This is a genomic window from Paenibacillus guangzhouensis, assembly GCF_009363075.1.
In the GTDB taxonomy this organism is placed as follows: domain Bacteria; phylum Bacillota; class Bacilli; order Paenibacillales; family Paenibacillaceae; genus Paenibacillus_K; species Paenibacillus_K guangzhouensis.
In genome coordinates, this window is record NZ_CP045293.1 from 2191514 (window position 1) to 2249184 (window position 57671).

The window sequence follows — 57671 nt, forward strand, 5'->3', positions numbered from 1 at the left end:
AATGGTCGACGCGGAGCTGATCGTACGTAAGTTGTGCGAAACATCTTGACGAACCCGAATGTCATCGTGAAATAGAGGACCTCACGGTCCTCTCCATATGCGTTATCTCGACTTATTCGTTCCATAGCTTGATTCGGGCTTTGACGTATGTTTCGTAGCCTTGCTCCAGCTTCTCGACGCCGGCATCAATCAGCTCTTTCTGATATGCGTCCCAGATCGCGTCGAATTTATCCGGTTTGGCCATTATCGACTCCGGAACTCGCTTCCAAGTGATGTCTTTCATTTTATTGGACAAGACACTCACTTCGGAATCGGAAGGCACCGAAATCGTCCATGCCGCTCCCCAAGGCTTCACCGGGAATTCATCTTCTTTCGGGAACAAATCTTTCCACGTCGTCGCGTTATAATGGGAAAGAACATCTTTTTCCACGTCGTTGTAGCTTGCGGCGATTTGCTCTGGGAAATTCGTCGTATAATAGTTGCCAGTCGGATCTTTGACACCATCGCCGTAATGGGCGGAAAGGAAATAAAAGCCGATGCCCGCTTCTTTCGAGAAATTGATCGCATCGTTGATTTTGCGGTCGTTCACTTCTTTCGGAACGACACGTTTGCCGTTTTCCATCTTATAATGCTTGCCCTCAATACCCCAGTTGTTTAAAATTTGCCCTTCGTCGGAGGCAAGAAAGTCAAGGAATTTGATCGCTCGCACCGGGTCTTTGCAGCTTTTCGTAATGCCTACGCCATATCCCGACAAAAATCCAGTCGATTGGAAAGAATGCTCCTTATACTCTTCGGATAACGTGATCGGGTAATGGCCGTAACCGCGATCGTACTTGCCGGCTGCTTTCAGCGCTCTTTCACCATCGCCGTAATCCCAGCTTTGGTCGATCAGACCGAGTACGCGCCCTGTCGCGATTTTTGCTTTGTATTGGTCGTATTTTTGTACGAATGACTCTTTATCCAACAATCCGATATCGTTCATATGGTTCAGCCATCGGAAATATTCTTTCTCCTCCGGGCGACGGAAATGATATGTCACCTTTTGCGTGTTCTGGTCGATATAAAATTCGCCGTCGTCCGGCCCGCCGGTCGTATAGAAAGCTGGGTTTGTCACGGAAATCAACATACGCCAGTCGTCAGCATTCAAGGTGAGCCCGATCGTCGGCTGACCGTCGATGGTCGGATGTTTTTCCTTATAGGCCTTGATCGCATTTTCGAAGTCTTGTACGGTGCGCATCTTCGGATATCCAAGCTCTTGCACGACAGCGTGCTGCAATTCGAAGCCACCTCCCGCATCGAAACTTGTCCCGTCAACAGCAGCATTGGACGGGATTACGTAAATGGCATGATCCTCGTCGCTGTAACGAAGCCTTTTCTCGTATTTGCCTACAACTTTTTTGATATTCGGTGCATATTTGTCAATCAGATCGGTCAAATCCAGCATCGCGCCGGCATCCACCATTTTGTTGATGTCGGATTTCGCGAAAATCAAGTCCGGGTATTCACCACTTGCCGCGATCAGAGCAACCTTCTGCCCTGAGGCTCCGCCTACTTCAAATTCGGCCTTCACCGTTACGCCGGTTTTAGCCGTGATCGCTTTGCCTACATCGTCCTGCATATTGTTCCAGTTCGGATTCGGGTCAGCGCCAAAAAACGTAAACGTAATCGAGGAAGTGTCTTCCTTGTTCGACTTCGTGCTGTCTCCTTCGGATTTGCCGGAATCCGCATTATTCGTCTGCGAATCCGTTTTGTTCTCGGGTTGTGCAGGCGTGTCCGATTTGCCGCAAGCAGGCAGTACGAGCATGAGGGCTAGCATCAGAGTGCTTGCAATTTGTACTGATTTGACTTTCATATAAACCCCTCCTGTAGAAATATCATTTACTGATACCAGGTCGCCCTGTTAATACTTCGATGACCGAGCATCTTATTTCAGATCAGCTTTTGACTGCACCAAGCGTCATTCCTTTGACAAAATAGTTTTGCAGGAACGGATATACGAGCAGTATCGGCACCGTAACGACGATGGTGATGGCCATTTTGACTGAATCCGGAGAAATCCGATTCATCATTTGTGTCATATTGAGACTGTGAATGTCCGTATTATTGCCAGCTGTAGTGCTCTGAAGCACCTTCATCAACTCGAACTGCAGCGTTGTCAGGTTCTCGTTCGATCCGTTGTATAAATACGTGTCAAACCAGGAATTCCACTGCCCAACGGCTAGAAACAGTGCGATTGTCGCGAGCACCGGCTTACAGAGCGGCAAAATGATCCGCGCGAAAATCATGAAGTCGTTGGCCCCGTCCAGCTTTGCCGATTCTTGAAGGGCATATGGGATACCGTCTATAAAAGAACGGACTACAAACACATTAAATGCGCTAACAAGACCCGGTAAAATATAAACCGCAAATGTGTTCAGCATACCTAAATCGCGAATGAGCATGTAACCGGGAATTAATCCGCCGGAAAAATACATTGTCAGCGCCAAAAAGGTAGAAATGAATTTGCGTCCTTGGAAATCGACGCGACTTAACGTGAACGCGATCATCGATGCGCTGATCAAGCCTAGTAGCGTGCCAGCCACCGTCCTCATTATCGAAATTTTCAACCCGGTCATAATGCCATTGAATTGAAAGATGGCCTTGTAATTATCCAACGTTAACACGCGGGGCCATATATGGATGCCGCCCTTAACCGTATCCGTAGAATCGTTGAGCGATATCGCTAGCACATTCAAGAAAGGGTACAATGTAACGACCAAGACGACGAGCATGATAACGCTATTGGTAGCGCCAAATACTCGGTCTGACACCGTTGAGTTAAAATTGCTTTTACTTTTCATAGCGCCTCCCTGCTAGATGACACTTTCCTTCGTAATCCGCTTAAACAGGCCGTTGGCTGCAAACAACAATGCAATACTGATGACTGAGTTGAAGATGCTGATGGCTGTACCGTACGAAAATCGTCCCATTCCAAGTCCATAATTCAGCGCATACAACTCTAGCACCTCAGAATAATCTTTGACGAGATTGTTCCCGAGCAAAAACTGCTTTTCGAAACCGATGCCAATGAGGTGCCCTATTGACAAAATAAGTAGCACGATGATCGTCGAACGAATACCCGGAATCGTAATATGCCATATTTGCCGTAACCGGCTCGCCCCATCGACTTTCGCCGCTTCATAATGCTCCGGATCGATGCCTGCAATTGCCGCCAAATAAATGATTGCATTCCAGCCCGTTTCTTTCCATAGATCGGATGCCGTCAAAATCGACCAGAACCAACTCCCTTTGGCCATGAACTGTACTGGCTCATCTACGATATGTAGCTTTAACAGCAGCTCGTTGATAATTCCGCCGTCGATCGACAACATCTTTGTGACAATACCAGCAACTACAACCCATGAAACGAAATGTGGCAAATAAGAGATTGTCTGCACGAATCGTTTGAACAATTGCTGGCGCAGCTCATTTAGCAATACAGCGAATAAAATCGGCACTGTAAACCCGGCGATCAGCCCCATGACGCTCATGCCTAGCGTGTTTCTTAACACAATATAAAATCGTTCATCTTGGAATAGCTCAATAAAATTATCGAAGCCTACCCATTTTTGCTCGAAAATCGATTTGCCCGGTCTGTACTTTTGAAAAGCCATAAGCCAGCTCCATACCGGTACATAGCTGAATACGAATACCCATATGACAAAAGGAACCGACATCATGTACAAATATTTTTGCTGGAGCATGGTTTTCCAGAACCGACTATTCTTTCGGGGTTCTGTCACCTGCGCGAATTCTGCTGACATCAGTTTCATCTGCCCTCCTCTTTATATCAGACTTCATACCGCGGCATTCTTTATCGAGATGCTAATCGGCATCAATCTGTTCTATTTTTTGGCTGCAAGAAAAGCGTCGAGCTGCTTTTGTTTTTCCGCCAATATTTTCTCCAAACCTGCGGCTTTCAGCTTCTCCCTGTACTTTGAAAGTACTTTATCTAAGTCAACGGACCCCGTATCCAGCGCGGGATCGTATTCTTTCCCGACATTCACCAGCGCTGCGACTTCTGTTTTTACAGGATCGGCATTAAAGGTGAAGCCAAGTCCAGGCGATTTTTTTGCACCTTCGTTGAACGCTTTGAATTTCTCCCACTTTTGCGGATCCTCGTTCTCCCAGATATAATTCAAAAACTGGTTGCCAAACATCCAAGAAGCGCCGGGGTTGTAATTTTTCGTAGCATTCGTCGCTTTGATAATGTTTGTTGACACCTTCTCATAGTGGACGCCTTCGATCCCGAAGTTGAGCAGGTTATTCAATTCATGGTCTGTATGCAGCAAATTAATGAACATCATGGCACGAGCCGGATCAGCCGACGTGGAAGAAATCCCGAGCATGGAACCGGCGGTATCTCCTGTTGATACAGTTTTGGCCGTCATTTCGATTTGCTTCAACTTGCCTTGTATCCCGTTGCTGTTCGCCAATTCGGCATCTTTGCCCGGCTTCAAGGAAGCGGTGATCATAAACACGTTGCCCGATTTTAAAGCTTCTCCCGTCCCGAGCGATGTTGTGGCTGCGTCTTTGTTGATATAACCTTTTTTCATAAAGTCGCGTGAAATTTTCAACGTTTCTAGATAACGATCCAGATCGCTTGTTATGACAACCTTCGTGCTGTCTTGATCTTTCAAGATAACGCCGGGGATCGAAGCATCGCCAAGCGCATCGGTCTGCAAAAAGTAATGGGAGTTGAAATTCTCCCCGTTTCTGAAAAACAGCGGGACCATCTCAGGCTTTTTCTCTTTGACGGTATTCAGAATAGGTTCAAGATCCTGGATTGTTTTCACACGGGTCATATCCAGTCCAAGTTCCTTAGCAATGTCCTCGCGATAAATTACGCCACCCTGCGCAGCGAGTTCTTTATTCGTCGGCACCGCATAGTTCTTTCCGTTAATTTTCGCCCCTTCCAGGAAGGTTGGACTTAGGGTATCGAGTATGCCTTGGCCGTATTTGGACAATAAATTCCCGTATTGATCCAGAGTGTCGTCGTTCAGTGGGATAAACGCGCCCTTCGATACATTCACTGCATGTCCATTCCATTGAGCGGTGAACATAATGTCAAATTTTTCGCGGGATGCGATCATCAGGTTTGCTTTATTATCCCATTGCCCCCAATCGATCGGCATCAATTCGATAGTGGCGTTGATTTTGGATTGCAAAATTTTATTCATAGCTTCTTCGACTTTCCTTTGATCCGTTTGCACGCTGCCTGGATAGACCATTGTCAACTTGTAAGGTTTCAATTCTGAATTTGTTTGTTTGCCATTATTGTCCGAATTGCTCTCAGTTGTCGGTTTTTCGTCGCTCACTTGACTGTTTGCATCACTTTTGCCCCCGCACCCTGCCATGACTAGGGACAAAGCTAATAAGAGTATGAACAATACTACAACATTCCTCTTTACCGCTTTCATGAAACAAAGACCTCCCTTAATATTTTTTCAACTTATGCTTAACCGGACTTAACGGCTATCGCCCCAATCATTTGGTAAAGCCGGGTCAATTATCCTTTGACCGCGCCAACCGTCAACCCTTTGACGAAAAATCGCTGGAAAAAAGGGTAGGCAAACACGATCGGACCGATACCGATGACGGCCATCGCCATGCGGACCGTTTCCGTCGGGAGCTGAACCAGTCCCCCAGCTTGATTGATGCCTTGCGCTGCTTGCGTATTATTCGCCAGAAACTGGATGTCGAGCATTGTTTTATACATCAAAAACTGCAAATTCACATGATTATTGCCGGTAATGAAGACCAAACTCATGAACCAGTCGTTCCAGTAGTTTAACGTTTGAAACAAGGCGACGGTCGCCAAGACAGGCAAAGAAAGCGGTATTACGATTTGCGCGAATATTCTCATCTCGCTCGCTCCGTCAATCTTCGCCGACTCGATCAAGGAAGGCGGTATCGTATTCGAAAAAAACGTTCGCAAAATCATGACAAAAAATGCGGAGACCAACAATGGAACGATCAGAGCGGCCAACGTATTCTTCAAATCCAGCATTTGCGTATAGACCAAGTACCACGGAATTAGTCCTCCGTTAAACAGCATCGTAAAAAACATGAAGAAGGAAAAAAAGCGCCGGTGCGGGAAATTGCCACGGGATATTGGATAAGCATACAGCGCCATAATCAATACGCTGATGATCGTACCGACGACGGTTACGACAACGGAAACCCCGAACGACCGTAACAATTGCTCCCAATCCTGAAACAAAAATCGATAAGCGGAAAGACTGAACGTTTCGGGTATAAAATGATAGCCGTTCACCAAAACCGATGTTTCATCCGAAAAGGATACGGCGACCACCAGCATGAGCGGGAGCACGCAGGCGGCTGTATACAGCCAAAATATCAGATTGATCGTCATATTCGCCGTATTCGATATGTCATTGGGCTTTCGTTTGCTCACTTTGAAGCCTCCTCAAAATAATGCATTCTCTTTGCTTATGCGTCTTACAATCAGGTTCGAGCCGAGAACGAGAATAAATCCTACGACCGATTGAAACAATCCCGCCGCAGAAGACATCCCGATGTCGCCTACCGATAAAAATGTCTGATACACGAAAGTATCGATGACTTGCGTTGAAGAATACAGCGCGCCCGCATTTTGAGTAACCTGGAAAAATAGTCCGAAATCGGCATAAAAAATTCTCCCGATTTGGAGCAAAGTCATGACGATCATGACAGGGACGATCAACGGGAGCGTAATCGTTCTGATTTGCTGCCATTTGGAGGCACCGTCGATTAAAGCGGCTTCGTAATATTCGTGGTCAATTCCGATGATTGCGGCCATATAAATGACCGTATAGTATCCGATGTTTTTCCAAATGTTGATGACGGGCAGAATAAACGGCCAATATTTAGGTTCCGAGTACCATTCAATCGGTTCGATTCCTAATTTAGGGAATAAGACGGTGTTCAAAAATCCGTGCTCTTGTCCAAGGAAAGCATAGACCAAATAACTAACTACGATCATGGACAGGAAAAACGGAAGAAACATCGCGCTTTGGTGAAACTTTGAAAGAAATCGGTTGCGCATCTCATTAAACATCATGGCAAAAGCAACGGCCACAACGAGATTGAAGACGATAAACACCACGTTGTAACAAATCGTATTTCGAGTGATGATCCAGGCGGCCTCCGTTGAAAATAAATACTTGAAATTGTCGAAGCCGATCCACGGGCTTGATAGAATTCCTTTGGAGTAGTTAATATTTTTAAAAGCGATAACGACTCCAAGCATCGGAACATAATTGTTGATGAAAATCACAATGGCGGCCGGCAGCATCATCAAATAAAACACCCAAAATTTGCGTACCGTCTTGAAAAATGCCGGCTTCGACTGTACTGAACGATAGGCTTGCCGTGTTGCCGACAAGCTGGTATAATCACCCATTTCGTTGGTCTTCTCCTTCCTGTTGGCTCTTTGTATATCTTCATATTACCAATCAGGGGCGAAGCGCTCTATCCAAGACGTGACCGTTTCGACACTATGGTGACTTGTTGATCTGGAATTTTTTCCGGTATTCCTGTGGCGAAATGCCGATCACCCTTTTGAACATTTTGGCGAAATGCGAAAAATGGCCGTATCCTGTTAATTCGGCCACATTGCTGACTTTCACGCCTGATTCCACGAGAAGTTTTTTGGCTTTGTCCATTCTGACGCCTAATATGTAATCGGAGATGGAAAGCCCCGTTTCTTTCTTGAACAGGCGGGACAAATACGCGGGATTCAAATAAACGGAAGCGGCAATATCCTCCCTTTTCAGCTCCTCATGCAGATGCTCCTCGATAAATTTCCGGACTCTGGAGATCACAACCGATACCTCATGATGGTGCCTGTTCATATACTCGATCCCAACCGTTACGATCCGCGCAGACCAATTGCGAAGCTGTTTCAGCGAACGTGTCGCCACAGCTAAATCTTGCAGCTCGTTATGAGGGAACATGTTCTGAATCGACAAGCCCTTTTTATGCGCTACATAATAAACCATGTGGATCAGCCCGAAATATAGAGCCTCCAGCGATTCCGAGCTTACGCCGCTTACTTGCATCCGCTCTGTGCTTTCGTCGATCCGGTCCAGCAATTCATCCAGTTTTCCAAGCTCGTACAGCAAGAACCAATCGGATATTAATGGAAAAGATGGCAAGCCCCCTTTAAGTTCCACGCACGTTTGCAAATTCATCACGCTATTGGTTTTCGTTACATTATTACGTTCCATGCCGATCAGACTTCCCAAAGCCCGGCCAATGTCGGTAACAGGGGTCAATTCTCCGATATAACACGACAAATCGCAATAAAAAAAACGATTGCAAGCCTGAATGTACTCTGTGCATCTCCTGTTCAAATCCTGCCATACTGGAGCGTAATCACGAACATAAAAAAGCACCAGATTGATACCGTTTTGATCCGGAATGACACAGCCGGGATCGCTTTGGAGAATCATTTCCGCGCCCGCCTTGCGCAATGCATATTCCATGATTTCTTCATCTCTTGCGCTCAGATCTTCCCTCCATTGTTCCACGCTGATCAACACGGGAATAACCTGACTCTGCGCATCCATCGGAATTCCGTAAATTTGAAATCCAGCCTGCAATCTTTCTTGCCGCGAAGGGATTTTACCGCTGATCACTTCCTGCCAAAAGCGTTCCACGAGAGTCGGCAGTTGTTTGATCCAAATATCGTAATATTTTTCATAGGTTTTGTTGAAATCGTGCAACTCTTGATCGGCTTGAATTTTATGTACCGCTTTTTGGACAATCTCTTTGAGATGATCATGATCGAGTGGCTTTATCAAATAATTAAAGCTACCCAATTGAATCGCTTTTTGCGCATAATCGAATTTGGCGTGTCCCGTTAAAAAAATCGTCTCCGTGAAAGGCGAGTGCTCCTTGACCCACTCCAGCAGCTTTAAACCGTTAGCGTCAGGCATCTCGATGTCCGAAATCATCACGTCAATCTTGTGCGAAAACAAGACCCGCTTGGCCTCCTCGGTACTATAAGCCTCAAAAACATGGTCAAATTGCAGGTCGGACCACTCGATTCCCTGTGTGATGCCTTTTACTGCAAATTTCTCATCATCAACAACAAGCAAGTTATACATTTGAACCATCTCCATGTACGAATTGACGTTGCAGAGGGAAATGTATGCGAATATTCGCCCCTGTTTGTTCACCGTTTGAAAAATGAATCTTGGCCGTGCTGTAGTTCATTCGAAGTCGGCGAAGCACGTTCCAAATACCCAAATGACCATTACCTGTTTGCTCCGCATAGTGTCCGGAATTCAACTGCTGCAACATCGTCGGCGAAAAACCTTTCCCGTTGTCGGAAATCACGACGATAAAATAATGTTGCGGATCGTCTGGGTCGGCCAAAATATTAATGCTGATGTAAAAGCGTTCGGAACCTTGTTGATACCCATGAATTACAGCGTTTTCCACAAAGGGCTGAAGGATCAATGGAGGCAACTGATAATCCTGATAAAGCGGATCGAACTCAATGATAAAAGTCATGCTGTCGGGATAACGCATAACTTGGATCTCCAAATAATTTCTTATATGCTCGATTTCTTCTGCTAGCATGATGGAATTGCGGTCCGTGCGAATAAGGTTGCGAAAGTAATCTGCCAAATGCAGCGCCATCTTTTTCACGGATTTGTAATCCTTATGGGCTGCCAAATTATAAATGATATTCAAACAGTTCATGTAAAAATGAGGATTGATTTGTACCTGTAGATGTCTGAATTCTGCTTGTTGAACCCTGATTTTCTCCTCATAAATGGAGATCTTCAAATACTCGATTTGTTTGACCATGTCGTTAAAATTGGAGATCAGAAACGAGAATTCGACCGAATGTTTTTCATTTAGCCTGACATCGAATTGGCCTCGCCCGATTTTTCTCATTCCGTGAAGAAGATGCGTCATCGGCTTGATGAAAATCTTTTGAAGGTAAGCAAGATACAGCGCTAGAACCAAAACGACACCAAACGGCAGAAAGTTGATTGTCTTCTCCAAATAAGGCAAATTCCGCAAGATGTTCTTCTCGGCAACAACGACAAGATAATGAATATTCGCAACCTGCGAGGATTCGCCCACGACTAGATATTCCTTATGATTGGTATCGTCTCGTATGTTTTGATATAGATGATTGACATGCTTCAATTGATTTTTAATCCCAACATAGGTTGGCTGGGGCAAAAATTTTTGCGTGAGCGGCAATTGGCCGTCAGCAAGGATGATTGTCCCCCCACCTTCCCCTACGTCCCATGTGCTAAGCGGTATCGCCAAACTGTTTACGTCAATCAGGCAGCCAGCATACATTTCCGAGCCCAAATCCTTCATCTGCACCAGAAAATAATTATCATTCAATCGAACAAACTGCCAACCGAATTTTCGAAGCGGCATTTGATCCAAGTTTTGGGAAATATAATTTTTAACCATCTGATACCTTTCAAGATAACGACCATTTTCCTGAGTTACGATCAGCAGGTCGTCGCCCGGTTTGGAGTACACGAAAAGTGTATTGATCATGCTGTAGTAGCCGATGTCTGTCATAAATTTGTTGTACAGTTTTTGTTTCGCCAAAACATAGTCTTCCATGGAATAATTATACGTCTGCATCGAAACGATCTCTGGATCGCTCGCAAGGCGATAGAAGTAATAATCGAATTCTTTCAGCGTGTTATCCATCCCATTGGCGTAATGCGAGAGCAACTTGCTGTAGTTTAAGGAGACCTGATCGCGAACGACATTCATTGCATACTTATTGTTGTACAACAGCAAGAAAACAAGAGGAACAACAACGAGCAAAAAAACGCAAACGATTTTGAATCTTACCGAATTTTTGAAATTCAAGATCCGACACCCCAGTTTTTAAAGATGGAAATTTTACGCTTCATGATGGTCACATCGATCATTCCAGGTAACAGTGCGAAAGCAGACGAAGTTTCTGTGTTCGTCACAAACGACCAACTGCACATTTCTAGAAACCAATTGGTGAATCAGGCGGGAGAACCGATCCAGCTCAAAGGGATGAGTTCTCAAGGCTTGCAGTGGTTTAAATAATTCGTACTATAATAGTAAGAAATGGATAGAAGACAATTGGGGAATGGCTGTAGTTCGCCCGGCGCATACTCGAATGGCGGATGGAACGACGCACAGTTAACGGCATCCGGCAAGTTTGTCAGAGACCAGTTGTAGACTGGATCCACGCAGCCGTCAGGAGATCTCATTTCCGGTAAAACCTACAAATTGGTCATCGTAGGCAGCGGCAAAGCGTTGAATGTAGCTTCGGAAGGCACTGCGAACGGTACGAACGTACAGATTTGGGAAGACAACTGAACGAACGCGCAAAGGTGGAATCTGTATCAATTAAATTATGAAAAAAACAACTAACTGAAAAGGCTGCGATCGCCTGTTTATTAAGCGATTGCAGCCTTTGATTTGCTGCTAATTATTGTGGGTTATTTGTTCCAAAGCTTCAAATTAGAGAATGTAATCGTGCCCTCGCCGCTGAGCGGGGATATGGTAAGGCTGCGCACGGGATTCAAAGAGAACGGTTTTCTCGTATCCATCCCGTCCGGTTGATAATCCTTGCGCTGCGTAAACTCATGAAACGGCAGCTTTACCTTCTTGCCTTCCTTAGCGTCATCCACGATCATTTTTTCGTAATGAACGCCGTTTCCATCCGTCAGTTCAACGCGAATTGAAACCCCGGTGCCGCCTTTAACATCCAACGCTATGCCGCTGAAGTCTATCCAGTTCTCGCCCACGTCTGCGGAAGTGCCAAGCCAACCGCCTTGATGGAGATTATACTCCACCTTAAGCGAGCCATCCGACGATAACGTATGGGTGATCATAGAAGAAGGATCATGGAACGGCTCCAGGGTGCCGAATGCGCCGATATAATTTTTATCCAAACTCCCTTTGGGGATGTTAACGATCTGATTGCCGCCATCTGTGGTTTTGGGGGCTTCTTCAATATCGCCTTTCGAAAAATAAGCAAGCGCGAATGCCACCGGAGCGATATAATCGATTGCGTGTTCATTGGTCGAATAAGAATCCGTAATGTCGATATAAGCCTTGGCGGGAGGTACGCTACCCTCGCCCGCATCCTTTATGATCTTATCAATAGCAGGGTCCCCTCCGTATTTATTCGGTCCGCCGACTACAAGTCCCGGTATGTAGGTATGCGTTCCGGCTATCATACGGTTATGTGGATATAAAGGCATTCTCGTGCCAGAACCGGTCATGTAGCTGTAACCGGTCGCATTTCGGCCGAACAAATAATGAAGCTGATCCAGCGCACCTTTTACATAAGCTTCTTTCGGCGATAATGCATTCGCCATCAGGAGCACGTTGCCGTGCGCCACGCTATCCTTGGCCGAGCCCCAGCCGTATTGATCCGAGCTTAAGGCAACTCGGTAGCCGTCTTTCGAGATTTTTTCCACCTCCGAATCGGCATTTGCAACAATTGCGGCTTTCACCTTCTCCTTGAGGGATATATCCGCTTGCTTGCTCGTCACATAAGCGTATTGTCCAAGCAAAATGCTGTCCGCCCATGAAATATGTCCGGACTTTTGAGCGATCTGATTCGCAAAACGCTCCTTGATATAAAGATCGTACTCCTTTTTCCCTGTTGTCTTTAGCAGCTCTGCTGCGGCCCATATGCGCTCCTCGATGTCCCCCGTTTTGCCGTAACCTCCCGAACCGCTGTCCTGATCTTTATCCAAGCGGAATTCCGGGGAGGGATGCTTCTCCAAGTATTGCTGCGCTTTCTGCGCATAACCTAGCAGCTCTTTCGCGTAAGCCGTATCAAACGGTTCATAGATGCGCGCAGCCATCGCCATAACGCCCGCAAACTGCGCGGTTCCATAAGTAGTTAGTCCGTAGACGTAACGATCCTGGGTATCCAATTCAGGCTTTACAAATCCCGGCCATCTCATGCCCGCTACCTTGAAATAGACGGCCCCATCGCCACGCTGCATCTTCTTCATCCACTCGAGCTCGAATTTCGTTTCGGCGAGAATGTCCGGAAGTTTGCTGTTATTCGAGGTGCCTTCGGGCAGCATCAATTGCCCCTTATAAAATTTTGAAGGGGCGAATTCATAGGCAAGCAGAAGTTGGGCCGTACTTACTGTAGCGGTAGGGATGTACTTCCCGTAGTCGCCCGCATCATACCACCCGCCGCTCACATCTACAGTATCGCCCTTCTTATGAAACTCGTCCGCGAAAAACATCATGGCTTGCTTATCCTGTGTATGACCCGCTTCATGCGCAAGACCGGTTAATCCGTCGCGAATGGCAATCCCGGATCTTCCTAGTGTATAAGAACGGATCGCCTGAATCATGGAACTCCGGTATACATCATCTCCGATGCGAAACGGATAGGATACACCTCCCCCTTCAATCTGCAGCACGTATGTCCCGGGCTCCTTGAACGAGGAGAAATCCGCAGTCCTAACATTGTCGCCGGAGTTTGCATCACTTATCGCGGCCGAAAGTTTACCGCTAAATACCTTCTTATTGGAATCCAGGCTAATCAAGTGAAACTGGTCGGTAGCCGTCGTGTCGGTCACGAATGCCACTTTGTCGGCATGAAGCAAATATCCTATTTGATCTACTTTTACCGTCATTCCAACCCACTGGGCTTCCGACGCTTTCATCGTAAGGGGCGCCAACGAAGATATTGCGCCGAACGTTAGTGAAAGCGATAACAAAATTTTTGGAAACCGTTTTCTCATGAATCCATCCTCCTCCTTGCCGCATGAACCGCCGGCAATCCTATGATTTGCGAACGCTATAATTATTGTAGTTTTCACCTGTCAATTGTTCTATCCGTTATGCGATCATTTGAACACTAATGTGACATTGTTGTTTGATTCATCACAAAAATGCGCCCAATGTTCAGGCCATGTTCAATGTTATAGTCGGGATTAATCTCAATCGTCCGGGAGATGTCTACATATTATAGAGGAGGTATAGGACTATGAAATTCGTGGGGCAATACTCTTCAACTACGGTGCTCAATTCGCCGTGATGACACTGATCGCGCTTCGGTCGATGATTTTATTTATGTACCCGATGTTCACGAATCAAATGACCTGAGGCATTATGGCTGTTGCGGCAAAAAGCTAATGCGTGCATAAACAGGGCAAGGATTGCGATGCAATGCCTGCCCTGTTTGTATATCTTCGCTGTCAATACTCATGTGGCCCCGCAGTGCTCCGTTGGGTTTATCAAAGGTCAAGCACATACCGGCGGATCGCCTGCGCTACTCCGTCTTCCATGTTGCTGCCTGTGACAGCCTTCGCCAGACGCTTCACTTCGTCCTGGGCATTCCCCATCGCCACGCCGATCCCGGCTTCAAGGAGCATCGTTTTGTCGTTTAAGCTGTCTCCAACCGCCATCACCTGCGACATTGACAAAGCGTATAGATCGCATACTTCACGTACACCGCTTGCTTTGGAAACGCCTGGAGGATTGACTTCAATATTAAACGGCTGGGAATTGGTGATCTCGAAAGGACCTACATTCATTACCTTGTGACGAATCCGCTCCAGTTGTTTCGTATCTTCCGAATCAAAGCCGAACTTCAGCCATATGGTCTCTTCCGTAACATCGTTCCAATTATTAGGGGTGATAATGGCCTCCGTCGTATGCCCAAAAAAATGACAGTTTTCTTCTTGCGAAATATGATGAAATGCCCTGATCGTTCCGGAATCCAACGTATAGCGTTTGTGTAGCTTATCTGGAGACGTCCAAACTTCACTCCCGTTGACCGTTACGATCGGAGATCCCAGACTCAGTTCGTGCCAGTAAAGCTTTGCGCTTTGTACTTCCCTCCCCGTAGCCACAATGACCATTACTCCCCGGGAGCGAGCTTCTGCTATCGCTTTGCGGTTTTCTTCAGAAACTTCGGAACAATCGCTCAGCAGCGTTCCGTCAAGATCAAGCGCGATCAATTTAATTCTGCCCATTTCAAGAAACCTCCTATCAAATCGAAAATAGGATTCATATTCTAGTCAAGTATTCTCGTTCACATAGAGTTCACTGGGTTGAATTCGATGGACGCCGCCCTGCAGCAGTTCCGGCAAACGCCCCACCCGCTCAGCCAATCGGGAAAGCTTTTGTTCACTAAAATAGGAAAGCCCCGTATGAATCCGGTCTTGGAATGGCTCAAGCCATCTTGGTTTCAGGCTTCCGGAACCGAAATATACGCCAAGTAAAGAACCCGCCGTTGCCCCAAAGCTATCCGTATCGTTGCCTTGCATGACCTGTTTGCATATTCCGTCGCCGACATTTTCGGCAAATCGGAACGTGTTTATCAGGGTGCCTACTTCCTGATAAACTTGGCAGTGGGAATATTTCGCATACTTATGATTAATGCTCGCATAAGCCTCCAGCCAGTTGTCTGCATTCGCAACGATCTGCAGAGCCTCATGAGTCGTCTCATAGAATCGGCTCCGTCTAGGTACGAATTGAAGCGCAGTGCTCATTATTTCGATCGGATCGCGCAGCACATGCGCAAGGGCAATTGCTGCGGCAATGAACATCGTTGCATAGATTCCGGTCCGACGATGCGTAAAACTTGCATCACGCCAAGCCAGCTCTGCGGCAAGAGCGGGTTGGCCGGGACAGGCATAGCCGTAAGCATCCGCACGGATCGCCGCTCCGCATAATTCCGTATCCTTTACCAGAAAGTCGGGCCATGACTCTATATCTAAATGATTGAATTCGTCCTTGTCATGCTCCAAGTAACTGATTCCCGATCGAAGCAGGATTGCCCTTTCTGGACCCCAAGTTGTACTAATCGGAAGATGATTGATCCATAAATCTCTTAAGTTTCTTTTCGTAAATCCAATACCGAATTGCTCAAGCACAAGCATACCCAATAAAGTGTAATTAATATCGTCATCAGGCGCCACATAATGTATTCGCCCCCGCGCAGTTTCATACCAGGACCAGTGTCGACGACCTAACGCATGTAGGGTTTCTTCCGAAATATAGTCCCTTAGAGGCCATTTTCCAGTTGAAATTAGCGCTTGACTCAACTCCACAAGACTAGGATTCACTTCAATAGGTTTGCCCAACATGGATCCGCAGGCTGAAGCGAGGAACGCTGCCTCTACCCGTGCCGAGCTATCTTTCAAATTAAGCATTCCGACCTGGCCAAGAGGTCGGGCAGGGTCACATTCTCGCCATATCTCCGATAATTCATTAGGCTCATAGTAGGGCCAATTATCCCTTATAGGAATGGCAGCCAAGGTATGGGCGAATTCTACATAAGCATCATAGCTTTCAGGCAGCTGCTCTAATCTGGCTAAATAACCAGAGGTTTGATAACCCTGTTCGAATTTATTGCGTAAGATTCCTTCCAATGAACGTTTTAGATAGGATAGCGATGGTAGCATGCGGTTGTCTCCTTTTCTTATTCCTTTTAATCAAAGCATTCAACCCGATCAGAGATCGGGTCGAATTCATGTTCCACTCTACTCATTTAGCTATGCTTGAGTACCATTCATTGACTTCTTTCGTGATCGCTTCGCCGCCGTTTTTCTTCCAATCGCCTACCATTTTGTCGAATTCTTCAGGACCTACAGATCCATAAATGATCTTAGTAAAGGTTTCGTTCAACAACTTAGTAAGCAATTCATTCTTGCTTTTCATCGTCTCTGTCATTGGCCCTTTGAAGTATTCTTTCATTCGAATATCTTGCTGTTGCATGACAACCTTCATCGCTTCCTTATTCTCTTGTTTACGGAAGGCGTCTACGGATTTCTCATATGGAGTGGTTGCTTTGACCCCATCCGCTAGTTTCACCATCGCCTCCGCATATAAAGACGGTATGCGTGCCCCCTCATATGTGAGTGAATAATCTAGAGGTTTGACCATTTTATCATCGACATTCCCAGGGAACTTATCCGGATACTTGCCAACATCTAAGGTTACCGATCCATCCTCAAGAATTGCGTAGTCATAACCTTCTGCAAAACCATGTTCGAATTCGCTACCGGGCTTAGGGTTCGCTATATTTTCGAAAAACCAGTTATAATAACGAAGGATCGCTTCAGGATGCTTCGAGTTTTTATTAACGAACAAGTAGCCATTCACCGGCGGATTCCCGCCCGTAGTGCCAATCTTGCCATCTGGACCCTTAGGAATCGGATATGCTTTGTACTTCGCGGTAGGTACATTCTTTTTGAGATCCGGGAATGGCCAATCCGGCAGCCAGTTGCGTCCAACGATCATTCCGGCACGTCCGCTGGTAAAGAATTCCGCCGCGCCCCTTTCGTCTTTTAACGCAGCATCCTTGGATATATACCCCTTTTGCATCCATTCATTCAATTTGATTAGCGCATCCTTGGCTCCCGGATTAATAGAGCCATGTTCGAGCTGATCGCCTACTTTGTTCCACTGTCCTGGCATCGTTCCGTACGCTCCGAACAAGAAGCCGATATCGGCCATATAGTTACTAAACCCACTTTTGAAACCAACCGCCAGCCCTAGCGTATCTCCTTTGCCATCAAGATCGTTCTTAATAAAAGCGTCCATCACCTGTTCCATCTCCTCGATCGTTGTCGGTGCGGACAAGTTAAGCTTTTGAAGCCAATCTTCGCGAATCCAAAGTTCATGGTCGTCATTGTAAGCATAATCGAGAATTGGAAGCGCCATTTTTTTCCCATCACGAGTGATCGGGTACCAAATGCTCTTATCTAACGCTAGTCCCGTTTTGTATTCTTCTACGGCATATTTATCAATCAGATCGTCTACTGGCATAAATTGACCCGAATCGATCAACATGTTCACAGTTTCCAGGTCGCCGCGGTAACGAACGACATCCGGCATTTCTTCCCCAGACGAAAGCATAAGCCGCAGCTTCGTTTTGTACGCCTCGTTCGCATCTGTTACAATCCAGTCGAACTTGATATCAATGCCTAAACGTTCTTTAATCAATTTGTTGTGAATGTTGTTCTCAATGTCCTCCCCTTTCTTAAACACGCCTCCGGTCGGAGATGCACCCATTACCGTTTTCAGTACGATGGGAGGATCATATTTCCCATTCGCGAAGTCAGATTGACTGCTTGCGTTGTTATCATTGCTCTTACCGCTGCAAGCCGCTAAATTGAAGACTAAAACACCAACCGCCACCCATGCAAACCACTTTTTCCCCATTGTTCATTCCTCCAGTTATTGATGCAAAACTTTATAAAAAACAACTTTAGTATACCTATCAGAATACCCTGTATATAGGCCCTGATTTTATCTTGAATGCCACAAAATTTATCAAAAGGCACACGTATTACTCTTTTACAGCCCCAAGAATAATTCCTTTGACAAAATAACGCTGCAAGAATGGATAAACCAATATAATCGGGAGCATTCCGATAAAAATTTGCGCAGCCTTCACGGTACGTTGCGATATATTCTGCAACTCGTTGACGTCAGCATTAATCTTGTTGAAATCCTGCTGAACGATAATTGTTTGCAAAAACGTTGAAAGCGGATATTTGCGGTAATCTGATATATATAGCAGACCGTCAAACCAAGAATTCCAATGAGACACCATGGTAAAGAGCGAAATCGTTGCAATAGCAGGCATCGATACAGGCAGATATACCAAGATAAGCGTTCTGAAATGCCCTGCTCCGTCCAACAACGCCGCCTCCTCAAGGTCTTTCGGTACCGCACGAAAGAAATTCATCATAAGCACCATGTTAAAGACGTTTATGGCTACGGGCAGCACTAACGCCCAAATTGTATTCATTAAATGCAAGTTCCGGATCAACATGTAGCTTGGCACTATGCCACCGCTAAAAAGCATCGTGAACAAAAAAAACCAAGTATAAAAACTACGACTGCGAAAACCGTGTGAATCTTTGGATAGCGCATAAGCAGCTAACGAGAGCAATACCATGCTTACAACGGTTCCTAGCAAGGTTCTTTCGATACCTATCAAAAGCGCACGATGAAAGTTAGGGTTATTGAATGTTTTTGCGTATGCATCCGTGTTGAAATCAATCGGAATCAGAGTGACCAGATTCGCATTGGCTGGGGCGCTCCCGCTAAAACTTACCGCCAGTATATGAACAAGCGGAAGAATGCAGCTGATGCTTACCAAGGTAAGCAGTATGTAATTTATAACGGTGAATATCCTGTAACTTGTTGTCCTATTATACATCGTCTACGTCCCCCTCCATTTTTAAAAAATTCGATATCCCGCAAATTTATAAGCTAACCGATAGGAGATGAGTATCATAATAAGCCCTACGACGGATTTAAACATACCTACGGCCGTTCCGAAGCTGTATTGGCCATTTAGTATTGCGGTGCGGTATACAAACGTATCGATGATATCGCCTTTGTCGTAAACCAACGCATTATATAGGTTGAATACCTGATCAAAACCGCCGTTCAAAATATTTCCAAGCGACAGCGTACCTACGACTACCGCGATCGGAATCATTGAGGGAATCGTAATATAAAGCGTCTGTTTCCATCGATTGGCCCCATCTACTTCAGCTGCCTCATATAACGAAGGATTAACCCCTGCAAGAGCTGCAAGAAATACAATCGTGTTAAATCCGAAATTTTGCCAGATGTCGCTAACAACTAACGTAAATCGAAACCAGTTACCTTCTCCGAGCCAAAATATCGGTTCTATCCCGAACATTTGCAAGGTTTGATTGACTAATCCATTACTGTTCAACATATCCGATATGATTGCGCCAAGGATAACCCACGAGATGAAATGTGGAAGATAAACAAGCGTCTGGACGATTCGTTTGAAAAACATTTTCCTTACCTCGTTCAACAATATCGCGAATACGAATGGTACGATTAGGCCGAAGCATATTTTTAGACTGGAAATGACGAGCGTATTAATAATGACTTGTTTGCTGTCAGGGTATTCGAACAAATACCGAAAATGCTCCAATCCTACAAACTTCGATCCCCATATTCCGTCATATGGTTTAAAATTCTGAAACGCCATGACCAAACCGCCCATCGGTACGTAGGAAAAGATTATCGTAATAAGTACTGCCGGTAAGAGCATCACATGTAATGGCCATGTAAACTTAACGTTCTCTCTCGTTTTCTTCTTTTGGGAGAAATGCACTCCTTTCCTCTTGCCAGAATCTAGTTTCGCCGATACTCTCATATTGTTTCGCCTCTCTATTAACACTTTTCGTGTTGAATTTTAAATGTGCTTCTGTTATTAATATTATCAACGTTGATTGAAGCTTTCCTAGACCTTGATTTTTAGAACGATGCCAATTTATTGACTGATGCAAATTACGATTGAAGGAGATGACGATAAAACTGCGGGCGAACATATTTACGAAAATCATCATCATCATTACATTGTTGCTAGTCCCGATCCTAATCCTATATTCGCTATCGAACCGAGTCAGCATGAATGTACTGCGTGAAGAAATCCAAATGCTTCGACAGAAGGATGTCAACTTTCTCTCAAACGAGATCAATTCCAGATTGGAAAGCCTTTATACGATGGCCTTTTTACTGAGTGAAGATATAAACATCCAGCAGCTTCGACATATTCATTTGCTTAAGAATGATTTTGATCGCAACACTGAAAAACTGAGGCTGTTAGAGAAAATGCGGATGCTAAATGTTTCTGGGCGGTGGGATACCCAATATAGCGTTTTCGCCCCGGAAAACGGGAATTTCGTGTCAACCAATTCAAATGCCGTGTACGACATGGAAGAACTCAAGAGGATCATTACTCCATCATGGGAATTAAAAAAGATAAAATACGGAGGAATCTTGCAAGATCGGTTTGTCCGACATGTCGTGCAACCGCGAAGCAGCATCAAATCCATCGAGAAGGCAGGTTTAATCGTGGAAACTTCCTTTCCGACTGCATTTCTAGTCAAAGAGCTTGATGCTTTCAAGATCGGAGGGAAAGGCGACACCTTTCTATACAACCCAAAGTATGATCCCATCACAAATAGAACCGTAGATATGAAATTTGTACATAAGCTTCTCTCGTTGATTAAGGATATAAACCTAAGCACCTATCAAAGCCAGGAAATCTCAGTAGGTAGCGAAAATTTCATGCTCAGCGTGGCGAGGATCCCGTCTCTTGGCTGGTTTCTTATCGATTATGTCCCGATGGAGCAAACCATCGCACCGATTGAGCAGTCCCGCAATCTTTTCTATGGTTCCGTTACCTTATTGCTAATCCTCAGCCTACTTGCCGGATTTCTTTTGTATCGCAATGTGCAAAAACCTATCGGAGTACTTATCCGGAATGTTGACCGATTAAAGAATGGGGATTACTCAACACGAATAAGTTTTAATCCAAAGAATGAATTCACTTTCCTGTTCGACAAGTTCAACCAGATGGCTTTAGAAATTGAACAATTAATTGAGACGGTTTACATCGAAAAAATTAGAAACCGCGAAGCAAAGCTAAAACAACTTCAATCCCAGATCAATCCGCACTTTCTTTATAATTGCTTTGCATTAATTCTCAGCTTAACAAGACTCGGCAAGAAACAATCGGTTATCGATATGACTTTTCACCTTAGCAAGTATTATCGTTACACTACACGGATTGACAGCATGTCCGCTACGATTGCCGAAGAAATCGCATTAATTGAAAATTATTTAACAATCCAGGAATATCACATTTCCCATCTGTCCTACACCATCGAAATGCCTGAAGAAATGTTGAACTTGCATGTACCAAGATTATTGCTTCAACCTATCGTAGAAAATGCAATCATTCATGGCATTGAACAATTCGTTGGAGATGGAATGGTATCTGTACACAGCATACAAGATGATACATCATACATCATTATTATAGAAAATAACGGAATACCGATGACGAATGAACAACTCGCCGCGCTTCAACTTGGTGATTCAAGAATTGAAATCAGCGGGCACGCGTTAGACAACATCCAACAAAGGCTGAAGTTACAGTTCGGTGAGCAAGCAGGCATAGTGTTCAAACATCGCGAGGGCGGAGGCACGGTTGTGACTATGAGCTGGCCAAAGAATAATAAGGGATCCCATTAGGAGGTAAATCACACATGTACACACTTCTTATTGTCGATGATCAGCCGGATCTGGTAACTGACATATCTACCATGATCCCCTGGAAAGAAATTGGCATCGAAACGATTTACCCTGCTTACTCCGCTCAAGAAGCGTTAGAAATTGTACAAGTAAATCCGGTGGACATCGTCATTACAGACATCCGCATGCCCGGTATGTCAGGCTTGGAATTAATTGAACAAATTCGTGCGACTTGGAGCAAAATCAAATGTATTTTGCTTACTGGATATGACGATTTTAATTACGCAAAGCAAGCATTAAAATGCCAAGCCAGCGACTATTTACTTAAACCTGTAGAAGATAGAGAATTGATCCATGCAGTGAACACAGCCATCCGTCAAATCGAGGAAGAATGGCTGCATATCTCTTCTGCTAAACAGGCACATCGTTCGCTGCAAGAACATTTACCTTTGCTGCGCAGCCATCTTCTGCAAGATTTGCTTCAAGGAACTACACTGAATTTCGAAGATATTTCCGATAAATTAAAACAGTTTGAGCTTCCATTTCATGCTGAATCAGAAATCTGTTTGATGTTGATACGAAAGGATGATTTTGACCGCTACAGCATTAAGGACATAGATCTGCTCGAATTTTCCATTTGCAACATTACCGAAGAATTATTCGGGGACTTATTCCACCTATGGTATGGGAAAGATAATCATGAATACCTTATTTTCGTTATTGGATTAAAAAAAGAGATTGCTGAGTCGACTCAGCAGGAAGAAAAACATCGTGAGCTCTTGGAAAGAAAAGTGATACAACTTCAACATTACGTCAACCTTTATATGAAAGGCTCAATATCCGTTCTTATAAGTTCTTTTGGAGCCCTTTACTGGAGTATGCAAGAACTATATGAAATCTCGCTAAACAACTATCGGCAATATATAGGCAGAGACAGCGGGCTTCTAGTCACTTCCATCCCAACCTTACAAGTTCGGGATGGCGCGTCTACGTTACAAAGCCTTTATGCCCTACCGTCAATTGCACATCTACTAGAAGCCGGACAATGGTCTAAGCTCGAGCAGAAACTTGAGTCTATCTTCAGTGAATTAACACAAAAATGGAACGATTCCCATGAACATATTATGGAAACGTATTTCGTAATCGTCAGTTCGATCATTTACTCCGCCCATAAAGGGAAATACTGGCTGTCTCAAATAATGAGAGGTGAATACGAAACATTCGTTAACGGCCCTCATTTCCATACGACTGCGCAACTCAAAGAATGGACCCAACGCGTTATTGAAAAATATAAGTTGGAAATTGCCAACGAGGTGAATGATTCGCGTTCCGGGATCGTAAAACAAGTGCATGAGTATGCCACGGCTAACCTTAGTGAAGCGACACTGCAATCGATCGCATCATACGTATATTTAAATCCGTCATATTTATCGAAAATATATAAAGTGGAAACAGGAGAGGGTATAAGCGAATACTTGACGCGGTTAAAAATGGAACGCGCCGCTCAACGATTAAGCAACACGAATGAGAAGATTTACGAAATTTCCACTGACCTGGGTTATTCGAAAACGAGTTATTTTATAAAACTGTTCAAGGAAAATTTCGGAATAACCCCTCAAGAATATCGAAATTCGTGTGAAAGATGAAAAATGGGCCGCTGGCAAGTCGTATCTTGACCTGACTGAAGCAATGGCTGCCCGGTATCCGAAGAACGAGATTCAGAAGTGTATCATTCACCAGATCCGCAATTCCACTCGTTACGTGTCGACGATCTTTCCGGAGCCGAAGATCCCTGAACCCCTGAGCTGAATTTTTTCTTATACCACTAACAGTAATACATACTGGTTCTTAGCGCCGTTTTTAAGCAAGTATAAGGGTCATCTTGGCTTATCCTGCTCGCTTGCGCAACGCGGCTGCCGATCGATGACGGCAGCCGCGTTTTATTAAGCTAGCGTGTCCCATTAGCTTAACCCATGAAAAATATTAGAGCGACACATCCATTACTTGAGATCCAAAAGTGTAAGAATATCTTCTGGATTCTCAAACTTATACTTAGCTGGAATAACTTCAGGTTGTTTGCATCCCCACGATGCTAATCCAAAGTCTACTCCAGCGTCTCTGGCACATTCGTAATCATAAATGGTGTCACCGATGTATATGGCTGTTTCAGCCTTTGCACCTGAGATCTCAAGAAATCTCAGCAATGGCTCGGGATGAGGCTTGTGCAGCTCTGTATCGTCTGCACATATAACATAAGGAAGATAACGAGCGAGACCAAATGGGACGAAGTCATCTTGAAACTCTTTTTTTGTCTTAGAAGTCACGACCCCTGTAGCAATCGATTGCTTTCTTAGGTTAGTAAGCAGTTGCTGAAAACCCTCAAATACGTGAATGGTATGTCGGTAATCACTCATAAGATCATTCCAGCATTTATTCGCATGTTCGATATCTACAATACCGAGTTGTCCCAGGGATACTGCCCCTGGAATTCCGAGCACAAATGCGAGATCTTGCTGCTCCATTTTCCGATTATAGTCCTTCTCCAGCAACTTCTGTAAGGATCCCAACACCGCTTGTTCTGTATTTATTAATGTGCCGTCAATGTCAAAGATAACGGTAGTATACATAATTCCATCCTCCTTAAGCATTATTAGAAATGAGCTCCTATATGAATGCTAAAGTATGGTATCCTTTTCAGGTCAATACCTATATTGAATGCCGTACAATGATATGGTAGGGAATTTCCACCTTATTATTGGAACTATCAATTGTAAGATCAAAGGCTTCTTCACCGACTTTCACCAATTGATGATCCACTGTAGATAGGCCTAAACCTATTCCAACAGGTTGATTCTCTTGGCCAATGATCGCTAGATCATTGGGCACTCCCAATTCTATACTCCTTGCATACTGATAAAAACCCGCCGCAACCTCATCACCGTTCGCATAGATAGCCGTAGGTCTATTCTCCATATTTAGCAGTTGTTGTGCTGCTCTTAACCCATCATCAATACTTTGGCAATCACTGATATGGTATGCTGGCGGCAGATCACCGAATATATGCTTATATGCTTTTTTTGTCAGCTGTGTGCTAGCACTCTCTTCTCCTCTTGCTGTTGTAAAGGCAACTCGTGAATGGCCTTTATCTTTCAACAGTTGAAACGTGTCTAGGAAAGATGCATATCGATCCATATAGGCACAGTCAATCTCAGGATGATCCGTAAACTCGCATGCAACAATTGTTCCATACTTGGTATATGGAACAATTGCATTCCAATCATTCGAACGTGAAGTAATAATGATTCCGTCCAATTGTTTGTTTTTCAGCATATTTAAGCAGCTGAGCTCTTTTTCCGGATCGTACTTCGTAGGAAGAACCATTACAGAATAATCATGCTCAACCGATCGATTAAGTACACCATGGAGCAGTTGATCAAAGGCTTGATTGTTGTTGTAAGGCATGACCACGCCTATACTCCTTGTTTCCTTGCGGACTAAATCGACAGCTAAGCGATTTGGGGTGTAGTCAAATTCATCAATCACTCGTTGCACAGCTTTCCGCTTCATTTCAGATACGTAAGGATGATTATTTAGCACCCTTGATACTGTTGACACAGATACGCCCGCACGCTTTGCAATATCAATAATATTTGCCATTGCACTTACTCCTATATCTTCTTAGTGTTCAAAGTTAAAATCCCTATATTCCACACAAAAAACTTTTTCCCCATTCGCCTTGTATAAAGCATAAGCATTTTGTACTGCGGAATCTAAAGGATGGTCAATTGGTTATGTTTATAACTAATCTGACCGATTAATTAAAAACCGGCAGCTAATGAATGGCTGCCGATACTCCATCTTCTTTACCACAGGATATACACGCCCAGAGCAACAATCACCAAAAAGAAAGCGCAGAGCAGAACTTTATCACGAATACTCAATGGTTTTTTTATTTTTTTTTTAAAAAGATAAGTAACATGGTAGTTATTGATGTAATGTAATTATTGAAAGAACCGGATTAGTAAACAGAAAAAAAGATATCCATAGCCTTCTCTTGTCCCATGATCAAACATCGGGAAAATTATAAATCCAAAGAATACAAAATAAATAGAAATAGTATTGAGATGCATCCTATGACTATTGTATTTTTATTCTCGCTATTGTCATATAATGAACTTAACATTGGATTCCTCTTTCTCTTTGCGTGTTATCCTACTTCCGTGCTGACGAAATAACGGCTGCTTCAGGCAGCCGCTTCAAGTATCGTGTACCGTTGGTTCAAGACAATATTCGCTAAAGAAATTACACATATACACCCTTACCTTGTATTAACTTAAATCCGAATTCTTGTTCAAAGTACGAGCTGGGGCAGAATCATCATCTGTTTCTTTATCAAGAGGTATGATAGCTATTTCCAAGACCCAAAGTTTGACCAAATAAGTTTCGATTACATACTAAAAGGAACTAATGAGTGAAAAATGAATTGAACGGTCCCCTTCTCAAGAACACATAAAATTGAGTAGACAGCCGAAAAAAGATGACCACTGTACAGTACAGGGTCATCTTTTTTACATTCTGCCGATTCTTTTTATCACTCAATTGGTCAAGATATATTATTCAATTGTAATTATAGTTTTGTTGTTCGCTAAATCGTTTACATCTTCAATAAAGAAGTACGATTTAACAGGTGTATTTTTGATCATAAGTGTTTTTACAATATTCTGGTCAATTCGTATAACTGAATGGCTCTTAATTTCTGTTTGTGAATAATAGATACCTCCCCAGATGTTTTTGTGAACAATATTATTTTTCTCCACCGATGGATAAATCGATTTAATAATTCTGACGTTTCCTTTATCCACGAAAACTTCATTTTTATAATATACCCCCCACAAAAGTGAGTTTTTTTGAAGTGCAATAACTCCTTGCTTCCCCTTATTGTTTTCATATAAATAATACCTGAAATTATTATCCTTATTGTAAATTAATTTAATATCACCTTGATAAATCCCGTTCTTCAAAAGAATACCTTCAGGGAATAAATTAATAAAAATCAAAATTCCTATTACAACAAATATGATGATAGATGCTCCCCAAAAATAAACCCTTCGTTTCATATATTCGTCCTCCTCAAATGTTCATAGTGTAAGTATACACATTCTATAAATATATTCAATTTTTGGCAATACAGGACTTATTTACTATTTATCCATAATATGCATTATGTTACCATAATAAGGAATATTACAAATGAGGTGAAAAAATTGAAAAAAAAGGCAATGTTACTTATCATTCTTGCGATAGCCCTCATAGGATCAACTGGGGCTGTATCTGCAGCGGAACAACCGGGAGATTTGACAAATGCACCACGGCTTGACACACAAGACCAACATGAGGTTGAAGTTTTGATTGATGAGTTAATATCTATTAGATTGGAAAAATATCAATCCAACAATGCGAGACTATCAGTTGAAGAACTTAACTCAAAGGATAAAGAAATAATGGACGAGCTCTTAAGTAAAGGTGTTCATCCAATAACTGAAGAAGAACGTGCCCTTCTAAATAAATCGACCACAAGTGGAGACTTTCAGTCACTTGCATCCCAGCCACCTACTTGGGGTCCATATCCAAATGTAGATATGCTTACATTTGGAGAAAAGTCCATAACTGTTAACGGAAAAACGTATAAAATATGGATAAACTATGCTATTCCTAAGGATGGTGGTGGTCCACCATTAATGAAAAATTGGGGATCAGTGAAATTAAGTAATACAAAATTTGAAGCTGCAATATTTAAAAATAAAGTATTTAATTTACTCTTACAAAGAGCTATCGGAGAAATTAAATATGTAAAATGGCTACCATATGATTACTTCTGGCCAGAAGCTGATTCTTACACAAGTTTTGATACATACGACCTTCTTGTTTCTTATGCTTCTAAAATGAAGTATGTATGGGTTTATGTTCCTAGTACAGATATATGGCAACTAAAAGCATCAGCCAATAGCGTTGTAACTAGCGAAACTCACGTTGCTCGTGGATTTAAAAATGGTAACTTAACGAATATCACTAGGGTTAAAAATAATACTATTTGGTCAGATTCATATGATAACATTGAAACGTTAGCTGTAAATGCAGGTACTCCTGTCACAAGTCCTGTTGGTACGTTGAAATATACAGATGTCAGTGGTGGAACCGCATTACAATTCTTCCCTTACTATGCAAGTGGACCGGTAGATCTTTGGTAATAGGTTATAATTTTTAAATATCCGTTTGTCAAGTGGTACATTAATAAGAGGATCGTTAGATACCCGATAAAAGATGATTCCTGTACTACACAGGAGTCGTCTTTTTTCATATCTTTGGCTTACACTCTCGATGCATGCTATCGATCGTTCTCTTGGCATGTCATCAAGCACTAGGTGTGCGATTATTCCATCAACCTGCCCGCGACATGCTAGTTCCTATCATGCGACCGCCGATCGCACTGTACACCAAGTCTTGATGCCCTAAAAGCGAATATCTGTATTACTCAAGTTTACACGCCGGCACTTCTAATCCCAGCTGCTTATGTAACCGGATGAGCCGGACGGCTAGAATGCAAAGATCATGCTACATCGTCCACTTTTCGGAGCGCTAAAACATAGTGACTTGCGATCTGCACATAGCCATGATCAAATTGATTATCATTATTTTATAATCCTATTTTTAGAAAATGAGAATTAACCTCTCAAAATTTAAGTACCTGGGTCAGAATTTTTTATAGTCAGTTCCGCTTTCAAATTTTGAATAACCCCTTCTAATAATATGAGATACCCTCATAATAACTTTGAGTTTATAGACCCTGTCTCAATATATGAGAATAATTAAATACTATTAATATAATGAAGTAAAGAAGTAGAGATATTACCACAATCAGAACCACCCGTCCAACGGGTGGTTTGCACTTGGGGTATAACCCCTGTTGCCAAACTGCGCCTAAAGACGCTAGCCTGACAACAAAGTTGTTCAGGCTCAGTGTAATTTGTCACTTTCACCTACCAGTTAAACTGGTTTACTTCTTCTTGCTATCGTTTCTGCTGAATGGATCTTCATATTCCTTCACACTCAGTTTATCTACTGCTGGATCATGTGCTTCTTGTTCTCGAATATACTTTGCTACAGTTGCTTCATTTAGCCCTACTGTACTTACATAATATCCTTCCGCCCAAAACTTCCGATTTCCATATTTATACTTTAAACTTGCATGCTTCTCGAATATCATCAGTGAACTTTTTCCATCAGATATCCCATAAATGATGATACTGAAATTTTCGGTGGAATCGCTACTAGCATGTGTACATGGTCTCGCATCATGTGACCTTCTAATATTTCCACGCCCTTATATTTACATAAACGTTTAAATATTTCGATTAAGTCTTTCCTTACTTGATTATAAATCTCTTTCCGTCTATACTTCGGGGTGAACACGATGTGATATTTACACATCCACTTCGTGTGCGCTAGACTATAGTTCTTATTTGCCATCTTAGACCATTCCTTTCGTTGAGCCTGAACATCTCAATTTTATCGGCATGGTCTAGTTGGTCAAACCCTCGATCCCTCCACCCGCATAGCGGGTGGTTTTTTGTTTCGCACGCTTCGCGAGCTCAACTGGCTAAAGCCTAAATAAAATAGCGCGGCTAAGTCGCCACGCTTTTGATAATATCTCTTTTATGATACTTGTTAAGAAGATCATCAAGTTCTTTTGATTTTATTAATACTATATCTGAAGTAATTCCATAAACATATCCAGCGAGATTTAGCTCTTTCCTCATATTCTCGATTTTATCTTCAATTGATAGAATCATATCCATATAATAACCTCCTTATGAAATTGGTGACATATTAGCCTTGTCATCATTAATTCCAAAGCTGGTCATCATGAAGAATTCCTGAATCATTAAGAACCTTCCACCAAACGCGAAAAGCATCATAGATTGATTCACTTCTTCACCTTGTGGATATGGACCACCATAACGGGTTCCGCAAATCCCACGATCGATAAGTTCATCTTCAATCCAAGTTTCAAATACGTGAGCGAATAACTCATGATCCCGCTTCAAATAAGGAACACGTTCTTTAGCAACCTATGAGGATAATTTATAGTAGGGAAACATTGGGACCCCCTTGGGAGGGTCCCGCAGAAATCCAACGGCTTGCATTACTAGATCAACCTGTACAGCCGTTCAAGCGCCACTGCCGCTTCCACCCTCTTGAGCGGCGAATCGGGATACAGGTACCCGTCATGTCCTTGGAAAATCCCCGCCGCCAGCAGACGTTTCACGCCTTCTTTCGCATACTCGGCGACAGCGGATGCATCATTGTAAGCCTGCAGTTGAACCGTCGGATCTACTTGCGCATTCGTGTTCACTCCCGCCGCCCGCACCGCAAGATCGATCATGACCATCATCTCTTGACGCGTGACGAGTGCGTTGGGATCAAACCTGTCGCCGCCTCTTCCGCTTATGATGCCTAGCGTCCGGGCCTCATGGACTGCTTCGTCATAATAGACGCCGGGCCGTACGTCGGAGAAGCCCTCGCCTCGCTTCGCATGCAGATCCAGCAGTCGCATGATGAGCGCGACCGCATCGGCCCGTGTAATGAAGCTGTTCGGTGCATAGGTCGAATCATCCATTCCGTTGATGACGCCTTTGGAAGCCAGCGATTCGATCGCCTGCCGCGCCCATACGACTTGCGCTAGATCGCCAAACGTCTTTGCGACGGAGACGACCGCATAACGGCTGAAGTGATGCGTGCTGAACACTACGGCCCCCAGCGAAGCGTCGTACCGGCCGCTGACGATCGGCTTGGCCGTACCGTCGTTCGCCATATACCAGATCGTCAGCCGTTCCGGATGCTCCCGCTCTTCCAACGTCGGCTCATACGGTACCCGTACCGTTACGGCTCTCCGATCGCTGCACCATTCTACCGGTGTTCCATCGATCGACGCGTTCACGAACACGATTGGCCGACCGCCGATCTGCGCCTTTACCACCGCGTTTGCCCCCGTCAAGTCGCCCCGGCCGATCGAGATGACGATCTCCTTCGCCGTTCCCGTCGCCATCTGCGCGAACATGTCACCCGGCAGCACCAGTTGACCCAGCGGCGTGGATAACTCCATGATCAATTTGTTTTGCGCGATCAAATACAAGGCAGGTAAACGCAACTCGTAAGACGATGCCCCTTCGGACGGTTTCATGTCGAAACGGATCGTGCGGTAGCCGTCCGCGTCAGGCGAGGCATCCGCCAGCGCCCGCTCGATTTGATGCGCGTCCAGGACCAACTGTGCAACTGTCGCACCAGATCCGGAAGTGTTGCCTGTAGCCCCCGGCGTGCTCGGCGTGTCTGGGTTCGGTGGACCATCGCTCGTCTTTTTCGCGAGCGCGATTGCATTCGCTCCAGGAACGGCTTCGTAATAGACGAAGTAACCTTCACCTTCCCGAACCGGCTGCGCCGTCGTAGACTTGCCGCCCTGAGTCACCGTCACGCGGCTCCAATCGGCCGGAACTTGGGTGCGCAGCGTCAGCGGCTCGTCATACACTTTGCTGTCCAGCGTGCCGGTCAGCTTCAGCTTGATGCTCAGGCTGTTTACCGTTACAAGTTCGATCTTCGCATCCTGCCGTTCGCGCAAATATTTTCCTACTTGTGCCAACGTTCCGTTCCAGAGCGCGTCGTCGCGCTGCTTCACGTAAGCGTAATGGCTGTCATACAAGCTCAGCGACGGCGGCGACCAGCCTTCATCATTGTTGCCGTGACCGGTCAGAATGAGCCAATTCGCCTTGGCGATGCCGGTGTCGAGCCAGTCATTCAATTGCTTCACGGTTGTAGTGCTTTCCGGCACCGTGCTGCTCAGACTGTAATACTTCGTCGTATCGGGCGCATTGCCCGTATTGCTGCCGCCTTGCCGTGCGACGACGAATCTCTTTGCGGCTTCCTCCATCACTGCGTCATTGGTCGCGTTATACGGATACGCTAGCGTCTGCGGTACATGCCCCGTGTTCGTTGCGATGTCGGCGACGGATTTGTCGAGCTCCGTCCGAAGCTCGTCCGCGGACAGCGTCGTCAGATTCCGGTGTGTGACCGTATGGCTGGCGACGTCGAAGTAGCCTTTGTCGAGCAACGCCTTCCATTGCGCCCACGTGCCGGCTGAAGCGCCCATGTCGTTATAACCGTTCTTGATCCAATCGCTGATGAGCGCCAGCGTGCCGACGAGGCCGTACTTCTCGTGCAGCTCTGCGAAACGCAGGTCGGATTGGTATATGCCATCATCGTAGACGATCGTATAAGCGCCCGCCTTGCAATCCTTCCATCGGCACACCGATGTATCGCCGACGGCGCCCGCGTCGCCGCGCAGCGTCTTCGCGACCGCAGCGGCAATGACCCAGGCGCCCTGTGAGTTCGGATGCACCTTATCCGGGAACAGAGCCGCCTGTCCGGCCGTCGCCGCGTTGATGTCGATGACCGCAGCTCCAGTATCGGCGGCGGCCTGCCGAATGAGCGGGATGACTCCGTTCTGAAGTACGGACGAGATGATGCCGTACACGGCGTTCGGGTCGTCGTTGTAGATGGTCGGCGGTAGATTAACGTACACTTTCGGATGGCTCGGCAACCCTTGGTACGTCTGAATCATCGCCTTGTAATCGGCGAGGAAGCTGTTCGTGCCGCCGTTCCAGTTCCATGACTTCGTATCGTTCGTCCCGAGCTGGATGACGACAATGTCCGGCGTATACGACTGGCTGGCGGCAAAGCTCGACTCGTTCCAGTAAGGCTGATCACCCGACTTCATCAATGTCCGCCCGCTCAGACCGAAGTTTTTGACCACATACTTGCTGCCCAGCATCGCCTGCAGTTGCGCCGGATAGCTCGTCAACCCCGGCGTGTCGAGGCCCGCTCCCGCCGTAATGCTGTCGCCGATCATCGCCACCTTGATCTGGCCGGTCGGCAGCGGCTTCTCCGGAATCTTCTCCGTATAGGTAGCTGGAATCTCGTCGGTCGGATATTCCGCGAAGTAGATATCGTCAAAATAGTACGTTCCCGGATTCCACTCGCCGAGCCGAATCTCCTTCAAGCTGCGAAGGTCGACCGACGTTTTGCTGAGAGGTAAATAGACCTTTGTCCACTGCCCTTTAACCGAGGCGACATCCGTCCAGTTGTCGGTGGACACCGTTCCGTCAGCATTGACGAATGTGACATCGACCGTGTTGGACCCTTGCATATCCTTCACGTAGAACACCAGGTAGTTGAAGTCCGATGCATCTATGGAAACGACGCCCCCCTGCGGCTTGACGATGACCGAGCGTCCGTCCGCGCCGGGGTTCGCTCCGTCGCCAGTCACGACGAGCTTGACGCTGCCGTGTCCACCCGGATTGACGCCAAACGTGCGGTCCACCTCGGCCCACGCGTTCGTGCCGACTGTTACCTGCACCCCGTCCTCCTCGAACGACTGAAACCAGCCGCTGCTGCCGATCGGATAAGCGGCCGGCGGCGCATCGTTCCGGTAGGTGGTGGCATAGACGTTGTCGACAGTTAGCGTGTCGGACGGGGCCAGACCGATGCGTATCTCCTTGACCGCCATCGAGTTGAGCCGCTCCTCCACAAGCGGCAACGTCTGCGCTGACAATAATGGAACGCTGACTCTCGTCCATTTATCCTTTACCGTATTTTGCTCCGTCGTGCCCGTCCATGTATGGCCATCCATATCGACAAGCGTTACCGCGAGCGGACGTCCGCCGACACTGTCCTTGACGTCGAGATTCAAGTAGTTGTACACCGACAGGTTGCGGATGATCTCGCCGCCCTGCGGCGCGAAGGCGGCATAGGAGGTCGTATTCGTCGACAGATTCGTTGCCTTCAGACTGCGGCCGCCTTCGCCCTGCAGGCTGTCCGTAACGGATTCGAGCCGCACGTCACCGCTTGGCGAGAAGAAGCCTTTCCCAGACTCGAAGCTTTGGAACCAGGACGAGATACCCGTCGGCTTCGGCGTTGCGCCACCCTGCGTATGGGTATAGCGGTCATAACGCTCCGCCAGCACGGCCGCCGCCTGCTTAGGCGTCTTGCGATCCATGTGATACAGCCCCATCGTCTGCAGGCCGGTAATGTTCGTATACCAGTTGTAGGCAGTCCACCAAGCCGCGCCGCTGAACAGTCCGGATGCGTTCGCTGAGCCGTCTTCGTTCACGGTCGCGCTGCGAGTGAAGGCGTTGAACGTGCCAGTGAAGATCTGTATTTGCCGCGTATCGTTCGGACCTTCGTCCCCTGTCCAGTAGCCGTATTCGGTCGCGATGATCGGCTTGTTCGGATGCAGTGCGTGAATGCGCTCGATCTCCTCCTGCGTCTCGACATCCGCGTTGGCTCCGTAGAAGGCGCCGAAGTACATCGTCATGCCGATGACGTCCGCAGGCGAATGCGAGTGGTCGCTCTCGCCCTTATACGGATTTGCCACGGCGGACTGCCCGACGAGCCTAGTGCCGTCGATGGCATGAGCTGTGTCTCGCAGCTCGGTGATGTAATTGACCCGCTGCAGCTGTCCGGACGATTCGTTCGCCACGCCGTCGAACCAGACCGAAGGCCGGTTGTAGTTGCTGAAGATCATTTCCTCCAGCATCTGCTTCGCCTGCCCGCGCTGCCGCTGCTGATCGAACGCATCACCACTGAACCAGTAAGCCGGAATCTCCTGCCAAATGGCGAGGCCGATCCGGTCGGCGAAGCGGTAGGTCGGCAGACTGTGCGGAAAATGTCCCGTGCGCACAAAGTTAGCCTTCAGATCCTGCTTGATCTTCAGCAGATCGCTGTAACGTTGTGCCGCATCCATCGAAGGCCCTTTGTCGGCGCTGTCCTCCGTGTAGCCTACGCCGGCAAGGAATGGTGCCAGTTCACCGTTCAGCTTGATCCGTACGCCGTCCGCCTCCAGCGTGCGAATGCCGAACTGCGTATAGAACGTGTCTGTCACCTTTCCGCCGATCGACTGTTCCACTTTCAGAATGTAGAGATTCGGACTTGCCGGGCTCCACAGCTTCGGATTCGGCACTTGCAGTCGCAGCACGTCGGCCGCCTGACCGTTCGCGGCCACATGGACGGTTCGGGTGGCCGTTGCGGCCGTCGCCTGGCCTATGAGGTCCTGGGCGAACTCGCTCGTCTCGTTGCCCGCGTTGATCGCAGCTTCATATACCGAATATATCAGCGTCGCGTCGCGGCCGGAAGCAGCTTCATTGTTCAAGAACGTCCGGACCGACACCGTACCGTCCGTGCCTAGCGCGCGAACGTCGCTGCGAACCACGTACGTATCCGGCAATACTTCCAGATACGCGTCGCGCAAAATACCCGTGTAATTGAACCAGTCGGACTTGGCATACGGAAGCGTCTCGCCGTTAACGAACGTATCCCACTTCGGATTGTCGACCCGCACGGCGATCACGTTGTCTCCGCCATAGTTGAGCCACCCCGAGGCGTCCAATGCGAACGGCGTATAGCCACCCTCGTGGCCGCCGGCATAATGGCCGTTGATCCACACGTCCGCGTAATAGTTGACGCCGAGGAAACCCACAATCGCCGGCTTGCCCGCGAGGGAATCGTCCACCGAGAAATGCTTGCGGTACCAAACGCCGCCCTGATAACCGGACTTATCGCTCTTGTTCTCCGGCCCGTTCGCCGATTCGTAAGCCGGCATCTCATCCTCCGGCATCGGCAGTGACTTGGCAGACCAGCCAGCGTCGTTGAAGTCCGCCGCCTGCTTGCCTGCTGCCTCTTGCTCAAGCGCCTTCGTACGGTCCTCATCCCGCGGAGCTGCGGACAGCTTGGAGTCGAGCAATACGCGCTGCTTTTTCCAATTGCCGTTCAGCGAAATGTACGTCCGGTCCTTCTGCTTCTCGAACGATCCTAGCGGTAGACCGTTCTCGAACGGCATTGCTTCACCGCCCACTTTCTTCAGGACGAGCTGCGTGTAGCCGGTGTTCGGGAAGCCAGCGCCAACGCTCTGACCGAGATAGAATTCATCAATATGATAGGTCCCGACCTTCTCCGGCACCACCGTCACTTGCGCTAGTCGAGAGAAGTCGAAACTTGCCTCGTGATCGAGCGGAACGGCGATACGCGTCCAGGTGCCGGCTGTCGTCTTCGCGCTCGACGTCAAATCGAGAACAGCGCCTTCTCCATCCTTAAGCAGCACGCGAGGAGATTGCCCGCCTTGCTCATCCAGTACATAAAAGATTAGGTGGCTGAAATGAGTCGCATCGATCTCCGCCCGGTAAGCGTAAGGGTCCGTCTTGTCGATTGACGAACCGAGCGCCTGCGGCGCAACGGTCACCCCGTTGACGGTTGGATCGGAAGAATCAGCGCTCACTGTCGCTTGGACGCTGTATGAATTGTACGGGTTTGCGGACTTGGCCGCGGACACCTCCGTTCGCACGCCGCTGCCAAGCGTAAGACCGTAGCTGCCATCCTGCCCCTTCGTCTCGAAGCTCTGGTACCAGACGAAGCCGATGTTCCGTGTCTCGTCTACAAAGCCCGGCAGCAAATCGTCCTCGCTGACCGCGAAGTAAATATCGTCGATATAATAAGTCCCTGCGTTATACAGACCGAGATCGATGGTAGCGATTCGGGACAGGTCGATGGACGCTCCGCTGAGCGGAATCGCGATTCGCACCCATTTGTTCAAGGACGAATTGGTCTTGCCCCAGGTATCGAGCTTGCCTCCGTCCGCATCCGTCATGCGCAGCTCCACACCGTTGCTACCTTGCATATCCTTAATATAGAAGACGAGATAGTTGTAACCCGCCGCGTTAAACGCACCTCCGCTCTTCGCTACAGCCCGGAGATAGTTGTTGTTGGCATACGGCCATCCGCCGGCTTTCGTCGTCAGCTTGACGCTGATCGTCTCCGCCGTGTTTGCCGTATCAGACGCCGATTCCACTGTGGCGCCGCTGCCTGCCTCGAACCCTTGACCGTTCTCAAAATCGTTGAACAGCTTCGTTGGCTCCGGCTTGTACGCCGGCGATTCGTCCGTCGCCCTCTGAGCCAGGTAGAGATCGTCGTAGTAATAGACGTTTTCCCAGCCCCAGTACGTGCCCAATTGTATCTCGGTCAGCTGAGACCAGTCGAGCTTCGTCTTGTCGAGCGCCACCGTCATCTTGACCCACTCCTTCGACGCCGTCTTCGTCGTCTGCCCCGAATCAGTGTCCCAGACGCCTCCGGAAGCGTCCTTGAATACGACGTGCACATTAACGCCGGCGTCTTTCGTCGTGTCCTTAACATAGAACATCAGATAATTGTAATTCGACGCATCGGTGTACGTAGCTCCTACGACGCGGGCATCTTCTTGCGGCTCGATGCGCACGCCATAAATGCCGGTGTTCCAGGCTTCATTTTGCGTGATCCCTTGGTCGTCTTTGTAGCCGTTCTGCATCGTCTTGAGGCTGCCCTTGCTTGACGAGTACGGCGATTGGCCGGCAGCATGAGAGGCGACCGTAGCCGAACCCTGTCCCAGCACGCCGTACTTCCCTTCCTGATCTGCGCTCTCGAAGCTTTGATACAGCTTCGGAGTAACCTGAGGCCCGCCCTCGCCACCTGGTTCTTCAGGGTAAGAAGGCGGCAAATCGTTCGCCGTCTTCGCAAAGTACAGCTCGTCGAAGTAATAATGATTGCCCCAACCCCAATACTCACCGATCGACACGGAGACGAGCTTCGTGAAGTCGATCTTCGATTTGTCCAGAGGCACGGAGAAGCGGGTCCATTTGTTCTTGACCGAATTCAGCCCGTCCGTGTTGGCATTCCACGTTGCCCCGTTCGCGTCCTTGAACACGATGTTCGGATTGTGCGCGTCCGCATCCAGCACGTAGAAGCTGAAGTAACTGTAATCGGAGGCATCGTAGTAAGTCGTTCCGTTCACCGTCTGCGCCACATCGTCCTGCGGCGTCGCCGTAAAGCCGTAGACGCCGGTGTCCCACGCTCCACCCGACGGATTGTTGTCGTTTGTCTGGATGAGGAGCACGCTGTTCTTGCTCGAAGCGTACGCTGTCTGCCCTGAAGGCGCCGCCGACGAGGCGCTTCCGACCGATGCGATCCCATAATTACGGTCCTTTCCAGGCTGTTCGAAATTCTGATACCACTTTGCATCGGTGGTGGCCGCCCCTTCCGGCGCCAGCGTCGGCGAATCCGCCCGCGCGATGCCGCCGCCCATCCCTGCGAACATCGTCGTGAACAGAATTACGAATGTCAGCGCCGCCGACAGCCGATTCCGCTGCCAAGTCCGATTCCATCCCTGCATGTTGTTGTCCCCTTTCAATTTGGCATCCTTAAAATGAAATCGATTTCATTTTTTTGTTTAAAATATCTTGTCTTCGCAATTACGTTTGCATTAGCTTATCAGCAGCCGCAATGAGTCGACAACTTAGAAATGCAAACCTCAATTTGAAATCGATTTCATTTTTTATTATAGTTCGGTATCATTTCCAGAGTCAACCATCTTTTGCCAACAATTTAAGGTCGATTCATGAAGTATTCAAAGTTGTACATTGCTGGTAGATTGCCGGTGAGAATCCGAATTGCAAGATCGGAATAATTACGAGTTGGTCAGAATGTGAACACATTAACGACACAGACCTGTCTGACCCAATTACTTCCTCATTGTAGGTTCATGACTAATCCTCTGAATGATTCTTCCTAGAAACTATACGGGAGCTCAAATGGTGCTGCTCTCCATTATTGATCTTTCTTAAGAATAATGTCGCTGAATAAAACCCATCTCTAACTGATACTTCTTCAAAGCCTTCAACCCAAACAGCTTCTACAAAAGGCCGATTAGTTTCTACATATTCAACTTTATTAGTGATTACGAGCTTTTTCGGCTTGTCCGTCTCGAGCATAATCTGTACACCTTCCAAAGAGAAAGCATACGAGTGCACTGGAATTTTTATTTTCTCTTGTAAATCTGTAAACTTTTTAAAAGTCGTCCTCTTCCACTCTGAAACCTCAAAAATATGGTCTAACGATTTACGAGAGGATAATACACTATTGACTTCAGAACATAATAGAATTAATCCAACAGCTGACCCTGCAAATAAAATACCATAAGGATCGTTAGTGGATACATGTATTCTGTATGATATATACATAATTGCTGCAAAAAGTATGACTCCAAACAGAGGAGCCAGCGACCCTTTCTTTTTAGGGAAAGAATCGAACAATTCTTCTTTAGTCATTATTGTTCTCCTTCTTTCTCTTGTTCATAAATAACGGCACCATTTCTTTTGACTTTGCAAATAAACCATTTACTACGTATTGCTTCCAGTCCTCACCATATACTGTCACATCCTCAGCACCTCGGAATTAATGATTACAACATGTTTTCTTTAATTCATTTCAGAAACCTCACTTCCTAATATGGATTTTTTTACAATACCTCAAAAGAATAATTATGTATAGTGAAAACGTAACGCTTTTCTTATAAAACTACCCATTAGCTTAATAAAAATGAACAGGCTTCCGCAGCTTGCTCAACAACGGTATGTTATTCAACTATAGTACCTAAAATCGAGGAAAATATAGTATAATCAACTTGTGATCGTCAATAGTTACTTCCATTTCCAAAAAATTATGATTGTCATTGTAGTAAATCCACAAATACACAAACACAGGTATACAATAAAATGAAACTATATACTTCATTTTCATTCCGCAGTATAATCACAAAAAACGCCTGTATTCGCATCATTACGACCAGACGTTTCTGAAAGGGCTTTATGTTATAACCAATTAGCGATCGTTATATCTTTAGCCCCCACTCCAAGGTAGAGAAAAATTTCAATCCAAGAAAGCAAAGTCTTTCACATACGGATACACATAGGGATCCTTCGGCACCGCAATTTTCTCGATTTCTTCGGCATCCAGTACCATTACCTCATTCCCGCCGTATAGCGTCTTATGAATCGTACCCGTCACGCTGATCCAGGCATCCTCCGCATAATTCCGACCTTTTTCTGCCCGCACGAGTATCCCGTATGGCGCCGCATCAGCGGAGCAGCACTGCATGGCCATCCGAGAGATGACGAATATATCTCCATCCATCTCTTCCTCACGATAAACAAACCCGCTTATTTCCATCCGGTGCTCTACGAACTGATCTAAATACAAATCGATCGTGGTCAGTCGCTCCATAAATCCCTCTTCTTTAATTCGAATGAGAGATTTATCGTATAGACGGATTCCCAAGTCGGCAAAATCTTCTGTAAAAGCATCTGCGGGGAAGCGCTTCTTTAGCTCATCATCTGGGTAATTACTTGCATGATTGCCCTGTTCTACATCATATTGCGATGCGTTTCTTTTCACTTTCTCATCCTTAGACGTACTTATCTTTGTGTTCATGCTGTTGGTCGGGCTTAAATTCATCCCTTTGACCGCAGCCATCTCACTGGCCATCACACTATTAGACACGAGAAATCCGAGCGCCAGCGGCAGGAGAAATAGGCAGTAAATGAATGTGTTCTTCATCCAGGACCTTGCCGGCACATGCTCGCAGGAACATGACTCTCTCTCTCCCGTTGCCGTTTGAAACACCATAAACATCTGATAGATCGCCAGCACCATGAGGCCGATTGCTGAACATTTCACATATAGACTGATTCGCGGTGCGATGAAATATTGCAAAGAATCCGTCTTCACCAAATAGACAATAAAGAATGAAAAACCCGCGAGTAACAATCCCCGGCATAAGAAATGTAACATAAGCCTACGCTGCTCCTTCACCTGACATCCCCTCCCATCCTACTATAAAAACATTTGCGCAATTACATTGGCCCCTACAAATACGGAGAGTATAATCCATATCGCCAGCAAAAGTACAAATCGAGCACGGAACACAGCAAGAAGCATCAGCGTACTCTTGAAATCGATCATCGGACCAAACACGAGAAACGTAAGCAAAGATCCTGCAGAGAACGTGTTTGCGAAGGATGCGGCGACGAAGGCATCCGAAGTCGAACAGAGCGACAGCACATAGGCCAGTCCCATCATGAACAAATGAGAGCTCGCCCCGTCTTGACCGATCGCTAGCAGATCAGACCTAGGGATAAACGCCTGAATAAAGGCCGTTACGATAGAGCCAATGATTAAATATTTTCCCATATCAAAAAATTCACCGCAGGCGTGCTCCAAAACAGCATATAGCTTGTTCCCGTTCGTATGTTGATGCTGAGGGTTATGGTGATTATCTTGATGCTGATGATCCTTTTCGCTGACGGAAATGCTAGACTTAAGTGGGTTATTAGTTACGAAATAATAGACGATCAGTCCAATGCAGCATCCTACGAACAGAGCTAGTCCCATGCGAGCGTACACCATCTCCGGCCGTGTGCGGAATGCGGTGAAAGTTGCTGCGTATACGACCGGATTAAGAATGGGGCCGACCATCATAAATACGACACCGATATACAAAGGCATACCTTTGGCCATCAACCGCCGCACGACAGGGATCATCCCGCATTCACACACAGGAAAGAGCACCCCTAACCCGCAGGCATATAAAATGCCAAGAATTTGATTCTGTGGGGTCCACTTCCGAATCCAGGCTTCTGAGATAAAAATCTGCATAATGGATGAGACGATGATGCCGAGCAGGATAAAAGGGATTGACTCGAGAATAATCCCGAGGAACATCGTTTTGAAGGATTGCAGCACGGGTAAATCTCGCACGGATAGCTGATTGAGCAGATTGGGAGAAAAAGCAAAAATGACAATAACGCCCAATATCGCGAGAAAACAAATATGTAGATAAAACTGCGACAACCTGAAGCGCAAACACATTCCTCCTTTGTGTTTAAAACGTAATAATTACGATTAATAATAGTCTACTTTGATATCTCCTGTCATGTCAACCCAAACTTTCTCTAATAAAGCGTCAAAAAAGTCCGTCAGGGAAAACACCCTGACGTTCCTTTTATTCGATCAGTTCCATCACTTCGATGTAACGGGCATTGCCGCTTTTCGATTATCTAACGGTTCTCACAACACCACGAAATCAGCAGATTACTCCCCCTATGAATGCAAATAATCTCACCTGCAACCGTTAGCACGGATACGAAACTATTTTCCACAAAATAGCCCCCGTTGCGTCCGTTAGTCAATAGGCATTTACGATCAGCATGACCTCGAGCTCCCTCCAGCATGTTGTCCGTACAATCAATACCTGTCACTTGACTTGATGACCTTCTCCCGACAAAATCTCGGAGAAAAATCGGGGCCGCAACCAATGTCCAGCACCAGAAGCCACTCCCCGTGCGGCGCATACTCCTGAATCAGCTCCAGCCAAGCTTTTCGTTAAAAACCACGCAGTTCCTTCATAATTCCCTGATTATAAAGTTCAGCCTCGCCTTTCCAATAGGTGTGACCTCTTGTTGAATACTAATCACTTCTACTCTTTTGTAGCGGTAATCATGAAGCGTTCCACGTTCTGAACGCCGTATTTCAAGTGGCTCAACAGCTGCCGTCTGGCAGGAATAAAATTACGGCGAATCCTTATATTCTGAAAACCAGCCCCACGCAGCGCTTCATCATCGGCTTCTGGCCGCAGAACATGAACGAAAGGCAGTCCATGAAACAGTTCCTGATCGCGATTGCTGCGACGTCGGACCCTCCGTTCTGTGATAAGAATCAGCAGCCATGATAACGCGTACCACAGACGGTGAAACAAGGACTTTTTCTCCTGATATAAATAATTACCGTCAAAAACAATCAGCTTCCCACCCGGCTTCAAAATCCGGTACCACTCGGCATAGGCCTCCTGCGGCTTCGGCAGCGTCCAGACCACATCCCTGCACACCACAGCATCCAGACTGTTATCTGCAAGATGATCAAGCTTCGCTGCATCTCCCACAAAAGCAGGGATCTTATAACCCAATTGATCAAAATTTGCGGTAGCGACCTGAATCATCCCTGGTGAAGCATCCATAGCAGTTGGCCGATGCCCCATTTGTGATAAGAGAATAGAGAAGAAACCCGGTCCTGTACCCACGTCCAGCACTTGCTGCTCTCTTCTACTCCCAAGCCCGTCCTCCAGTAGCTCCTTCCAGATAGATATCGTCATGGCACTGCGGAACTGGGATTGGATCACTTTGTCATATCCGCCGGAGCTAGCGGTCCAGTATTGCGAGATTTCCTTCAGCATCTCTTAGTCCTCCACGTCAAGCAAATTCCAGAGGACTGGAGAGAATGTGGTGTAACCCAGCTTGAAATTCTTCACCCGATGATTAAAAACAAAGATGTCATCCGGGAAGTACACCGCAGCGAACATCGCTTGTTGATAGAGCTTATGGAAAATCGCGTCATAGGCCGACTTCCGCTCCTTGAGATCCGTTGTACCTACTGCTGTGTCGGTCAATGATTCCAATTCAGCGTCCGACCAGACCACTGCAGGTGTATCGTCTGTCTTATGGAAAAGCGACAAAAGGAAGGCGTGCGGATTGTAGGCATCGTCATAAGTGCGGTAGATGATGAGATCATAGGCTCTCGTTTTCCACAGGGCATCATAATACGCATTCGTCTCCAGCACCTGTAGCTTCACTTCAATCCCAATGTTCTTCAGCTCCGACTGAATCAACTCGCCGATGGACTTCCATTCCGGGAACTCAGCTTCTTGCAGCACAAAGTTCAGCGACAACGGAGCGCCAGCCTTCTCTACAATGCCATCTCCATTACCGTCACTATATCCCGCTTCAACCAGCAGCTTCTTGGCCTGATCCGGGTCGAATCCGTACCAAGTGCTGTTGCTCTCCATTACATACGGTACTGTCTGCGGGAACAAACCTGTCGCTTCACTGCCAATTCCGCCCATGAGGTCCTGAACAATACTCTTTTTATTAATCGCCAGATTAATCGCTTGGCGGACTCTTACGTCCTGCAACAGTGGCTGTTTGTAGTTAAAAGCCAGAAAATGAGAATTCGTCCCCGGCGCTTTTTCGACGATGAGCGAGGAATCACTTTGCAGGACCGGCAGACTTTCTACCGGAATTTTGCCAAGCTGGCCGCCAGCCAAATCCACATTTCCATTCTGAAGAGCCAGAACTATCGACTGCGGGTCAGGGATGATTTTTAGAATAATCTTGTCCAGCTTCGGCTTCTCGCCCCAGTAGTAAGGGTTTCTAACCAAAACAGCTTCCTGGTCGGTCTTATAGCTCTCCGGCATCCAGGCGCCCGTTCCGATAGCCTTGACGAACTTTCCGTTCAGATCACCAGCAGGTTCGACAGCAGTTGGGCTAATGATCCGTACCGGTCTGGCGAAGGACAGTTCTGTTAAAAAAGGATAGTAGGCTTTGGTGAACGTCATCGTAATCGTATGGTCATCTACAACATCCAGCGATTTCATGGCGGTCGCTATATTCAGGGAATTGACCGGATCCTTGATCCAGCGCTCGAAGGAAAATTTGACCGCCGCGGCGTTCATCTCCGTACCATCAGAGAACTTGACGTTCTTGCGCAGATGGAAGGTGTACGCCTTGCCGTCCGGCGAAATGTCCCAAGTCTCTGCCAGCGCCGGGAGAATCTCGCCTTTCTGTCCGTATTTCACTAGTCCATCGTAGATCATGGCATGTACATTCATGGAGCCTTTATATCCTCCGGCATCCAGCTGATCGATTCCCACATCGGAGGCAACTGCCACCGTTATAGTTTTGTTGTCTTCACTTGGTTGGGAAGCAGCCGAGTTGGTCGTTTGCTTCTGCCCACCTGCATTAGGGTCAGTTGTACTGCCGCTCTGACTTCCACAGCCCGAGATGACCAGCATTACCGCCGCTGTAAGCGATAGGAGGGCCATGCTCCATGGTGTGTACTTTCTTTTTATTTGTTGATTCATATGATTAGCTCCTCTGTTTAATGTAAAATAACTCTTTCTGCCTCGCGTTTGCCTCAACCTACGTTCTACGCAGCCTAGGTTCCTGCACTGGAACTGCCTCCAGCAGCGACTTTGTATAAGGATGCACAGCTCTCATCTTCATTTCATTACCTGGCAAGCACTCCACAATCCGTCCTTCATGCATCACCGCCACCTGATCGCAAAAACCATCGATCAGTGACAGATCATGAGTAATAAATAGATAGGATAACCGCAGCTCTGACTTCAGCCCTTGAAGCAGATTCAGCATCTGCCTCCGCAGGCTGACATCGAGACTTGCGAAGGGTTCATCGCAGACCAGCACTTCCGGCCGAAGGGCAATGGCCCTACCGATGCCGACCCGTTGCTGCTGTCCGCCGCTCAGTTCGTGGGGATACCGCCTCAAATGCTGCTCTCCAAGGCCTACCAGTTCCAGACTCTCCACAACCTTGTTTTTGATCTCCTTCGGCGTTCCAGTCTTATAATTCTGAAGCGGCTCTTCGACAATTTGTTCCACAGTAAACAGCGGGTTGAAGGAAGAGAGACTGTTTTGGAATACGCTCTGCATGCTCCGTCTGATCTTGCGCATCGCAGTTGAACTAAGGGCAGTGATGTCCGTATTCCGATATAGCACCTGACCGGAAGTAGGTTTTTCCAAGCCTAGCAGCAAACGGCCAAGCGTGCTCTTCCCGCTCCCGCTTTCGCCAACCAGTCCTAGTGTCTTCCCGCGTTCGAGGCTGAGCGAGACCTCTTCCACAGCAGACACCAGTCGCGTCTGCTGTGTGAACCAGCGTTGTCGCTCGCCATAAGCTTTGCTCAGACACACTGCCTCTAGCAGTTTCATGAACGCTCCCCTCCTCTTGGTATTATGCAAATAATAATTTGGATTATTTTCGTTGTTATCTGCTGTTTAATAATTCTCGGGTATAGGGATGCTCAGGATTCTCGAAAATCTGAAACACACTGCCCGACTCCACAATTCGCCCGGCCTTCATGACATGAACTATATCCGCCAGCTCTGCGACAACACCCCAGTCATGGGTGATCAGGAGAATGCCAAGTCCGTTCTCTCTGCGAATCCGGTCCAGCTCCCGCAGAATCCGGGCTTGGACAATCATGTCGAGCGCCGTCGTCGGCTCATCGGCAATCAGTAAGCGCGGACCGGAGACTAGCGCCAGCGCGATCATGACCCGCTGGCACATCCCTCCGCTTATCTGAAAAGCATACCGGGTCATGAGTGCTGCCGGATCGGGCAGTCCTACCCTGGCAAGCTGGACAATCGCCAGCGCCTTGGCTTCTGCCCAAGAGACCCGGCGGTGCAGCCGGATGGTCTCGATCATCTGTGCCCCGATGCTCCGCACGGGGTTCAGGGCATTCATGGGGTCCTGAAAGATGACCCCCATTTCCCTTCCACGCAGTCTGCGAAGCTCGCGGGGCGAGCACGCTCGCAGATTCACTTCGTCCAGCCAGATCTCCCCCTGCGCCACTGCGCCGGGGTAATCAAGCAGGCCGAGGATTGACAGGGCGGTGACGCTTTTTCCGCTGCCGCTCTCACCGACCAGCGCAGCAATCTGCCCCTGCTGCACCTCGAAGCTGACATTCTCAGCAGCTGTAATTACCTTGCCCGGCGCACGGAAGGTAACGCTCAATCCGTTAACGCGCAGCAGCGGCGGCTTCTCTACTGTCATGCTCCCCCTCCTTTTCCCTTCATAGAATCCTTAGTGCATTCGGCCATCTGACTTCAAGCCTTCCCCCAAGAGATTAAATCCCAGTACCGCCAGCAAAATCATTAGGCCGGGAAACAGCATCAGACGCGGCTCTGTCTGCATATAAGGCCTGCTGTCATTCAGCATGACACCCCATTCGGGGGCTGGCGGTTGAACGCCTAATCCGAGAAACGACAAACCCGCAAGAGACAAGATAATCGTTCCGACCTCCATCGAGGCGAGAACCAGAATCGGACGGGCGGCATTCCCCAGGATATGTTTTATCATTATTTTCAAATGCGACGAACCGGACGCCTTGGCAGCTATGATGAAATCCTGCGCCTTGATTTGCAGCACCAGACCGTGGATGATCCGGGCATGTCCTGTCCACCAGACTGCCGAAAATGCAATCAGCAGATTGACCGGCCCAGGCCCCAACATGCCTGTTACAGCCAGTGCCAGAATCAGATTGGGAAAAGCCAGCAGCACATCAACAATACGCATGATGAGCTGATCCGTCTTGCCTCCAGCATAGCCGGCAATCAAACCGACTGGAACGCTGATGGCGAGCACTACACCAAGCACAATCAGTGCATACAGCAGCGAAGTACGTGTACCGTAAATCAAGCGGGACAACACGCAGCGGCCTAGGTGGTCAGTACCCAGCGGGTACTCCCAAGACGGCAGGCTCAGCCGGTGATCCATATGAATCTGCAGCGGATCAGAGGGGACCAAAGAGGGAGCAAACACGCCTATCATGATGAAGGTCAGCACGAGTCCGCCGCCAGTCCAAACCGCAATCTTTTTCCCAAGCGGGCGATAACGAATCATCCACCTCTCCTCCTTCTTTAAAAATTTCAACCTAGCCTGATCCGTGGGTTCAACAGGGCGCTGCAAGCATCCACCGCAAGGTTCACCAGAACTACGATCACAGCCATTAGCAGAACATAGCCTTGAATCACCATATAATCCTTGGCAAAAATCGCTTCAACCACATACCGTCCAATTCCCGGCCAGGCGAATGCCGTCTCAATGATTACCGATCCGCCCAGCAGTCCGGCGATATTCACCCCAAGCAGCGTTACACTCGGCAGCAGAGCGTTGCGCAACGCATGCTTGATAACCACCGTCCATGGCCCCAGGCCTCTAGCCATCGCTGCCCGAATGTATAGCTGGCCCATGGCTTCGAGCATGCTTGTTCGGATGAGGCGGATATAGACACCCGCCAATCCAAAACCCAGCGTCAGGGATGGCAGCACCAGACTGGACGGGCCATCCAGCCCCAACATCGGGAATAACTTGAGTTTAACCGCACCGTAGTAGATCAGGAGTAGACTTAGCCAATAACCCGGCATAGATACGCTGAGCAGCGCAATTAGGCGACCCAGCCGGTCAATCAGTGTATTCGGGTATAGTGCGGAGGCAATTCCAAGCGGCAGCGCCAACCCGACGCCAGCGATCAGCGCACAGACTGCCAGCAGTACGGTACCCGGAAGCCGGCTCAGCAGTTCTGTCAGCACCGGGCGACCGCTGCTGTAAGACTGTCCAAGATCCAAATGAAACACACGATTCAGCCAATGCCAATACTGTATGTATACCGGCCCATCTAGTCCAAGCGTATGACGGGTAACGGCTATCGCCTCCGCCGTAGGCTTGACGCCATCTACCCGCAGCAGAATCTCTGCGGGGTCACCAGGAGTTAAGTGCATCAGCCCAAATGTAATCGATGAAATGCCCAGTAATACCGGGATCATCTGCAACAGGCGTGGAAACAGGAATCGTAAAATTATGACCACATCCCATTCGCTTTAATCGTAACGATTACGATTATAGCATAAAGTTTTAAATTTGCTAGTCTAAAATATATATTTTGTCGAATGTTGTAATATAAAGAGAGACCCCTTCTACCTTATATAAATGGAGAAAGAGTCCTCTTAGATACCTGCATATAGAATAAGTTCTTACAGATAAGGTGATCAATAGCTAGCGAATACTAGCCCAAGCCTAATCCATACATCCACTACTACCTCACACCCGTTGACTAGCAGCGCGATCCGATGTACTCCCGGAAATTGACGGAGGGCTATGAGATTAGTCTAGCGGTGTGTGCGTGTACCCGCCAATCTGCTGCTAGTCAGAGAGATTATTTCTTTTATTCCTATCGCCAGCAAAAGATATGGTTTCTTGTTTTATTTCCCCCTTACTCAAATTATTAATCCGTCGAATGAGGCCATTATCACCATGATTATTGTGATTCTGTCACATCTTACCCTTCATTTGAGCTGCCAGATTTTTTTTATTGCATCCTGTACTTGTTTTTTAACAGAAATCTATCTGGTATTTGTTAACATAAAGTGTACGAAAAAGTTTCTTTAACCCCCCTTAGATGGATAAGCTAAAGCCGAAAATCGTTATAAAAAATATCATCTTTCATGCAACATTTCCACTATGTCAGTTGTTTACACAGTATGAACCAATTGATCGGTTCGAGACGAAAGGAGAACTTAACGATGAAAAAACTTTCTACAGCCATTATGGCCTACACACTTGCGCTTACATTACCGATGACTGCACTTGCCGCTAATGCACCGAAAACCGAGGTTATTGCCATGCATAAGGAGTATCAGATTACCGTGAATAAAAATGCGTTAAAAATGCAACCGAAAGTGATCAATAATGTCACCATGGTGCCGGCTCGTGCTATTTTTGAGGCCCTTAACTTTACTATCAAATGGGATGAAAAGAAGAAGGAACTCCATGCAGAAAACGGAGAGAGAGCAACCGATTTTGTGATTGGAACTGACAGCTACATTGCGTATAGCACTCATTCCATTGGAATGACCGCCCCCACTTCCCTTGGTGCTGCTCCTGTTGCAATCAGTGGCTTCGTATATGTTCCTGTAGAACTGTTCCGTATTATACTTGATAATGAAAATGCCGTACTTGTAAAGGATGGTAAAATCAGCATTAATGCTGCTAAAGTAAGCAAAGAGACCGACAAAAAAAGCACACAGATTCCAAATCCCTTTGTGAACTATAACACTGTGGAGGATGCAAGAAAGGCAATGGGTGTAGATTTTACGGTTCCTTCATTGCTTCCGAAGAATTACAAACAAGACGATATTTCTATCACGAATGACACTGAGATGAAAATGGTACAGATTGTTTACCGGAATGGGGAAAATAAACTATATTATCGTGTATCGCAAACCTCCGGTGACATTAGCGGTGATTACAACGAGTATGAGACCACAAAAACCGTCTCCATAGGAGAGTTAAAAGTTACACTGAAAGGAGATAAAGGACTTGCCTCCATTGCTTCTTGGGAAGCAAATGGCTTCAACTATTGCTTGATGGCAGATATTGCACTCTCCGTTGAAGAGGTAACCACCCTTATTGAAAATATCAAATAATTCATTCCGATACCAGTTATAACGACCCGGAAAATCTACCATTTCCGGGTTTCTTGTTTGTGATGAATTCAGAGAAAGTGAGCGCTTATGAAGAATTATCCCATCATACTACGATCTTCCTTTAAATGCCTTTACAGGATTAAAACATGTTTAAATTATATCATTTATTTATTTCGTCTTTTCTTTGGGGAATATATTTACTTAAGTAGTGCAACACGTAGCCTTCCAAGACTTGATACTAATAATATGCACTCGCAAGTCAATCGATTTAAAATGCTGAGAGTAGAGATTGCATTAAAGGAGCATGGTGATGCTATCTTGCGATTATCCTATTCCTATCTTCATAATATATCTGATGCCGAGGATATCTTGCAGGAGACCTTGCTCAAGATGCTAAAAAAAGCGCCGGTTTTTGAATGCCTGGAACATGAAAAGGCTTGGTTATTGAGGGTAGCCATCAACTTATGTAAAAATAAAATTAAATATAACCAACGACGACGATGGGAAGAATTGTCTGAATCCCTCTCTTGTGAGATATCGGAGGACCTCTCCTTTTTGTGGGATACTGTCGGATCGTTGCCAGTTAAGTATCGAGAGGTAATCCACCTGTTTTATCAGGAGGATATGACTACCATAAAGATAGCCAAGTTGCTCGATAAGCAAGAGTCTACTGTCCGTTCCTTACTGTACCGGGCCAGAGGCCTTTTGAAAGATAAATTAAAGGAGGTGTATGATTTTGAAGAATAAGTATCAACAGTTGCAGGATATGATTTGTGTAACATCGGATATGGAACAAAGGATTTTGACTCGTTTAGTCCAGACAGAGCAAAGTATATCCGAGTTGAAGAAGCCCGTTTTGTTTCGTATTCCCCTTAAGTATGCAATTTCCATATTTGCCTGTTTAGCCCTTGTGGTTTGTTTTATGACGGTTAGGCCCTATTTAATAACACCGGACACTCCCACACCACCTATACTAACCGTCTCGCCTGTTATAGATTATGAGAATCTGTCCGATTTATCTAAAAATCTTTCCTTTCCTCTTTATGTTCCTTCGAATATACCCAAAGATTATTCACTGGAATTCAGTTCAATTATGTTTGAGAAAACCGCTCAACTCATTTACTCAGATAATAGTGACATAATTAAGTTCCAGATGACAAAAGGAGATCTTGATGAGAGAGGAGATTTTACTGAATATAAGCAGATCAAAATAGTACCTTCAGACCATGGGAAATTGACCATTAAAGGAAACAACGACCTATTTTCTGTTGTATCATGGTCGCAAAACGGTTTTTCCTTCTCAATTTCCACCAGTAAGCCCCTGTCACTAAAGACTATGGTTGGATTAGCTGAAGGTGTTGTTCCATACTCGTCCCAATATGCCCGTTAGTTCAATGAACAGATAAGAACCCGCAGTGAGGCGAGTACCTCCACTCAACCATCAATTATGATTAGATAGTTATCGGTCAGATATCCATGTTCTTGTCATTGAGTTAGGACAAAAACTTATATACTTAAAAAAACAAGCCGCAAATTATGCGGCTTTTAATGTTACTCTGTTCTTGTCACCCGACACTATTATGTCAGAGGAACAACATAAATTCAGATGGATTTATTTTCACTACTACTGTTCGAAAGAAAATCAAACCTATTTCTCAGGCACGTGCAAATAAAATGGTGTGCTATTGTTGGGGTCCCGCCAGCTAGAATTCATGATACAGAAGATCATTTGCAACAGTTATGTACGAAAGGGACTGACATCGATGTTATAAGACAATTACTCAATCATCAAACAATCAACTCCACTAAGATCTACATTGAAGATAAATTGTTCGAAACTCGATAATTCAGATACCTATAAATGACTCTATATTCGCTTATGTGAGAACTTTTCGTACAAAGTGAAGGTGCTGAAAAGACAAGGGGTTTCATCACTTGATGAAACCCCTTACTGTTTTAATAAACATTACTCGGTTACAGTCTCGGTCCATTAATAGCCACCAAATCCCCTATTCTTTAACCATAATAGATATCTCTTCATAATCGTCGAATGACCCAATGCGTTTTAGATATTCTGTGCCTCCATCCACACCAACCTTGCCACACTCACACATCCTAAGGTCATGAACATCTATAGATTCTATGATTTCTAAACGATGCTCGCATCGAACTTTATTACGAATAATTTTCGATTTCACTTCTCTAACCATCCCTTAAAAGACATGCAGGCTTAAATAGCATTCATCCATATTCTATCGCAATGTCAGTGTTTCTGTCCTATTGTTATTTGACCAAGGAGCAATAGCCGCGATTGACTCGATCACCTTCAATACGGATATTAGCAAACGCATATGATTGTTTTCCAGATCAACAATTAAGAAAACCATCCAATCGGGGGACAATTATCCCTTTTCAGGTGATAACCCTGACCCTCAGAGTAATGTCCCGCTCATCCATTCCATCACCGTAATACAATCGGGTAACCACTACGGTTTCTCCATGTTGATTTTGCGATGTGAGAGAACCTTATGTTCTTCTTTTTCGAAATCAGATAATTGCCGTTGAACCTCAAAAGCAATATCGCCCCTTTTCTTCAGTGGGGCAAATTTACACTTTCGATTTTACCAAACGTCAGAAATTAGAGCAGGCTACTCTTCGTTATCTTTAGTCATAATGCCCCTTTAAAGCGTTGCTATAGCGCCAACCGGACTGACCTTATCAGAATCGATAATCAGTAAATTCAGTTCCTTTAAGAATTTCGACCTTCCCAAATGTTCGGCTGCTTTCAAATAGCTTAACTGTTATGCCCGTTAATGTAATGGTTAGACATTTTCAGCAATCCTTTTTGGACATTCCAGCAAAGTCTGGATTTCCTTTTTCAATAGTCTGTTTAACATTAAATTCTGATAAAAAACTAATTTAGTTTTGGCATCATTTCTATTTTATCAACTTTATAATCTGTCAGCCCTTCTTCTTTAACTAACCTATCTATCAATGCTTTTTCACATAGCCATCTCCCCATTAACGGCTGCCTAAAATAATGTTCTTGTATAGCTTCTCTATTAGGGCATACATAACGCTCAAAATACATAACTGTATTCTCCTCTTGATCTTTCCATACTAGCGGATTATCTTTGGAAGGGTATATATTTAATGCCTCTTTTATTAAGGGTGATGGATATAACATTGTATTTCCATATATAAATACACTTGTTCCAACAATTTCATTCGTTAGACAAACTCCATTATCATTAAGATACTCTTCTTCTATTATAAATAACCCTTCGTCTTTTTCTAATAAATTTGAAACTACTCCTCCTGGATTCAGTGATTTGATTATAGATGGATCTTTAATCAAAATATTGTTTTGAATTATTTTAGCTGTTTCTGTAAAAACAACTCCCTCTTTGCTTCCAACTGGATACCAAATTACTCCACCAATAACATACATGCCTTCAGGTACTTCTTTGTTTACAATCCTTTTTAAATATGGTTTGCATTTCGATAAAGATCCTTCTTCAATATATATTTTTAATTCTTTCTCAACATTCCATTCCTTTTCATAGGTAATTTTCGGTACTTCCGAAATTATCCAAGCATCGTCTGTATTCAATAGAGCTTGTGCTTTTATAGATAAAGGAATATACCCCCATCTATTCTTTTTCTCTTCACCATATAAAACTTTCATATCTAAATCCGTATAGGATTTTGGGTAAAGCATAGAATCCCCAGCTCTAGCTGCATTCTTTAAATTCGGATCGCTAGTTATAGACTTCTTATTCATCAATAAATATCTAATATCATCATAAGAATCAAAAGTTAATTCTTCCATTACTCGTAAAAAAGTTTTTACTGTGCTACTTAATTTGGATTTATCAATTATTGATGGATACTCGTTAACTATTTCATAGCGAATCTCTTTAGCATCATACTTGATTTCCATTTCTTTGTTATCACCTAAAATGGAAGCATATGTATTGATAATTGAATATAGTTGAATTTTTTTATCTAATTCATTTGTAATTTCATATTCTTTTACAATACAAGGGTATATAACATTAAAGCCTTCCAAATTTCCTTGAGACCATCTTTCTGATAATTTTATTAAATATTCCTTCTGCTCGTTAGTATATAACTCCCAAGAAACTGACAAGTACTTAAATATCTCTGGATATTTTACAATAAGTAACTGTAATCCCTGTAAGCAGATCTCAATTCTATGAATGTTTCTAGTTATAACTTGTTCCATTAGAATGTTACAAACAAGTTCTTTAATATCTTTAGGTTCTGGTAAATAGTTGGTCGAAGGAGTTACTTCAAAATTAAATTTTATATGTCCACACCCATCTATCCACATGAAGTGGCATTTTAATTCCTCATCAAACATATATTTCACAAAATCAATAGATAATATATCTCCTACATATTGCAACAAAAACTCCATATTAGAGCTACAAGTAAGATAATTATCATCGTCCTCAAGATTTTTTATATTATATTCTGCCAAATCCCATAAAAAATCTTCTTTTAATATATTAATATTTTTTTCCACAATATTTGTGCACCCTGAATTTTCCCAAGAATAACTTTCTAATCTATTTAAGGTAATTTTACCAAATTCTTCGGCAATATCCTTAGAAATCTCACCACGGCTTTCTAGAACACTCCAAGCAATGTTAATTGAAGTCCATCTCATTAAAGAATCGTTTTCATATTTTAAAAACTCTACTATTTCTTCCAATTTCATTTCGCTTAGAATGATTTTTAATTCATTTTCTTCTAATTCTCTTTGTGAATCATAATCCGTTTGATTTTGTGTTTTTACATATTCCTTACTTTCTACATAAAGAGCAACCTTTACATGTTCCAGTGACACATCTAACAAAAGGTTTTCAATTTCTTCAACGCCAAGTTCCTTACCCTTATTTACACATTTAAAATAAATACGTTTTAATCCTGCTCGATCATCATTGTGATACCAAGATAATATCCCACAGCTTAATATCCAAATAGAAATTATCTCTTCAATATCAACAGCAATATCCACCAAATCAAATAACTGATCATATAATATATCTAATGAGAAACGAAACTCTTCATCTATTTGTCTAGCTTGCCATATATCACGAATTCCGTTTTTTACCGCAGCAGTTGCGATTTCATTTTGTATATCATAGGAAGCTCTATTACTGCCTTTTATATCCGCTAAACTAGATAATTTATATAGTTCTAAACCTCTAGTTTTCCATTCTTGTGAATCTTGTTTTATTATCTTTTTAAAATATTTAAATAAAGGCCATAAAGCATGTTCCTTATGATCTATGTAACTAACCACATCCCATTTTAACTTTTCATTAATTTCACCCATGAGTTCTGGTAGTACTACTTCACCATATTTTTTAAAACACTCATGAGTTTCTTCAAAATTACTTTCTAAAAAAAGCTTTTCTCCCTTTACTCCATATAACTCCAGCAAGTATTTTTTTACAATATCATTTTTTTTGTTCTCTATTAGAAAATCCAATATGATAGTTTTATAATGCATCCCCAGTAAATTATGTTCAAACAGATGAGTTTCCAGTAAAACATATAAAGCTTCACTTTCAGTACGTTCAAAAATTGCTCTATGATTTAAAGATACAAACAATAAAATATTAAACCCATCTTTAAAATCAAAAGTTCTTACTTTTCTTGTTTTATAGTTAAAAAATTCTTCGTAACTTTTTAATATTATTTTTGAGCTAGAACAATCAATCTTTCCTTTATTAGCCTCTCCTAGAGTTCTTCCGATCAAAAAACCATGACGAATTAGAGTACTTAAATATTGATAATCTTCATCTTTATTTTCAATTTCATCAATAAAACTGTTTATTAAATTCATCCCTATTGAAACATCTTTATCTATCTGTTGGTATCCTACAATGATTGATAAAAGTATCGCACTCAAACTAGTGTCGTTAGTGATATATTTGATTTTATTAATCTCATCAATATCAAAAAAAGATACATTCTGTTTATTGTAAATTAAACAAACATAGGCTAATAATGTATCATTTGTGAGTTCTCTATCTTTGGTTATTTTTTGTAGTATATCGTTATACTCATCAATTTGCTTACTAAATAAAATCTCTAATAAATTTTTTTCTATACAGCGATATGAAACGCCGCCGTTATACACCACTTCAAGAGCTTCATCTGTTTTATTCATTTCTAATAAATATTCAAAATAAGTATCATTAAATATTAAAGAAGCTTTTATTTCTTCTTTAGAATGTATAGATTTGTCTATTTTAGTATAAACACCTCCCAATTTTGCAACTAAGCAAGCCCACTTTTTTATGATTTCTTCTATCAAGTTTTGATCAAAAATAAAATTATTTATGTCAGAATTTATTGTATTAATAAATGAAGATGGTGTTAAATCTTTAATCCATAAACTGAAGGTAGAACGAGCTCTAAAATTCGAAATTGAATCACTATAAGATAATAAATCCTCACAAAATACCAACATCTGTCTATATTTTTCAAGATTCTCTTTATTTAATTCTTCTACTCTTAATTCAAATGAATTTAACATTTTAACATATGATTTATCTTGAAGTTTATAATCTCTTTGATAATATTCAAAATAACGGAAATGTTGATACAATGTGGTTATAGCAAGGTACACGCTGTGATATGTTTTCCAGTCTCTTAATTCTATAGCTGATTGATAAGCTAAAATTGCATATTCTTGCAAGGTTCTTCTAGATATCCCATAGGCTAATGAATGCATTACATACTCCATATTAAAAACTTTTGAAATTAATTCTTTTTTATCGGCACTTATTAATAAAGGAATAAGATTTATCAAACTACCATAGCTACATTTATTTTCTATGTAATATTCAGCTAATTGAAGAGCAATACCTTTATATTTGGAGCTATTACTGTTATTAGCCATTAAAAAGACTCTAAAATCATTATGGAATAAAGCATATTCATTTTTATTATTAGTTTTTTGAACTAATGGATAAAGTAACTCCAATAATTCATTCCAATCCTCTATAGTTAGATTTCCTTTAATTGCTTTACTTAATACTTCTGAGTTTAATCTACCATTTAATAATATAATCACACTTGCAACGACTTTATCAGGAAAGGAAATCCCTAAATTTCTTTTATTTAAATAATCTGATACATATCTCCAAATATGACTATAGTAGTTTGTAATATTTGAATTAACATGTTTTATATCTAAAATTTTTCTGAAGTCATCAATTTTATCACAGCTTTTAGCTTCTTCAATAGCAAATACTACTGATAAATTATTTCCTTTTGTTTTTTCAAAAATAAATTCTGCTAATATATTTACATCTATATCCAGACTTATCTCTTTTTGATTAAGTAACTCTTTAATATCGCCTTGTAAAAGAGTGGGCATCTGATAATGTTTTACATATTCAGTTTGTTTTTTTAACCATAATGGATAGTGGTCATAAAACTGTGCGGGCTGTCCAACAATTACTAATACTACACCTTCTGGAATTTCCTCCGGACTAAATAAGCTATCTAAAAATG

40 protein-coding genes and 1 pseudogene (1 of these 41 cut by a window edge) are annotated in these 57671 nt (G+C 44.9%); 8 read left to right on the plus strand and 33 right to left on the minus strand.

The window, feature by feature from the left end; genetic code table 11:
• Window positions 1-112: 112 nt before the first annotated feature.
• From GCU39_RS09850 to GCU39_RS09885, 8 genes are all read right to left on the minus strand, one after another.
• Window positions 113-1852 carry an ABC transporter substrate-binding protein gene (locus GCU39_RS09850; protein WP_152393348.1) on the minus strand — a complete coding sequence of 580 codons (1740 nt, stop codon included), beginning with the start codon at window positions 1850-1852 and terminating at the stop codon, window positions 113-115.
• An 82-nt stretch (window positions 1853-1934) separates the two neighbouring features.
• A complete protein-coding gene (locus tag GCU39_RS09855; RefSeq protein ID WP_152393349.1) occupies window positions 1935-2840 on the minus strand; it encodes a carbohydrate ABC transporter permease in 906 nt (301 codons plus the stop codon).
• A 12-nt stretch (window positions 2841-2852) separates the two neighbouring features.
• Complete coding sequence (locus GCU39_RS09860) at window positions 2853-3803, minus strand: ABC transporter permease (RefSeq protein ID WP_407671701.1); 951 nt, start codon at window positions 3801-3803, stop codon at window positions 2853-2855.
• 81 nt (window positions 3804-3884) lie between these two features.
• Complete coding sequence (locus tag GCU39_RS09865; protein ID WP_152393351.1) at window positions 3885-5459, minus strand: ABC transporter substrate-binding protein; 1575 nt, start codon at window positions 5457-5459, stop codon at window positions 3885-3887.
• 89 nt (window positions 5460-5548) lie between these two features.
• Complete coding sequence (locus tag GCU39_RS09870; RefSeq protein WP_407671658.1) at window positions 5549-6457, minus strand: carbohydrate ABC transporter permease; 909 nt, start codon at window positions 6455-6457, stop codon at window positions 5549-5551.
• A 12-nt stretch (window positions 6458-6469) separates the two neighbouring features.
• Window positions 6470-7444 (minus strand): ABC transporter permease, encoded by a 975-nt coding sequence (locus GCU39_RS09875; protein WP_152393352.1) that lies wholly within the window; start codon window positions 7442-7444, stop codon window positions 6470-6472.
• 94 nt (window positions 7445-7538) lie between these two features.
• The gene (locus GCU39_RS09880; protein WP_193726850.1) at window positions 7539-9152 is read right to left on the minus strand and encodes a response regulator; all 1614 of its coding nucleotides are present in this window, start codon (window positions 9150-9152) and stop codon (window positions 7539-7541) included.
• The gene (locus GCU39_RS09885) at window positions 9145-10647 is read right to left on the minus strand and encodes a sensor histidine kinase (protein WP_193726851.1); all 1503 of its coding nucleotides are present in this window, start codon (window positions 10645-10647) and stop codon (window positions 9145-9147) included. Before GCU39_RS09885 ends, GCU39_RS09880 begins: the two co-directional genes overlap by 8 nt.
• 279 nt (window positions 10648-10926) lie before the next feature.
• Between GCU39_RS09885 and GCU39_RS09890 the strand changes: the two genes are divergently transcribed.
• Both GCU39_RS09890 and GCU39_RS09895 read left to right on the plus strand, forming a co-directional pair.
• The gene (locus GCU39_RS09890; protein ID WP_152393355.1) at window positions 10927-11112 is read left to right on the plus strand and encodes a hypothetical protein; all 186 of its coding nucleotides are present in this window, start codon (window positions 10927-10929) and stop codon (window positions 11110-11112) included.
• 213 nt (window positions 11113-11325) lie between these two features.
• Window positions 11326-11388 (plus strand): hypothetical protein, encoded by a 63-nt coding sequence (locus GCU39_RS09895; protein ID WP_265333539.1) that lies wholly within the window; start codon window positions 11326-11328, stop codon window positions 11386-11388.
• A 122-nt stretch (window positions 11389-11510) separates the two neighbouring features.
• Here the strand turns inward: GCU39_RS09895 and GCU39_RS09900 are convergent, their stop codons facing one another.
• From GCU39_RS09900 to GCU39_RS31465, 7 genes are all read right to left on the minus strand, one after another.
• Window positions 11511-13790 carry a glycoside hydrolase family 9 protein gene (locus GCU39_RS09900; RefSeq protein WP_152393356.1) on the minus strand — a complete coding sequence of 760 codons (2280 nt, stop codon included), beginning with the start codon at window positions 13788-13790 and terminating at the stop codon, window positions 11511-11513.
• A 495-nt stretch (window positions 13791-14285) separates the two neighbouring features.
• Complete coding sequence (locus GCU39_RS09905; protein WP_152393357.1) at window positions 14286-15026, minus strand: Cof-type HAD-IIB family hydrolase; 741 nt, start codon at window positions 15024-15026, stop codon at window positions 14286-14288.
• A gap of 45 nt (window positions 15027-15071) precedes the next feature.
• Window positions 15072-16460 (minus strand): ADP-ribosylglycohydrolase family protein, encoded by a 1389-nt coding sequence (locus tag GCU39_RS09910; RefSeq protein WP_152393358.1) that lies wholly within the window; start codon window positions 16458-16460, stop codon window positions 15072-15074.
• 82 nt (window positions 16461-16542) lie between these two features.
• Window positions 16543-18222 carry an extracellular solute-binding protein gene (locus GCU39_RS09915; protein ID WP_152393359.1) on the minus strand — a complete coding sequence of 560 codons (1680 nt, stop codon included), beginning with the start codon at window positions 18220-18222 and terminating at the stop codon, window positions 16543-16545.
• A gap of 127 nt (window positions 18223-18349) precedes the next feature.
• Complete coding sequence (locus tag GCU39_RS09920; RefSeq protein ID WP_152393360.1) at window positions 18350-19228, minus strand: carbohydrate ABC transporter permease; 879 nt, start codon at window positions 19226-19228, stop codon at window positions 18350-18352.
• 21 nt (window positions 19229-19249) lie between these two features.
• Window positions 19250-20104 carry an ABC transporter permease gene (locus GCU39_RS09925; RefSeq protein ID WP_227793517.1) on the minus strand — a complete coding sequence of 285 codons (855 nt, stop codon included), beginning with the start codon at window positions 20102-20104 and terminating at the stop codon, window positions 19250-19252.
• 22 nt (window positions 20105-20126) lie between these two features.
• Window positions 20127-20408, minus strand: coding sequence for a hypothetical protein (locus GCU39_RS31465; protein WP_193727019.1), 282 nt, complete (start codon window positions 20406-20408; stop codon window positions 20127-20129).
• 55 nt (window positions 20409-20463) lie between these two features.
• On the opposite strand from GCU39_RS31465, the gene GCU39_RS09930 reads away from it, so the two are divergent.
• Both GCU39_RS09930 and GCU39_RS09935 read left to right on the plus strand, forming a co-directional pair.
• Window positions 20464-22095 (plus strand): sensor histidine kinase, encoded by a 1632-nt coding sequence (locus GCU39_RS09930; RefSeq protein WP_193726852.1) that lies wholly within the window; start codon window positions 20464-20466, stop codon window positions 22093-22095.
• A gap of 14 nt (window positions 22096-22109) precedes the next feature.
• Window positions 22110-23741, plus strand: coding sequence for a response regulator (locus GCU39_RS09935; RefSeq protein WP_152393363.1), 1632 nt, complete (start codon window positions 22110-22112; stop codon window positions 23739-23741).
• Window positions 23742-24095: 354 nt separating this feature from the next.
• On the opposite strand, the gene GCU39_RS09940 is transcribed toward GCU39_RS09935, so the two are convergent.
• The 3 genes from GCU39_RS09940 to GCU39_RS09950 form a co-directional block, all read right to left on the minus strand.
• Window positions 24096-24722 carry an HAD family hydrolase gene (locus GCU39_RS09940; protein WP_152393364.1) on the minus strand — a complete coding sequence of 209 codons (627 nt, stop codon included), beginning with the start codon at window positions 24720-24722 and terminating at the stop codon, window positions 24096-24098.
• A gap of 79 nt (window positions 24723-24801) precedes the next feature.
• Window positions 24802-25752, minus strand: a complete 951-nt coding sequence (locus tag GCU39_RS09945) for a LacI family DNA-binding transcriptional regulator (RefSeq protein ID WP_152393365.1) — start codon at window positions 25750-25752, stop codon at window positions 24802-24804.
• A 956-nt stretch (window positions 25753-26708) separates the two neighbouring features.
• A complete protein-coding gene (locus tag GCU39_RS09950; protein ID WP_152393366.1) occupies window positions 26709-27212 on the minus strand; it encodes a hypothetical protein in 504 nt (167 codons plus the stop codon).
• A 147-nt stretch (window positions 27213-27359) separates the two neighbouring features.
• Between GCU39_RS09950 and GCU39_RS09955 the strand changes: the two genes are divergently transcribed.
• On the plus strand, window positions 27360-28343 hold the full coding sequence (locus tag GCU39_RS09955; protein ID WP_193726853.1) for a hypothetical protein: 984 nt from the start codon (window positions 27360-27362) through the stop codon (window positions 28341-28343).
• Window positions 28344-29149: 806 nt separating this feature from the next.
• Here the strand turns inward: GCU39_RS09955 and tnpA are convergent.
• The 13 genes and pseudogenes from tnpA to nikB all read right to left on the minus strand — a co-directional run bounded on the left by tnpA (window position 29150) and on the right by nikB (window position 48452).
• Window positions 29150-29622: pseudogene (tnpA, locus tag GCU39_RS09960) on the minus strand (IS200/IS605 family transposase).
• A 155-nt stretch (window positions 29623-29777) separates the two neighbouring features.
• Window positions 29778-29951: an aspartyl-phosphate phosphatase Spo0E family protein gene (locus GCU39_RS09965; protein ID WP_227793518.1), complete on the minus strand. Its 174-nt coding sequence runs from the start codon at window positions 29949-29951 to the stop codon at window positions 29778-29780.
• A gap of 12 nt (window positions 29952-29963) precedes the next feature.
• Window positions 29964-30200 (minus strand): hypothetical protein, encoded by a 237-nt coding sequence (locus GCU39_RS09970; protein ID WP_152393368.1) that lies wholly within the window; start codon window positions 30198-30200, stop codon window positions 29964-29966.
• Window positions 30201-30301: 101 nt separating this feature from the next.
• Window positions 30302-38398, minus strand: a complete 8097-nt coding sequence (locus GCU39_RS09975) for an S-layer homology domain-containing protein (protein WP_152393369.1) — start codon at window positions 38396-38398, stop codon at window positions 30302-30304.
• Window positions 38399-38771: 373 nt separating this feature from the next.
• Complete coding sequence (locus GCU39_RS09980; RefSeq protein ID WP_152393370.1) at window positions 38772-39332, minus strand: hypothetical protein; 561 nt, start codon at window positions 39330-39332, stop codon at window positions 38772-38774.
• Between the two features lie 601 nt (window positions 39333-39933).
• A complete protein-coding gene (locus tag GCU39_RS09985; protein ID WP_152393371.1) occupies window positions 39934-40854 on the minus strand; it encodes a TIGR03943 family putative permease subunit in 921 nt (306 codons plus the stop codon).
• A 42-nt stretch (window positions 40855-40896) separates the two neighbouring features.
• Entirely contained in the window at window positions 40897-41925 is a 1029-nt protein-coding gene (locus GCU39_RS09990) for a permease (protein ID WP_227793519.1), read from the minus strand.
• Window positions 41926-42538: 613 nt separating this feature from the next.
• Window positions 42539-43291: a class I SAM-dependent methyltransferase gene (locus tag GCU39_RS09995; RefSeq protein ID WP_152393373.1), complete on the minus strand. Its 753-nt coding sequence runs from the start codon at window positions 43289-43291 to the stop codon at window positions 42539-42541.
• A 3-nt stretch (window positions 43292-43294) separates the two neighbouring features.
• Window positions 43295-44974, minus strand: coding sequence for a nickel ABC transporter substrate-binding protein (locus GCU39_RS10000; protein WP_227793520.1), 1680 nt, complete (start codon window positions 44972-44974; stop codon window positions 43295-43297).
• 58 nt (window positions 44975-45032) lie between these two features.
• Window positions 45033-45836 carry an ATP-binding cassette domain-containing protein gene (locus GCU39_RS10005; protein ID WP_152393374.1) on the minus strand — a complete coding sequence of 268 codons (804 nt, stop codon included), beginning with the start codon at window positions 45834-45836 and terminating at the stop codon, window positions 45033-45035.
• A gap of 55 nt (window positions 45837-45891) precedes the next feature.
• On the minus strand, window positions 45892-46680 hold the full coding sequence (locus GCU39_RS10010) for an ABC transporter ATP-binding protein (protein WP_152393375.1): 789 nt from the start codon (window positions 46678-46680) through the stop codon (window positions 45892-45894).
• A gap of 30 nt (window positions 46681-46710) precedes the next feature.
• Window positions 46711-47529 (minus strand): nickel transporter permease, encoded by an 819-nt coding sequence (nikC, locus tag GCU39_RS10015; RefSeq protein ID WP_152393376.1) that lies wholly within the window; start codon window positions 47527-47529, stop codon window positions 46711-46713.
• 26 nt (window positions 47530-47555) lie between these two features.
• Window positions 47556-48452: a nickel ABC transporter permease gene (nikB, locus tag GCU39_RS10020; RefSeq protein WP_152393377.1), complete on the minus strand. Its 897-nt coding sequence runs from the start codon at window positions 48450-48452 to the stop codon at window positions 47556-47558.
• A gap of 756 nt (window positions 48453-49208) precedes the next feature.
• Between nikB and GCU39_RS10025 the strand changes: the two genes are divergently transcribed.
• The 3 genes from GCU39_RS10025 (at window position 49209) to GCU39_RS10035 (ending at window position 51501) form a co-directional block, all read left to right on the plus strand.
• Window positions 49209-50111 (plus strand): stalk domain-containing protein, encoded by a 903-nt coding sequence (locus tag GCU39_RS10025; protein ID WP_193726854.1) that lies wholly within the window; start codon window positions 49209-49211, stop codon window positions 50109-50111.
• 273 nt (window positions 50112-50384) lie between these two features.
• On the plus strand, window positions 50385-50858 hold the full coding sequence (locus GCU39_RS10030) for an RNA polymerase sigma factor (RefSeq protein WP_152393379.1): 474 nt from the start codon (window positions 50385-50387) through the stop codon (window positions 50856-50858).
• Window positions 50848-51501 (plus strand): DUF4367 domain-containing protein, encoded by a 654-nt coding sequence (locus GCU39_RS10035; RefSeq protein WP_193726855.1) that lies wholly within the window; start codon window positions 50848-50850, stop codon window positions 51499-51501. Before GCU39_RS10030 ends, GCU39_RS10035 begins: the two co-directional genes overlap by 11 nt.
• Window positions 51502-52120: 619 nt before the next feature.
• Here the strand turns inward: GCU39_RS10035 and GCU39_RS32570 are convergent.
• On the minus strand, window positions 52121-52321 hold the full coding sequence (locus GCU39_RS32570; protein WP_152393381.1) for a DUF7695 domain-containing protein: 201 nt from the start codon (window positions 52319-52321) through the stop codon (window positions 52121-52123).
• 704 nt (window positions 52322-53025) lie between these two features.
• A protein-coding gene (locus tag GCU39_RS10045) for an ATP-binding protein (RefSeq protein WP_152393382.1) crosses the window boundary here: on the minus strand, window positions 53026-57671 show its 3' portion. It continues 1270 nt past the right edge of the window; only the last 4646 of its 5916 coding nucleotides appear in the window; its start codon lies beyond the right edge, outside the window; the stop codon is at window positions 53026-53028.

Coding starts and splice junctions, on each gene's coding strand:
- GCU39_RS09850 (WP_152393348.1), bottom strand. CDS start 1,852: ATGAAAGTCAAATCAGTACAAATTGCAAGCACTCTGATGCTAGCCCTC.
- GCU39_RS09855 (WP_152393349.1), bottom strand. CDS start 2,840: ATGAAAAGTAAAAGCAATTTTAACTCAACGGTGTCAGACCGAGTATTT.
- GCU39_RS09860 (WP_407671701.1), bottom strand. CDS start 3,803: ATGTCAGCAGAATTCGCGCAGGTGACAGAACCCCGAAAGAATAGTCGG.
- GCU39_RS09865 (WP_152393351.1), bottom strand. CDS start 5,459: ATGAAAGCGGTAAAGAGGAATGTTGTAGTATTGTTCATACTCTTATTA.
- GCU39_RS09875 (WP_152393352.1), bottom strand. CDS start 7,444: ATGGGTGATTATACCAGCTTGTCGGCAACACGGCAAGCCTATCGTTCA.
- GCU39_RS09880 (WP_193726850.1), bottom strand. CDS start 9,152: ATGTATAACTTGCTTGTTGTTGATGATGAGAAATTTGCAGTAAAAGGC.
- GCU39_RS09885 (WP_193726851.1), bottom strand. CDS start 10,647: ATGGAAGACTATGTTTTGGCGAAACAAAAACTGTACAACAAATTTATG.
- GCU39_RS09890 (WP_152393355.1), top strand. CDS start 10,927: ATGGAAATTTTACGCTTCATGATGGTCACATCGATCATTCCAGGTAAC.
- GCU39_RS09900 (WP_152393356.1), bottom strand. CDS start 13,790: ATGAGAAAACGGTTTCCAAAAATTTTGTTATCGCTTTCACTAACGTTC.
- GCU39_RS09905 (WP_152393357.1), bottom strand. CDS start 15,026: ATGGGCAGAATTAAATTGATCGCGCTTGATCTTGACGGAACGCTGCTG.
- GCU39_RS09910 (WP_152393358.1), bottom strand. CDS start 16,460: ATGCTACCATCGCTATCCTATCTAAAACGTTCATTGGAAGGAATCTTA.
- GCU39_RS09915 (WP_152393359.1), bottom strand. CDS start 18,222: ATGGGGAAAAAGTGGTTTGCATGGGTGGCGGTTGGTGTTTTAGTCTTC.
- GCU39_RS09920 (WP_152393360.1), bottom strand. CDS start 19,228: ATGTATAATAGGACAACAAGTTACAGGATATTCACCGTTATAAATTAC.
- GCU39_RS09925 (WP_227793517.1), bottom strand. CDS start 20,104: ATGCTCTTACCGGCAGTACTTATTACGATAATCTTTTCCTACGTACCG.
- GCU39_RS31465 (WP_193727019.1), bottom strand. CDS start 20,408: ATGATGATGATGATTTTCGTAAATATGTTCGCCCGCAGTTTTATCGTC.
- GCU39_RS09930 (WP_193726852.1), top strand. CDS start 20,464: ATGAATGTACTGCGTGAAGAAATCCAAATGCTTCGACAGAAGGATGTC.
- GCU39_RS09935 (WP_152393363.1), top strand. CDS start 22,110: ATGTACACACTTCTTATTGTCGATGATCAGCCGGATCTGGTAACTGAC.
- GCU39_RS09940 (WP_152393364.1), bottom strand. CDS start 24,722: ATGTATACTACCGTTATCTTTGACATTGACGGCACATTAATAAATACA.
- GCU39_RS09945 (WP_152393365.1), bottom strand. CDS start 25,752: ATGGCAAATATTATTGATATTGCAAAGCGTGCGGGCGTATCTGTGTCA.
- GCU39_RS09950 (WP_152393366.1), bottom strand. CDS start 27,212: ATGAAACGAAGGGTTTATTTTTGGGGAGCATCTATCATCATATTTGTT.
- GCU39_RS09965 (WP_227793518.1), bottom strand. CDS start 29,951: ATGGATATGATTCTATCAATTGAAGATAAAATCGAGAATATGAGGAAA.
- GCU39_RS09975 (WP_152393369.1), bottom strand. CDS start 38,398: ATGCAGGGATGGAATCGGACTTGGCAGCGGAATCGGCTGTCGGCGGCG.
- GCU39_RS09980 (WP_152393370.1), bottom strand. CDS start 39,332: ATGACTAAAGAAGAATTGTTCGATTCTTTCCCTAAAAAGAAAGGGTCG.
- GCU39_RS09985 (WP_152393371.1), bottom strand. CDS start 40,854: ATGTTACATTTCTTATGCCGGGGATTGTTACTCGCGGGTTTTTCATTC.
- GCU39_RS09995 (WP_152393373.1), bottom strand. CDS start 43,291: ATGCTGAAGGAAATCTCGCAATACTGGACCGCTAGCTCCGGCGGATAT.
- GCU39_RS10000 (WP_227793520.1), bottom strand. CDS start 44,974: ATGAATCAACAAATAAAAAGAAAGTACACACCATGGAGCATGGCCCTC.
- GCU39_RS10005 (WP_152393374.1), bottom strand. CDS start 45,836: ATGAAACTGCTAGAGGCAGTGTGTCTGAGCAAAGCTTATGGCGAGCGA.
- GCU39_RS10010 (WP_152393375.1), bottom strand. CDS start 46,680: ATGACAGTAGAGAAGCCGCCGCTGCTGCGCGTTAACGGATTGAGCGTT.
- nikC (WP_152393376.1), bottom strand. CDS start 47,529: ATGATTCGTTATCGCCCGCTTGGGAAAAAGATTGCGGTTTGGACTGGC.
- nikB (WP_152393377.1), bottom strand. CDS start 48,452: ATGATCCCGGTATTACTGGGCATTTCATCGATTACATTTGGGCTGATG.
- GCU39_RS10025 (WP_193726854.1), top strand. CDS start 49,209: ATGAAAAAACTTTCTACAGCCATTATGGCCTACACACTTGCGCTTACA.
- GCU39_RS10030 (WP_152393379.1), top strand. CDS start 50,385: ATGCTGAGAGTAGAGATTGCATTAAAGGAGCATGGTGATGCTATCTTG.
- GCU39_RS32570 (WP_152393381.1), bottom strand. CDS start 52,321: ATGGTTAGAGAAGTGAAATCGAAAATTATTCGTAATAAAGTTCGATGC.